The following is a 57010-nucleotide window of genomic DNA, read 5'->3' as shown; positions in this document are numbered from 1 at the left end:
TGAACTACAGGCGTAATTGTTGCAGGCAGTTTGGACCCGGACAGCGCGGAACAACCGGAGCGTACTTGAAGTACGTGAGGATTATTAGCTTCGCACACCCTCCGGGCCGCCCTAACGGGCGTTCAAAACGCTATGCGTTTTGTGTGAGCCCTGCCCAGGACCAAAATGGCAAATAAAATAGCCTGTATTCAGGCTCTAAATCTTCGCCCCGGCGCGTTTTAAATCCGCAATCGTCCCGGCCTGCGCCTGGGCCATCGCCTCTTTTGCCGAAAGCTGTCCGGAGGCAATCAGCGCAATGGCTTTGTTCAATTGCTGGTCAACCTGCGGATAAAACTCCACGGTGCGGTATTTCATGTAACCGCCCTTGCCCGCCTGGTCGATGGCATCAATGGAAAGCTGCGCCAGATCGACGCCGTTGATCACCTGCTTAGAACGGAACACCGGCGAGTCGATATCGCTGCGCCGGGTCGGTGAACCGTATCCGGCGGCCAGCGTGCGTGCCGTGTTCTGTTTCGAAAGCGCCCACTGGATAAACGCCCACGCCGCCTCTTTATTTTTCGAACCTGCCGGGATACCCAGCGCATGGGTCGCCATGCCGGGGAACCACCCTTTTGGCCCATTGACCATTGGGCCAAAATGAGCCGAGTTCAGGGTGCGCGAGCTTTCCGTATTGCCCAGTTGTGCAAGGTAGGTCTGGCTGGCGTCAGAAAGGTTCACCCTTCCCTGTTTAAGCGCCTGCAAGGACTGGTCGGCGGTATAGGTGATGCCGCCGTTCGGGCCAAACTCGCGAATAAGGCGGGCAAAATAGTCAGCCGCCTGCACCGCTTCCGGGGTATCCAGCGTCGGGAACAGGTCATCCGGCGGTGCGCGGAACACGTTGCTGCCAAAGGCCTGCAGATAGGGAATAAAGGTCCAGCCATAGTGATTGTCGGTGACATACCCGGCGACGCGCTCTTTCTTGTTCACCGCCTGTAGAACCTTCACCAGATCATCGGTGGTTTTCGGGAATGCCAGCCCGGCCTGTTGAATCAGGTCATAGCGTGAGGCCCCGGTCAGCATGGCTTCCACCACATAAGGGATGCCGTACAATTTGCCATCGCGTCCGGTTTCCGCCGCCAGGGTAGCAGGCAGAAAATCCTGTAACCCCCAGTCAGCCGGCGTGAGATTGGGATTGGCGACAAACTCATCCAGCGGGGTCAGCCAACCCGCGTTGATCCAGCGGCTGGTGTAGATAAAGGTGACGTTGACCACGTCATAGGCCGATCCGCGTGTCGACAGTTCCAGGTCGGCACGCTGGTTGTAAACCGGGAAAGCAGGCGTATCGAGCTGCACTTTTGCCCCGGTCAGGGCTTCAAATTCCGGCAGCCACTGGCGAATCAGTTGCGGCCAGGCGGTACTGAAGGTGGAGACATTGAGCGTCACGCCATCATATTTGCGGGCCACATTTGCCCCCCGCGCGATAGCCGGGATCATGCTGTAGACCCCGAACGCCGCCATGGCCTTGAGTAAATCACGACGCTGCATAGTTCACTTCCCTGTCTGGGGTATCGTTTACGGCATCCTGCGGACGGGTTACGGTGCGGCTACGGCTGCCGTCAATGGCGACGGCCGGTTCGCCTTCAATGGTGACGCGACGGACCAGACGTGGCTGGTTGCCATAATCATTGACGGCGTAATGCTGAGTGCTGCGGTTATCCCAGATAACCACATCGTCCTGCTGCCACTGCCAGCGCACGGTATTTTCCAGGCGGGTAATACGGTTTTGCAGTAATTCAAAAAGCTGTGCCGATTCACGGCTGTTAAAGCCGACCAGTTTTTTCACAAAGTGACCAAGTAATAAGGCGCGCTCGCCGGTTACCGGATGAACATGTACTACCGGATGTTCCGCTTCCCATACAGAAGAGACAAAAACATTTTTATGGTGATTAAGGCGATGTTCTTCGGTGACAATACGTTCTGCGCCGTAGTCGTAATTATTACTGTGAATAGCGCGCAGTGTACCGACAAATTGTTTTAACGATTCCGGCAATAATTCATAGGCTAATGCGGTATTCGCCCAGACGGTATCACCACCATATTCCGGGATGGTGACACCGCGCAGAATGGATATTTTCGGGAAAGCATCCACAAAGGTGACATCGGTGTGCCAGGAGTCTGCCCGACCACCACCTTTGGAGGCATCCAGCTCGAACAATTTGGTGCCCGCAGGCGACGGCACCGTAGGATGCGCCACGATCTTACCCAGACGCGCACCGAAGGCCTGATGGGCTTCATCGGTCAAATGATGCTGTTTACGGAAGAATAAAACCTTATACTTTACGAGTGCATTTTCAATTTGCTGAATATGGTTATCATCAAGATCAGCCGAAAGCGAAATATTGCGTATCTCCGCGCCAATATTTCCGGCAACGGGATGAATTTCCAGTAAATCAGTATCGTGACGGGCAATGCGCTGGGTTGAGGTCATGGTTGTTTTCCTTCAAAATTGTCCGGAAACCAACTCTAGTAATAAACGAAGTGTGACTAAAAAGATTTTTTGGTAATAAATATATTAACTGCTTACGCATAAGCTAAGCTGAAAAATGCAATTAGAGGCATTGCTGGTGAAATACACTGTCTTTTTATATTAATCCTGGGAAATGGTTTTTGATCCTGGTCAGATTAAGAGTTCATACCTCTTCGTTTTCGTATATGCGAAATAGGGGAATGGAGGCGCTATAAGGTGGAAATATATATGTCAGGTGAAAATGGTAAGTTTCTGATGCGCGACTCGTGCCTCAGGGAGGCGGGCAACGGCCAGGACCGTGTAGATACCGTTAAAAACGGCTAATGGCACATTGCCAGTCGCGATACTTTCTCTGTTATAGAAACATAATTTCCGTAACGCCAACGCGAATGACTTTCATTATTAACCCATTCTCAGGATGACATTCTGGAAATATTTTCGGGCCAGATATAACCGTATTGTGAAAATAATGTAAATTTTCACACGAAAGTTGTATTTTGCATGTATCATAACAGCAGCGGGTTTTCCTGGTGAACACCTCTCTCTTCCGTTTCTTAATCCGGCGTATAAATGACCACACAAGTTTCTGTCCTTAAAGAAATTCACAATCTTAATTTGTCATATCTTTTACTGGCACAACGCGTAGCAACTGAAGATGCCAAACAAGCCGAAAGCTTTTTAAACATGGACATTGAATTAATTCAGACGGTTAAGCAACTAACCGCCACGCAAATACTCGCGCTGGCGCAGACAAATCAGTGCATCATTAAAGTTAAACCAAACCTGATCACCCCCCTTGCTGAACCGACCGGTGCTCAGGCCATTCACGGTCAATCTCAGCGTCGGCGTTAAGATATTTCTCTTTTAAATATTTACGGGTGTCGAATATTGTATTGCTTTGAGAATCTTTACGGGAATCACTCTTTTTAACATTCACCTTTGAAAGGGTACTTTTTTGCAATTCATGGCGCCATTCCACTGGTGTTGACGACGGTCGCAGGAATGAACAGCGATAACAGATAAAGTCCCGGGCAATATGGCCGATAATCACGATAAGTGCGGTTTACCTCTCAGGTCTGAGAGCATGACTGGGATAGGGTTAATACTGTACCGAGCGTGCACGTTGGATAACCATAAAGACAGGGGAATGTTGTCAACAATGCCACTGCAAATACTGAGAACTCTCCACCACAGGATCGGCATTTACGCATTATCCATAGTGTTAACCTTCGGTGCCCTGTATGGCGCAGGCCTGGGGGTGTACTATATCTATGCCCATGAAAAACTAGAAGATTATGCTGAATCCATTCTGGCACGCAGCAATAGCCTTATTTCGCAAGTTAAACTGATTGATGGGCTGCGACAAGAGTTTGCGGTCTATGAACCATGCAGTGCTCAATACCAGCAGGCGCTGCGTAAACGGCTCTGGCCTTACCCGCTTATTAAAGATATCGCCTATGTTGAGGATGAGAAAATTGTCTGTTCGGCCCTCTGGGGAAAACTGAACGCGCCCCTTTCGTTGAACATGTTCAGAAATAAGGTCAACCGGGGGAGCTATACGTGGGTCTTTGATGCGCAGATTGAAGAAAACATTACGGCAGACGTCTTTTATACCAGTAATTTTGCCATAACGGTGTCACCTTTTGCCTTCCAGCGTTTTTGGGAGGAAGCCAATAAGATGGATTTTGATGCCATCATAGGTGATTTCAAACATGAAAATCATTTTTTTATGATTGGAAAAAACACACACTTACTGGAGTCTGTAGAACATAACAAAGCACACTCCTGGTTGTATTTTACGGAGCATGCCTGTAATAGTACGAATGACATTTGCGTTATTGCCGGGACATCACTCCCTTTATTTTTCAAAAACAATTTGTATATCCTGATTTCTCTGTTTAGTGCATCGCTTATCATCGGTCTGTTGATTGGCGCGCTGTACGTTAATAACGTGTCACATAAAGAGTCTTTACTTTCCCGACTGAAACACGCAATCGAAAACCGCGAGTTGCATTTTGTCTATCAACCCATCTACAGGCTTAAAGACCGCCAAATAACCGGCGTCGAGGTACTGTTACGCTGGACGGACCCTCAAATCGGACGTATCGGCCCGGATATATTTATTCCTCTCGCGGAAAAAAATGGCTTAATAAATAAGATTAGCCTGTATGTGGTTGAGCATTCCATTAGAGAGTGCGCGCCGATACTGCTGAACAGCGATATCACCCTTAGCATCAACGTCAGTTGCGCGGACATCTGCTCGGAGGAGTTTCGTGAAAAATTACTCAGCACGTTAAAAGATGAAAACGTTGCAGGCGAATCGATCATTCTTGAAATTACAGAAAGGCAAAGTTCCGGTACAGAAGATATTAAACGCTCGATGGACCTTTTTAAGGGGACCGGTATTATGTTTGCCCTCGACGATTTCGGAACCGGTTATTCAAACCTGAACTGGCTTTCCTTACTTGACGTGGGCGAAATTAAGATTGATAAGTCGATAACGGATTCAATAGGAACAGAATCCACCAATAAAGATATTCTTCCTGGTTTGATAGAGATGTTTAAAAACATACCTAAAATAGTGGTCTTTGAAGGGGTGGAGACAGACATACAGTATCAGTTTCTGAAAGATAACGTACCGGGAGGCTGCGCGCAGGGGTGGTACTTTGCAAAAGCGGTTCCTTTAAGCGAACTCCGTAGCGTCCTTGCCGGTCCCTGCGGCTCATTGCCTGCCTGAGTTTTTCGCCCTGGCAGACCCGCGCTGTATGATACCACTAAGCTCCCGCCCATAACCGCTGCGCACGCAATCTAGAACGACGTTGCCTTACACAGCGGGCAATTGTGACAATACTCCACAGGTTGCACCGTTTTGTAATAAAAACAGCAGGTGCGGCGAAAGCGCACCCTGTTTCCCGCCACGTCTTTTTGCAGGGGCCGACGAAAACGTCTTAGCGGGTTCCATGGCAGGCCAAACAGTGACGGGTCAGCCTCTTCCAGCAGCCAGGCAAAATCCGCCTGTTGGCGCTTCTCCTGATCGGCGCTAAGCCCCTCCATCCGTCCCTGATATAAGGAGTAGACCCGCACTGCGGTATTTTCCCAGAGAATGTGCTCCGGCAAACCGCTCACCTGTGACAGGCTTTGCCACAGCGGCGCGAAAAACGTTCTGAATAAGGTACTGACAATGGTTTCACGCCACGCATCACGCGCACCTGGGGCGTACCCCGTCGCCGTAATATCGGCTGGCAACGACGATGTCCACAAACCGTTATCGTGCGAATATTCCAGTCGACACGCCGTGAGTGATAACGGCAGGCCTTTATCAAACACACTCATCGCGTAAAGCACACTCCCGGATGCGAGAAATGCCACTCTTTTGGCGAAAAGCGATGCGGCAATCGCCAGGTCCGGCGCACCGATAAGCGGCATCACGCGCGCAAGTACCTCCCGACAGGTTTGCGCATCCCGCAGTACCTCGCCCGGCACGCTTCGCCAGTCTGCCTGTGCGAGTGAGCGCAGGCGAAACACGGTTTGCAGGTACGTATGTTCCTCACTCGTCAGCATGCGAGTCTCCCGGAAAAGGAATGCACAACGGCGTATGGAAGAAAGGATCGTCAATAATCCGACAGCGCAAATTAAACACCTTGTTCACCAGAGCTTCCGTCATGATCTGCTTTGGCGCCCCTTGCGCATACACCCGGCCTTGATGTACGGCCACCAGGTGATCGGCATAACGACAGGCCAGGTTCAGATCGTGCAGTACCATCACAATGGTTTTGCCCTGCTGCTGATTGAGGCCGCGCAACAGTTCCAGAATCTCAATCTGATGCGCCAGGTCAAGGTAGGTTGTGGGCTCGTCCAGTAACACGGTGTTTGTCGCCTGTGCCAGCGTCATGGCAATCCACACCCGTTGACGCTGCCCGCCGGATAACGCATCCACCGGGCGATGTTGCAGAGCGGTGGTTCCCGTCAGGCATAACGCCTCCTCCACCTGCTGTTCATCTTCCGCTGACCACTGTCGCAGCCAGTTCTGGTAAGGAAAACGCCCGAGGCTGACCAGTTGACGCACGGTGATTCCCTCCGGTGCGACGGGGGTTTGCGGCAAGATGGCCAGTTGGCGGGCAATCTGCGCCGTATTGCTGGTGTGAATGTCCGCGCCATCAAGAATGACCGTCCCTGACTGTGGCGTCAGCAGTCGCGCCATGGCTTTAAGCAGCGTGCTTTTACCGCAGCCGTTGCTGCCAATCAGCACCGACACTTTTGCCGCTGGCAGGGCTAAATCCAGCGAATCGATCACCTGTTGCTGGTGGTAGCTGATGCTCAGCTTTTGCGTTGTGAGAGACACGATTTCCTCATCGGTTACGTTCGCTGCCGGATAAGCAGCCATAAAAAGAACGGCGCACCGGCCAGCGCCACAAAAACCCCGGCCGGAATATCAGCGGGCCGAAACAGGGTTCGGGCCAGCAGATCGGCGGTGGTCACCATGCAGCCCCCACAGCAAACGGTGACAAAGGCCTGACCAAAAAAGCCCTGACGCACCACCCGCCTGGCAATGTGCGGCGCTATCAGACCGACAAAAGCCATTGCCCCCACCAGCGCAATCGCCCCGCCGGAGAGCACTACGCAGCCGAGCAACAACAGCACCCGCAGGGGATGTACTCGCACGCCGAGTCCGGTCGCCAGCTCATCATGCAATTGCAACGTTTTCAGGTAGCGCAGCAAAAAAACCACCACCGGAAGTGCCCAGAGATAAATCGTCAGCAGCCTTAGCACCTTCTCCCAAGTCGCGGCATAGACGCTACCGCTTAGCCACACCCAGGCGGAAAAGGTGGTGGTAAGCGGGCTAAAGACCAGAACTAACGTGACGACCGCCCCTGCCAGAGCCGAGACACCGACACCGGTCAGGATCAGGCGCAGCGGCGTGAGCCCTTTACGCCAGGAGAGCAGGAAAATCAGCCCAACAGCGCAGGCCGCGCCTGCCATCGCCGCCCAGGGCATCCCTGCGCTGCCGTATTGCAGGCTGAAAAAGGAGAGCCATATCAGCGCACCGGCGCTTGCTCCGGTCGTTACGCCCAGGGTATCCGGCGAGGCCAGCGGGTTACGTACCAGCGTTTGCATGATGAGCCCGGCCATCCCTAAGCCGCCGCCGGCCAGTAGCGCCAGCGCCACGCGCGGTAAACGTAACTCATGCAGAATAAAACTCTGCGGACGGGCGTCAGGCTGGAACAGGAGCCAAAAGGTTTGCGGCAGCGAAATCGCTACATCGCCGATACTCAGCGCCACAAGGGTAACGAGCATGGTGATGAGTAAACAAGCCAGTAATAATGGCAGCAAACGCGGCGAGAACTGGCGTGAAAAGGGCCCCACACGGAAAAGTTGGCTATTCGGCATGGTTCCCCCTGCGCTGCGCCAGCAAAATAAAGAACGGCGCGCCCATGAGTGCCGTCATCACCCCAACCGGGACTTCCTGCGGCAAAATCACAACCCGGGCGGCAATGTCTGCAACCAGTAGCAGCAAAGCACCGAGCACGGCACTGGCCGGGAGCGACTGGCGCAGATCGCTGCCAAACAACTGGCGGGCGATATGCGGCACAATAAGCCCGACAAAGCCGATATTGCCTGCCAGCGCTACCGCGCAGCCCGCCAGCCCAACCACCAGAACGCTGGCCAGCAATCGTACCAGTGCGATGTTGAGCCCGAGCCCACGGGCGATCTCTTCGCCAGCGTTCAGCACGCTCATTTGCCCGGCGAACAGACAGGCAGCGACCACCAACAGCACGCCAGGGAGCAGTACCGGGTACAGATGCACAAGATCATTTCCAGCAAGACTGCCCGCCAGCCAGAACAGCATGGTATCGAGCGTCTCCTGGTCAATAACGAGTATCGCCTGAGTAAAGGCGTTACACAGCGCGGTAATGGCAACACCTGCCAGCACCAGGCGCAGTGGGTTGAGCTGGCCTTTGCTAATACGGCTGGTGAACCAGACCAGCGTGCCGGTGGCACACGCGCCGGTAAACGCCAGACACAATGTGACCCAGGGGGAGCTAATGGCGAAAAAACTGCCCACCAGCACAATCATCAACGCCGCACCGGCATTAACGCCAAACAGTCCCGGTGCGGCTAACGGATTACGGGTCAATGCCTGCATCAAGCCGCCCGCCACCGCCAGAAAAGCCCCTACCCCCATCGCCAGCAGGGTACGCGGCAAACGTGAGGTGCGAATAATGGTATCCACCGCGCTGGTCGGGTCCGCATGTAACAGCGCATTTGTTAACTGCGCGAAGGTATAAAAGCGGGTGCCTGTCATCATACTGACCACTGCCATCACCACCAGCAGCAGGCCACAGAGCAGAAATCGCCCTCTCATGCTCGCCCCCTGAGTAGTGCGTATTCCACATCGTTGAGGATTTGATTCGCTCCCAGAATGCCGCCGGACAAACTCCAGGGCACGCTGTCCACGACCCATAATTGTCCCGTTTTCACCGCCCGCAGTTGCTGCCAGAGCGGATGTGCCGTGAGTGTTTGATACTGCCGGGCGATCGCCGGACTGTTAGCGCGCAGTAAAATGAAAAAGATATCGGCATCCAGCAAAGGAATATTCTCCATGCCGGAGAAACGTAACGAAGCGCTTTGCGCCTGCATCGCCTGTTCACTCCAGGCAAAACCCAGTTCGGACATCACCGAGCCCGGAAAGCTTTGCGCAACATAGCTACGAATATGATCAGGGCGCACCTCAATCACCGAAACCTGCGGGCCGTTCGCCGTATCAAATCGCGTCCGGATAAGATTACGCAGCGTGGCAACGCGCGCATCCCAGCGCTCAAGCAGTTGTGCCGCGGCGCTTTTCATCGCCAGCTTTTCTGCCACGACCCTCAGTGTTTTTTTGAACTCAAAGACATCATCAAGCAGCGCAACAGGGGCAATTTTTTGCAACAGCGGCGCGATATCCTGGTGACGGAAGCGGGAGGCAAAAATAATGTCCGGGTTGAGCAATACGATTTTTTCCAGCGCAGGCTGCGTCTCAAGCCCGAGCTGTGGTACACCGGAGAACTGCGGGCGCAAATAACGATAAACCGGTTTCTCCGTCCAGGACTCAACAATGCCAGCGGGTGTGGCACCCAACGCAGCCATGCTGTCAGTCGCTCCCTGGAAAAGTGACACGGCACGCAGTGCGGTCGGTTGACGGGCAAACAGCGTCGGTGAGACAACACCCAGCAACAGCGACTGGAGCGCGCGGCGGCGCGTCAGAGAAAATGAGAATGTGTTTTTCATCATCATTGATACCGCCCCGGAAAGGGGCGGTCTGAGTCAAAAATCAATACTGTAGCCGAGCGTGGCTGTGCGCCCGCGTCCGGCGAAATAGCGGTCCGGATCAACAGAAGCGCTCTGGGAATAGTAGGTAACGTACTGCTTATTCAGCAGGTTAGAGATACCGAGATTCAGCTTACCGTAAGGCAGTTTGTAACCCACGGCAGCATCCACCAGCGCATAGCCCGAAAAGTCTTTTTCCGCGTCGTCGAACGCTTTACTTAACGCCCAGTTAGCCTGCAGGAACGTGCTCAATTCGGCATTCCAGTTGGCCGACCAACTGGCGATGATACGATCCGGGGAGATATTCAGGCCATCGAGTTTCGCATCCAGGCTGCCGTTGTCATCGCTGTCATAACGACCGCGCATGTGCGACCAGGCTAACGTCAGCTTGTGGTCCGCATTAGGGCTGTAGCCCGCGCTAATTTCGACGCCATCAATTTCTGTTTTTTCGCGACGGGCAACAAACGCATCATTGACCAGTTCCACGCGACTCCCCAGCTTCGAGGTAGATTTGTAATAACTGGCTTCGAGGTCAAACGGGGCTTGCTGCACCCGGAACCCGACTTCACTGTTTTTCGTGACGATGGGTTGCAGGCCGCTGTAGTCATTGAGTTTTACCCCCGGCGTATCGATGCCGCGCAGTACGCGCCCGACATCCGGCACGGTAAAGCCTTCGCTGTAGCTGGCAAACAGGCTGAGCGGCTCAATGGGGGTCCACACCACACCCGCGTTATAGAGCGTCTTATCAAAGGACGGTGTTCCGCCCTCCACTTTCACACGGTCATTCGCCCACACCGTCTGATAGCTGTCGATGTTCAGACGCGCGTACTCATAACGCACACCGCCGCTTAATTTCACCGATTCAACAGGCGAAAACTCCATTTGCAGGAAAGGAGACAGGTCGGTGTAATTAATTTCCGGCACATAGGTGCGCCCGGTAGACCACAAATCCTGTTTCGAGTTATCAAACAGGGTATCGAAACCCAGCGTCGCTTTGATGCGATCATCCCAGATATCGTCCCTGGTCAGCGCAATTTTACTGCCGTATTTTTCGGTATAGGCCCGGCTCTGATCGTAGAGGGTGCCAATGGGCGCAATGGCAGGGTCCTGGAAAGAAGAGGAGTTGGTTGCGCCAAACAACGCTTCATAGCGCTGATAATATGCGAGCGCCGTCAGCTTCATGCCCGCAAGGTTATGGTTATCGTAGGTTGTGCCCACGGTCCAGACATCGTTGTGGGGGGCGCTGCCTTCCGGGTTACCCTTCACCGAGGTGGTGAGCACGCCAGCGTCGCGGTCGCCCCTCACACTGACGTAGTTATCTTTGTTTTTCAGTCGGTAACGGTTGAGGCTCAACTGTATGCGCTGATCGTTATCCAGCCAGTACCCCACCTTGGCCAGCATGTCCCATGCGCGGGAATCCATCAGGTCGCCCTGCGTATTATCAACGCCAATGGCGTGATTATTCGCATCCTTAAACAGGCCCTGGTCTTCATAGCTCAGCGAGAAAAGATAGTCGATATACTCTTCGCTGCCATTGATGCTGTAGTTGGTTTTATATGCCTGGGTATCACGGTCAAATTCCGCCGTCGGGGTGGTGGTTTCCACGCTGAAATGTTGGTTTACGGTGCCCGGCTGCGCGCGTTTCGTGATGATATTTATCACCCCGCCCGTGGCGCCGACGCCGTTGCTGGCGTTCGCTCCTTTGATCACCTCAATGCGCTCAATCATTGACGAGTCAATGGTGTGCATTTCTCGCCCGGTCGGGCGCAGCGGGTTTGACTGTGGAATACCGTCAATCATCACCAGCGGCATACGCCCGCGAAGCGTTTCGCCACTGCCGGACATTTTCTGCCGCGGAGGCGAAAATGACGGCAGTAAATTGCTGAGGATCTGCGAGGTGTCCGAGGTGATTTGCCGTTGCTGGGCAATTTCTTTTTCGCTTATTACCTTAATGACCTGGGGGGAGTCATTACGTGACCCCTCCGTACGTGTCGCGCTAACAATCAATTCATCATCACTACTTGTCGCATCCTGCGCATAAAGCGGCGACGTAAAGACCAAAGCCATCGCGCCGTATAAAGGGGAAAATCGCATGCAAACAACCCTCAATCATTATTCCCCATCTTTTTTGGGGATCATTCCGTAAAAGAAACAAATAACAACAATAAGAAATATTTTGATAATGATTATCAATATCATGAATGAAATGTAAAGCAGAGATGCGAATTTTTGCGCAATGCACGGTAAACGCATTACGCAGGCGCATATGACGCCTCACTGGCGGCTAGTACCGCTGCATTTCCTGCGCTGCGCTAAAAGGTTTTTCTACAGGTTGAGGATCGGGCGACGCTCAATGGCGGACAACAGCGTGACCCGCAATAGCGGGTCGCGACATCCGGCGTGAATGAGATATTGAGAATAGCGTCCCTGCTGAGGCGCTCATCCAGAAAGCGGTGATCGTGATTGTTAAGCCCCAGTAAGCTTGAGATGAAGATGCTGACTGATCATACGCAACGGGTTGCCCGTAACGTTTTAGAATTTCTTATCCTTAAACACAGTTTGCAGCATCATGTAACGCTTAACGTTGCGTAAGCACAGTAAACTTCTAAAAACCCGAAAAGACATCGGTTTTTTGCGAATATAGTAAAGTGTGAAAAGTTGGTACTTCTTACTTGTCTTGTCGAACTTATCGCTATGTTTTTTATAAAAAGAGAAATAGCCCGAAAATTTCTTCCTGGAAGCGGTTATTCTTACTTCACCGTGGTTTACATAAAGAATTTGCGTGGCAAGATTCAGTTTAAACGGTCCGCCATATTGCTCTGCCAGTCGGTAAAACGCATCATAATCCTGCGCCGCGGCAAGCTGCGTATCAAAAAGGACAGTTTGCAAACGCGATGTTAAGGTGAAAACCTGATTTCCGACGATATTCTTTTTGTTAAATAATTGCTGGTTATAATCGGGTTTTGGATAAAGCCTTAAACTCTCCAGCGAGAGATAACCTGATGCATCACAAATATAATCATCGGCATATAAAAATGCATGCTGATTCAGTTTGTGTTGTTCCTTAAGAAAGGATGTGAGACGGTTTGGCAACCACTCGTCATCATCGTCAATACCAGTGATAAAATAACCATTCGCAAGCGTAATCGCCTGATTTCTCACAGCACAAGCGCCGGAGTTATAATCATTTCTGATATATTTTATGCGAGGGTCCGCCAGACCCTCAATAAACCCTTGAAGGTTAAGGAAATTGGGAGAGAAATCATCAACAATGATCAACTCCCAGTTCTCGTATTCCTGTTTCAGGATCGATTCAACAGCGCGCTTTGCTAATTCCTCTCTGTTCCACGTGGGCATATAGATGGAAACCAGCAGATTGGGTTTTACTACGGAATCAGATAACGCGTCTGACTCGGAAACCGTTTTGTAAAAGCTCGCATTTTCAGGATCGCTTTCCGTAAAGTTCACACCATAACAATTGGCATAATCAAAGATTGCCCCTTTCAAAGAACAATAGCTAAGATTTGCTCCGCGTAAACATGCATATGAAAAATCGGCATTTCTCAGATCACTAAATGACAGATCTTCACCAGCAAAATCTGCGTTTCTAAAATTTAGACCCATATAATTCGTAAAACGGTGATCACTTTTAAGAAATATATTTTTAATGCTCTTATTGCCATGCCGCTTAACCCTATATTCTTTTTCATAAGGGGCAGCTTTTTCATTTAAAAGCATGATTTTTTTCCTGTCTTGTTCTCTCCCAGAGAGCAACAGCATATCAAGCCCTTTTTAAGCAATGTATAAATTTTACAATTTATAATTCCTTTTAAGAATTTCCTTATTAACACATAGCGTGGATATTAATTTTATTGTTTTTTATCAATGCATTAAGCGAGCTTAATATGATGTAATTTCGTTGCAGAGTATTAATATGCCAGAAATAGTTTGCGCGGTAATAGTGCCAGTACACTGACGCGATGAGCCGTACCGGAAAGAGCGGCAGGAAGGAATGGCGAAGCCATCATAAGGGGACATCCGCCCCCCTTTGAGATTTATTTCAGGCGTTTACCTGCCCCATCAATGACCTTCTCGCCATCTTCTTTAGCAAACGGTCCTTTCTGCGCATCCGGGAGAATATCCAGCACCACTTCTGAAGGACGGCACAGTTTCGTCCCCAGTGGCGTCACCACAATGGGGCGATTAATCAGGATCGGATGCTGCAACATAAAGTCGAGTAACTGCTCGTCAGTGAATTTATCTTCCGCAAGCCCCAGTTCTTCATACGGCTCAACATTTTTACGCAGCAGTTCCCGTACCCTGATCCCCATATCCGCAATGAGTTTGACAAGTTCATCGCGTGACGGTGGAGTCTCAAGATAATGGATAACGGTCGGTTCAGTACCGCTATTGCGGATCATCTCCAGCGTGTTACGCGACGTGCCGCAGGCCGGATTGTGATAAATGGTGATGTTGCTCATATCAGTCTCATTGCAAAGTGAAAGAGAAACGTAGCGCCAGCGCGGCCAGCGTTACAAATAGCGCAGGCAGAGTCATGATGCTTCTGGTGCGGAAATAATAGCCCCATGTGATGGTCACAGTTTTCTGCGAATGAATCGCACGCTGCGCAGGGGCGTTGCCCGGATAAGACACCCGCGCCGCCATCCGGGGCTCCCCGATGCGCTACGCTTATCGGGGCTACTCACGGCTACGGTTTGTGAAGCTCACGCTGTGCAAGCTGCAAGGCGAGTGCTTCGATACGCTCGGCCATTTCCCGGGTCAACTCGGTCAATTGGGTATTTTGTTTGAGCAATTCCAGCAGTTGCGCCGACTGCTCCTCGGCAAGTATCTGGCGCTTCGTCATTGCCTCGTCCAGATCTTCGCGGTGTTGAGCATCGGCCAGCGCATGCGCCTGATCGCGCTCCGCCTGGCGGGTTTGTGCCAGCAGGATCAACGGGGCGGCATAAGCAGCCTGAATACTGAACGCCAGGTTAAGCAAAATAAAGGGATAGGGATCAAACTTCACAACGCCTGCCACGTTCAGAACAATCCACACGATCACCGCGAATGTCTGCCCAATCAGAAATGTCGGCGTGCCGAAAAAACGTGCGAAGGCCTCTGCTTTCAATGCAAACCACTCGTCGCCAAACGTATGCGTAATACCCTTGAGGGGACGATATAACCGAAATTTTTTATCTGTATGCATATCAAAAACTTCCTGTGGGAGACGTTGCCAGGATCGCCGAAAATGTTTGCCGTGGGCTCTGATGTCCTGGCATACGAAAATATACGCCAGGTATGTTATACGTTAGCTAAAGCGACGATATAAGGCCTTTCTGCCCATTATCACCGCCCTGTAGGAGGAGCAGATCGCGTTAACGCTGCTCAACTCAATGTGAAGCAAAAATCGAATAAAAAACACGGCTCGCACGTTTACACGTTAAACACATCAAGGATCATCAACATGACGCGTATCGTGCCTTTTTTCGCCCTCGTATTTTTCATCAGTTCCTTTTCAGTATGTGCCAGCCCGGCTAACTACAGTATCAACACGCAGAAAACGACGATCACCCTCTCCTGGCATGCCTTTGGGGATACATCTGAGGCCAGCCTGGGAGATGTGAGCGGGAATATCGCACTCAATGGCGGAAACGAAGAAGGCGATAATATCAATGTTTCTATTCCGGTGGCGACGCTAAGGGCGTCTAACAGGCTGTTAACCTGGCAGATGAAAAGCAGCCTTTTCTTTGACGCCGGGCGTTATCCGAACATCACATTTATAAGCAGCCGCGTGGTGGCTCTGGGACAGGGTCATTTTCGAATTTTTGGCACACTGGCGGTGAAAAACATCTCGCGCCCGGTCATTCTGGATGCCTCAATGCCAGGCAAGAACAACGGGCTCACCGGGGCGGATAACCTTTTCCTGCACGCCTCAACAACGATTTCCCGCTCAGCATTCAATATGGACAGTTTCGCCACGCTGGTAGATGACAACGTGACAATCAATATTGAGATTCAGGCCCGCCCACATCAGGCGGTATAAGCATACCCGGCAGCCCTTTACTGGCATGCCGGCGTCTCTCTTTTGCTATGAAAGCGCAGCCTGCAACGTCAGTGCGTTTTGCTTCAACTGGGATGCAGGGTTACGGCCAATCAACACAAACTGGTATCTTCCGGAGTGCCACCAGACGAGATTCATCTTATGGCGCTGCTCGTGATTCAATTCCGGGCTGGCGGGCTTACTATCCGGTGAAATACACAGCGCCATCGGGCCGTAATCGGCATGCATCCAGGCGATTTGTGCAATCGAGGTGCTGTCATAGCGCAGCATTCGCACCATTTTCAGCTCTGCCCCGCTCAACACAAGTTGTTGCTCATTCGCCTGCAAACCTATGTCTTGCGCAGTACGCGTTAATCCACGCTGCAAGGCTGAAGGAGAACTGTCCGCATCCAGCAACGTTTCCGCACTGTACAAAGACATATACTGTGCCTCAAGGTCACGAATTTTTTCGCTCTCCCCCTGCTCACGCGTTGCCGGGCGTGCCAGATAGCCCAGCCCTGAGCCGATTACCAGAAAACTGAGCGAGGCGGCGATCAGCGCACGTCGGCTGACGCCCGTTGCTCTGACAGTAGTTTCTGGAGGTTGGGCGAGCACATTGGCCAGTTGCGCCTCCAGGCGAGAGTGCGGAGCCTCATTCAGAAGTGGCGCGAAGGCACTGGCAATGTCTGTCTGGTTAAGCCTTAACATTTCGGTTCGTGCAGCCAGTTGTTCATCCTGACCAAGCGCGACCTCAAAGCGCTCTGCATCACTTGCCTGCATTTCGCCATCCAGCCAGGCCACTATCGCCTCATCGCTATACGGTGCTGTAAATCTTATTGATTTCAATATCGCTTCTCCTGTACAGGGTGCGGCGTGTGAATAAGCTGGGCGATTTTCGCTCTTGCCGTAGCCAGCCGGCTCATGATAGTGCCAATCGGGACAGACAAGGTATCCGCCGCTTCCTGATAGGTAAAACCTTCGACATACACCAGAAATACCGCATTGCGCTGTGCTTCCGGCAAGGCGCTCACGTACTGCATAATTTTCCCATAGTGCAGGCGAGCCTCATCCTGTTCATTCGTCTCCGGTGCCAGTAATTCATCGCTTTCGACAAACCCCTGCCCCAGGCGCACCCGGCGGGCGCGCACCTCTGAAATCCAGATGGAATGCAGGATAGTGAATAACCAACTGTCGATGCGTGTGCCGGGGGTAAACTGCGCGCTTTTTTCAAGCGCGCGGACACAGGTAGACTGAACCAGTTCTTCGGCAACCTCGCGGTTACGCGACAGAACCAGCCCATAACGCCACAGGCGTGTCAGATGTTCAGCAAGATGCTGACGGACGTCACTGGTAGTGATTTTTTTATCCTCGTACCATTACTCAGGATTCAGGATGACCGTCGATAGCGGCCTGGAGATCCCTGTACTCCTCGCAACGCTGGCCGCAAAGTGTGGCAATGGTTTTCAATTGCGCTTTTGCCAGATCAGGACGCCCTTTCACCAACCATGCTTCACCCAGGTATTCACGTACTTTGGCATAGGTCGGGTCAAGGGCGATGGAGCGCTGATAATAGCCGATACCTTCATCAGTACGCCCCAGCTTACGCGTGGCATACCCCCGGTAATTCCAGGCCTCTGCAGTATCGCCGTTTTTAAGCGTGTTGAGCAGATCCAGGGCCGCCTGATACTCCCCTTTTTTTGCCAGATGGTACGCATAACGCGTTTTATCTTTATCGCTGATCTGGCTTGTTTTCTCGGGTACGCATTGTTTTCTTGCGCTGTCATACACCTGCCCTGTGGGGCAATCGGGCGTTTTGCTGTTGGTATTATCGTCACCTGCGGCAAAAACCGGCGTACTTAGCAAAACAAACACCGCAGGCACCAGACGTTGAATAAATGCGGAATGTAATAACGAAGACAGGTTCATAGTGAGCTCCGGATTAACAAAAAGCGCGGCCAGGCAGCATACGACGCAGTATGCTGTCCCGTAACAGATAGTGATGAAAAAGCGCGGCCTGCAAGCCTTTTCTCAGGGGCGTCCCCGCTCCAGTTGCTCCCAGATATGTGCGCTTGCAAACAGGAAAATGACACTGGCTGCAGTGACCCAGTGCAGTGCCAGGGTAAAGCTATCGTAGCGCTGTCTTAGTGGCGGCGGCGTTGTTGCAGTCATAAATGTGATTCCATCAGTGTGTTGATGATGGATAAACGCCACACCCTCTGAATCTATTCGATAAAAAAAGCGTTTTTTTCGTTTTTATCCCGACGCGCAGTTCAGGGCCGGAAAATAGAAATGCCGATGGTGCGGTACATCAAAGAAGAGAAACCCACGGTTTCATGAGCGTAATATGTAGTATTCTCTGAGCCATAACAGAATGTTAAATCGCGGATGTGAACCTTATGCCAAACGTTATTGAAGTCCTTCAGTACACATTAAACCCCGGAACCGGTGATGCATTTGACTCGATAATGAAGTGCCAGAGCGTCCCCCTCCATACATCTTGCGGCATCAACGTCCTGAGATTTGGTAACTCACTCCATGACAACGATAACTATTATCTCGTCCGCGAGTTTGAAAATTTAGCAAAAATGGAGGCCGATCTTGCCCAATTTTATGCTGATTCCCGCTGGCGCGAGGGGCCGCGAAGCGAAATCATAAGCATGATCCAGGAAAGCCACCGTGTTGTCATGTCGGGCGACTTGCCCATCGCGTAAGGTTCGATTTCAACCGCATGAAATCAAAGCATATTAGCCATAATTGTCCTACATCACGGGACTGATAAAGGTGGCCAGAAACGGATTTCTTCAAACCTTAACAGACGCGATAAGGGTTCTACGACTGAGCAATGGGCAGAAGCGAATCTCATCGCGCCGCGTATATCGGTTCGTTCTAACGTGCAAAACGGAGATCGGAGGGCCGCTTTGTGCCAGAAGCGGATATTGTATGAACGTTAGTAATTTAGCAGGCTCATCCCCTTTATCTAATTTCTTGGATATCTCCTTAGCAGTACCTGAAACGGACGACAAGGGTTGAATGATTGTCCTTAAGGGACATAAATCCAGCCTGGTCGTCACGTCACTGATACGGCATTCCTTTAAAGATGCCTGCGTCGCTCGTTTCATTCACGTCAGAGTCTCAATACTGAACCGTGAGAATGACACTTCCTGTTGTATGACCCGCCTCCAGAACCCGGTGTGCTTCTGCTGCGTCGGTAAGGGTAAATTCAGCGCCAATGTGATTTTCAAGTCCTGCCGACAGTGCTGACATAAGGTCGGCCGCTCCCTTTCTGTAAAGCGCAGCATCATCTGCATAGGCGAGTGAACTGGGTCGCATCAGTGCTATAGATCGGGCAAATCCCAGTTCTTCCACCCGCACAGGAGGTATAGGGCCGGCAGGCTGGCCAAGACTGGCGACAGTGCCAAAAGGGCGGACCACGCTGAGCGTTCTGGAGAGCATTGTTCCTCCGATACCGTCGATGGCCAGATGCACGCCATACCCTTCCGTAATGTCGCGGACTTTCTCCGGCCATGCGGCGTCTGTATGGAGCAAAACTTCACTCGCGCCAGCAAGGCGGGCCGTTGCCACTTTTTCCGGTGAGCCCGTTGTACCAATAACCCTGGCCCCCTTCATCGTTGCCCAGCGAGTCACTATCTGCCCCAGCCCCCCGGCAGCAGAATGAACCAGTATCCAGTCGCCAGCCCTGACTTCCCTTACTTTGTTGAGCAACATATGTGCGGTAAGGCCCCGAAGCATCGTACTACCGGCTGTACGTGTGTCCACACCATCCGGAATCCTGATGAGGCGGCTGGCAGGTATATTGCGGGATTCAGCATAAGCGCCCATCGGATTTCCCGTATAGGCAACGCGGTCACCTGCAGCAAAGGCGCTGACGTTACTGCCCGTTGCTGTGACTACGCCGGCCCCTTCAAAACCAGGCACCGCCTGGGGATATGGCTGGGGGTAGAGTCCTGAGCGAAAATAGATGTCAACGAAATTCACGCCGATTATTTCGTGTCTGATACGAACTTCATCGGGACCGGGACTGACTGACTCTCTTTCCACCGCTTTAAGAACCTCAGGGCCACCCGGCTGGCTGATAATCATTGCTAACGACATTATTTTTTCCTCACTTATGAAGTGAGAAAACTATAAATGAGTTTATTGCAGGAAGAATACAGGTATAAAAGCACCATACATGTGTAAAAATGCACAAGAGGTGAGATATGGACTGGCAGGATTTACATTTTTTTTTCGCCCTTGCCCGGTGTGGTTCCCTGTCTGCCGCGGCCAGGGAGCTTGGCGTGGACCACGCCACGGTGAGCCGCCGGATTACAGCCCTTGAAAGTTCGCTGGGCCTCAGGCTCACAGAGCGCCTGCCACGCCGTACCATGCTTACCGGTCATGGGCGGATTATCGCCTCCAGCGCTGACGAAATGTACCGCATTGCAGACCGTATTCGAATCCAGGCGAGGTCATTGTGTGCCGAACCAGCCGTGCCTATAAATATCAGTGCGTCACCTGCCGTTGCAGCACACCTCATTGCGCCTGCTATAGCAGGCTTCACCCGGAAACATCCGGGTATCACGTTGTCATTATCCGGGGTTTCGCATCATGTTCTTCTGAATAAAAGTGAGGCTGACGTTGCGGTTCGCCTTGAAAGGCCTGACGATCCAGACCTGATGACAAGGCGTATAGGTACTATGCGCTTTGGTCTTTATGCTTCTCGGTTCTGGCAAGAAATTCCTCAGGAAGACTGGGTTTTTATTGCTTATGACAGCACGCTTGCACATGTCACGCAGCAGCAATGGCTTGAATCACTGCTGAACGGGCGGCGTGTTATCTTTCGGGCAAGCGATCTAATGGCGCAGCAACAGGCTGCCCGGAAAGGATTGGGCATCGTTACTTTACCCTGCTTTATGGGTGATAATGACAGCGAACTGGTAAGGCTGCAGGAAAATCTGCCTTCGCCCGTGAGGAACATTTGGCTGGTTGCCTACCCTGAAATTAAGCGTAATCACTCTGCTGTCGTGGTGATGGATTTCCTTGCTGAAATCATTGGCCGGTCCTGCCCGCCTGACAAGAATATCTGAGTTTTTTCTTGTTAATTTCTCATGTTATATGACTGACAGGGCTTCCCGTTAATTAATATCGGTACGATTTGAGTTTTATCTCCGCCAGGTATGATTCAAACTCACCTGTTCGCTTTTCACTCTTAGCGGGCATTATCTGATGCAACGTCTACTTTGTGCCAGGAGCAAGCATTAATAATGTTGAGATATGTTAATTTATGGGGAGCAGATCAACAAACAAAAGGAGAAGAAGATGCAAATCAAGTTTGGGGTGTTGTTACTCGCGGTGCTTGTGCCATTGACATCGACTGCAGCAAAAGGGAGTTTGTTTTTTTCGGTCGGTAATGAGAAAACTTCTTTTGACTCTGGATGTGTAAAGTCAATTGATTATGTAGAGAAGGATGAGACAGGTGCAGAGAATTTAATCTTTAGATTTTCCGATGAATGTGGCAAAAGGTTGTCGGACATGACCCGACAGAATATCGGAAAGCATATGACCATCGCCTACGATGATAATAAAATTACTTCCGCTGTGATTGCCTCGCGCCTGAGTACCAGCTTCAGAATATCCACAAAAGACATACCAAGAACACTGTTGATGCAAATACTTAATGATTATGAAGATGTTCGTGATTAACCAGAAAAAAGCGGCAAATAATCATAATTTATTTGGCAATGTAAAAGTCATTCATAAATACAATGTCCGCTTTTCGCTCTAAGCAACCATTCCGTTGCCTCAAAATGAAGGCCATCCTACAGGGGCGATCGGCTGGATCCGAACGCCCCCTGTCTGCCAGTAGCGAACGTTAACTGTTCGTTGACGGATCGTACTCCCACTGTGATTCATCACTGTAAATCGTACCGTCATCATCCATTACCTGTGCATTGAGGTGCTTTGCAATCTCCAACATCTTTCTGTACAGATATGTGTCTGGCCATTGGGTATAAATATTACCTGCGCTCCAGTCGAGCCAGGGTTCTGCGTACAATGAAGGGCCTGACCACAAGGCGTGGTAATCGCCATTTATAATATGTTTGCTTAATTCCTTATCGCTATTAATGTAGTCAAGCCATTCATCAGCAGTTATCTGTGCTTCATCATTATCTGCCCAGAATTCAGCTCTTGTTATGTGAAATTCAACACCCATAGCATCCCCTAAACAGTGAAATAATTATCACAAACTAATGTAGTGCCCTATTCTATACGAATGTAAACCCACACAAAGCACAAAAGTCGCCTGTTTGTTGTTCTTTTTGTTCAACTTTGCAAAGATGTATCACACATGATTCCACACCTGCCACACTCGCAGGAACAGGCTCTTCCCTTCACGCCCAGCCCCGGCAGTAACGCGCTACGTGGCAATGTCGACATCGAACTGGTTCTGCTTTGAGGATTTCGCTATGACTACCTTTTACCAACTGTCAGCCACCAGCCTGGGCGGCCAGCTTATCTCTATGGCCGACTACGCGGGTAAGGTGGTCCTGGTCGTTAATACCGCCAGCCATTGCGGCTTCACGCCACAATACGGCGGCCTTGAAGCGCTCTACAAAAAATACGCGGCCCAGGGTCTGGTGGTATTGGGTTTCCCCTGCAACCAGTTCGGCAAACAGGAACCCGGTGGCGCCGAGGAAATCGCGCAGACCTGTCAGATTAACTACGGTGTGAGCTTCCCAATGTTCGAGAAAATAGAAGTCAACGGAAGCGCAGCGCACCCGGTGTTTCGTTATTTGAAACACGAATTACCCGGCGTGCTGGGTGGGCGAGTTAAGTGGAACTTCACGAAGTTTCTGATCGGACGCGACGGTAAACCGCTCAAACGTTTTGCGCCCTTCACCACTCCACAGAAAATGGAAACCGCAATCCTTGCGGCACTTAAAAACTGAATTTTTCGCACATTCATTTTTAACGCTTTATGCAAAAAGAGGATCAACATACCGTCAAACTTTTGCTTAAACAGCAAGTAGCGTTCTGATGACTCTTTTTGTGGCAGATTCGTGCCAGCAACGAACGTTGTGCTAATCAATGATGGGGGGCTCAGGCTGGATAGTCCGCTTAGCCAGTTTCTTTCGAAACAGTATGACCATTACAGGAAATCCTGATGCCGCTAATGCACTGACAACCAACAGTCTGTTCAGATTTTGCGTGGTTAATCCCTGGTCAGGTAATAATAAAGAGGACAGAAAGAATGCGAGAGTGGTTATCAGGAACATAATGGCTGTCTGTAATGAAGAAAAACCGGCTCGTTGTTCATCCTCAGGATACTGGACAGCCACCACCGAAGCGCAAACAAGTCGGCTATATGAGGCGCCAAGAAATAAGGTGATAAAGAGACCTGCATTATGATAACCCACCGCAGGAATCAGCAAACTTGCCACAAAGAACAGCGTCGATATTATTGCCAGCATTAGCGTGGATAAACGCGCCGTTAGAATACCTGTTATTTTTGTAGACAGATAACCTGCAATCCCTCCACTTAAAAACAATACGGGTAACAGGTTTTGTTGTGCTCCCATATATTGCGTCATTAATGGCGTTATTATGGGAATAATCAGCATTGGACTAAATTGTGCCAGTGCCGTACAAGAGGCAAAAAATAAGGTTTGCGTATCAACAGGCAATCTGGTCTTCCCGCCTGATGAGACCGTATCCCTGGGGATGATAAAGCCTGTCAAGGGTAAAGAGACCAGGCAAAAAGAACTGATTAACCACAGCGCTGTATGCCAGGCATAGTGTGAGCACAAAAATAATATAGTGGGCATTCCTACAATGCTTACCATCGAAAATGACGCAATTACCGTCGCCAACATTTTTCCGCGCAAATGCGCCGGGGCATTATTTATTAACAAACTTGTACCCACCCCCATTGTCGTACCGCCGACCAGCCCTGCGCAGAATCGTAATATAAGCAGAAGACTAAAACTGGAGGTAAATGTCGTCAAAAGTGTCAGCAGGCCTAATAGTGCCATATTGGCGATTAAAAAACGCTTCTTATTGAAACGACCAATCCAGTAAAAAGCGATAACGCCCGAAATGACTGCCCCCAATGTATACATACCGGACACATAACCTGAGAAGGATACGGGAACGGCAAAGTCTGCTGCCATAAAGGCAAAAATAGGATTGAACATCATATATTCCAGCGCATTCGTGAACTGGATAAAAGCCATTACAATGGCAATACGCATGAGGGCTTTATGATTAAACGTCTGTATGGCCTGAGACATAGCAAGCAACCTGTGGATGAAAGATATCCGAGTGTAACTGCTATCAATGCTGCGCATTAGGTGGTAAAAATGGCACTTATTGTTATCAATAATGGGATAATTGATGCGTGCGGCCCTGGATTTTACCAGCCTTAAAGTGTTCATTGCTGTGGTTGAAAGAGAGAGTTTTGTGGGGGCAGCGAAAGCCCTTGAAATGCCGACATCCAACGTGAGTCGTTGTATTTCTCAGTTAGAAGAAAAACTGAATCTTCAGCTCATTGAGCGCAGCACCCGCCATATGAAACTCACCCAGGCGGGGCATCTACTCTACATTCGGGCGAAGCCACTGCTGGAGGCGCTTGAGCAAACTGAGACAGAATTAACGTTGCGGCAGATGCAACTCAAAGGCCCATTACGCATCTGTATTCCCAATGAAATAGGTCCTGCATTGCTGGGTTCTGTTATTGCCGATTTCGCCTGTCAGTACCCGGAACTGGAGATCAGCTGCATCACAAATTTGTCAGGTTTAGAATCCCTTCGCGATGATCTGGATTTAGCTGTCATTGTTACCCGTGGTCAGATGGATGACAGTGACTACATAGCCCGTCATCTGATGACCATCCCTTGTACCGTTGTTGCCGCCCCCGCCGTCATTCAGCGTTATGGCACCCCTTCGCATATACAACAATTTGAAGAGTTACCCTGTATTACAACGGTCAGTGCACTGAAAGGCGCGCCCTGGCAGTTTATCGATAAAAAGGGTGGATTCGAGACAATTAAGGTTAACGGGCATTATCGGGTCAACAGCGGAGAGATGGCAGGACGAGCCGCTATAGCAGGTGTCGGTTTTGCAATTCTGGCGAAACAAGCCTGCCAACCCTATATTAGCGATGGTCGGTTAATCGAGGTTGAGTTTGAGCAATCGGCAGCGCCATTGCAATTATTCGCGCTTTATTCAGATCTACGTTTTTTGCCTGCCAAAACAAGAGCGCTGATTGATTTCATGCATCAGAAATTAAGCAATATATCCACAGTAAAATAAGGCGGTAGTGAATAGCCGCGAAGCATCGCATTGGCACAAGGAAGAGGATGAACATACCGTCAAATTCCCCCCCGTGCGGCGACAGGTCAGCCGATTAACTCACCATGACAGGTAAAAATTCGTATCTGAGAATGCATGTTCGCCCCGCTTTTTCGGCTGTTTTTATAGACGGCAAATTTTCTGGAACGATAGTACCTGTCATCAGGCAGATATCCTGGCTGGAGTGGGCAAGATAGTGACGAAGCCAACACTGAGCCCGGGAAGCCAGCGAGCGTCCGCGAAAGGCGGGTAGAATAACCTCATCAGAAATTCGGTAACCCCGTAAAAAAGCGACCTCTGCCTTCTCGCAAATTATCAGTCCGGCACGGATCCCCTCTTCGTAAATAATATACGCGGCGCCTTCTGAAATATGATGATGGAGTTCTTCGTCATCAACGGACAACAGGCTGGCTGGTAAGGCAGGCATAACAGACAAGGAATGCTGCCAGCCATCAATCAGAGCCTGCCGACACCATTTAAAATCGGCATATTCAGCCGCTCTTAGGGTTACGGTGTCATCATATTCCGGAGCACCCGACAGGCAGGATGCATAGATTAGCTGGTCTGTTATGCCTTGAACTTTATCGTGGCCTGGCGTGAGTATACGGATGTACTGTGGCTTTAGTTGCGCCCATTTCTGGCTGATAAATTTGAGTACCGAACAATCAATATTCGAGTCTGACGCGACGATATCAATAAAAGGACTATTAATATCGCCTCCCCGGTAACGCGGGCCAGTAAGAAACTGTCGGCCATTAATATTGAGTTTTCGCTGTAGGAAGTAATCCTGCGGTAAGCCCGTCTCTTTCCATGGAAATTGTGCTGAAAAGGTCTTATCCACACACCGTTTTTCCTGCTCAGAAAGCCATTTATCAAGCCAGCAAAAGAGCGTTTCCTGTGGTACGGGGAGTTCAGCATACTGAGAAAGCATGAATGTTAGCATCGTATCCATCTGACATTACTCCAGGTATCGGGTCTGGCGTCACAGATTGCCCTACCTTTGACGCTAATAACAAGCAGCTTTCTGAGGCGTAAAGCCCGCCAGGCTTATAACGCCTTGCGACCAGGTATCGCCAAAAGCGGGCGTTTGAAAGAAAAAGCCAGCAAGATAGCTGGCTTGTTTTGCCGCTTTCACCAGGGCCAGGTGTTATTTTCATAGTCAAGGAACAGGTGTTTTCTATCATTACGGTGTAGCTCAATGACCTCAACCATTCCGTTGACGCTGGTGTTCACGTCAATCTCTGCTTCTACGGCGCCGTCCAGGGTGCCCATCGCTGTCGCTACCCAGCCCGGATGAATAGACAGGACAGTATGCTCCCCCTGCATCAGATCCATATAAATACAACGCGCCAGCATATTCAACGCCACTTTACTGGCCCGGTAGAGCTCAAGACCTATTCCGGGTTCGGTATTGCTGGCAATGCTACCCCGGTGCGACGACATAAAAACCAGCGTGCCGGCAGGCTTAAGGAAAGGCAGAAGGTGCCGGGCCAGGCGGGCAGGACCAAAAGCATTGGTCATCATAATCTGCTGGAATTCCGCATCTGATGCCTGCAACACTGATTGATATAACGGACCGTAGATTCCGGCAACCAGAAAAATAATATCAAACTGCCATGCACCGAGCCTGGCGATAAGGGGCCCGATATGGCACACATCAGTGACATCAATCTCGCCGGTCGCGAGACTGCCCGGATATCCCTTTTCCAGGGCGATCAGGGAAGCGATATCTGCATCCGGTAAGTGTGTAGCAAAAACGTCCCAGCCCTTTTTCAGATAGGCTTGCGACAGACCCAGCCCGAGCCCTTTCTCAGCCCCGACAATCAAAATACGCTGTTTATTCATTCTTCCGGTGCTCCTGGTTACTGTGCGGTATAACCGCCGTCTGCCATTAATATCGTTCCCGTCACGAAGCTGGCTTTGGGCGATGCAAGCCAGATAATTGCCTCCGCAATTTCTTCCGGCTGCGCCACTCGTCCAAGTGGATGAGCGTGACCATAGCTCGATAACGTGGCGCGGCTATCTTCCACGATGCCGGAAAGGATATTCGTTTCGACCACGCCAGGTGCGACAGCATTAACCCGGATACCATACTCAGCCGCTTCCAGAGCCAGCACTTTTGTCAACTGGGCGATTGCGCCTTTAGAAGCCGAGTAGGCGGACGTTGCTTTCATGCCCACCATACTCACGACTGAGGCCACATTGACAATCGCCCCCTGCCTGCAGGGTTGCATAACCTTCAGGCTTTCCCTGGCCAGGAGAAAATACCCTCTGGCATTAATAGCCATAATATTGTCCCATTCCTCAGCCGACGTCTCGATAGCACGTTTATTCAGGGTCTTGCCTGCATTGTTGATGAGAACATCCACCGTACCGAACGCTGACTGTGCGAGTTTCACGGCGCCGATAACCTCATGTTCCAGACTGACGTCGCAAATATGTGTCACCACCTGATCGTTGTGTATCAGTGAATGAACCTGCGGATTAATATCCAGAGCCAGCACCTTCACTTTATGACTCACCAGTAGTTTTACTGTCGCCCTGCCAATATCGCCCGCAGCCCCCGTGACAATCGCCACTCTGTTTTGGAGTCCCAAAAAATCTGCCATTTTTACTCCTCAATTGCTGAATTACATTGCCAGAGCGCCATCTCGTTTATCAGCCGGTACTAAAAAACCCTGCTGCGGATAAATGCCTCTCCACCTTTCTTTTGCCGCAAAAAGGATATGAGAAGCAGATAAACGCAACAATGTTGATTACTGTACAAACATTATCTATTCCTCTCATAATGTCTTTTGGTAAGCTGCTATAAACCACAAAAATTATCCTTTCGTATTTTCAGGGGGCCTGGTGTCTGGATTTACCTCAATACTGACGCGGAAAATGATCCCGGCTTTTCTGGCGCTTGCACCGGATGAAGGCTACTCACGAACCTGTATGAAGGAAGTCAAACTGCTGCGGGTAAATGAGCCTATGCCCCATACGCCCGTTCTTTATGAGCCCTGCATAGTTATTGTTCTGCAGGGAAAGAAAACGGCGTTGATGGGCGGACAGGCGTTTATCTACGATGCAGGACATTATCTGGTTGTCTCAGTCCCTCTTCCTTTTACCAGCCAGACGACAGCCAGCCAGGATGAACCTCTTCTGGCTATGTCTGTATCGCTTGATATCAGCCTTATAGCCGAATTGATTATTGAAATGGGGGAACAGGCCCCAACCGATAATGAGAATGCGGGAATACTGTTTTCCACCCCGCTCAGAGAAGAACTGGCAGATACGGTTTATCGGCTTCTGACGGCGCTTGGAAATAAAGAGCAGGCCAGAATTCTGGGGCCGGGAATTCTGAAAGAACTTTCTTATCGTATGCTGATTGATACTCAGGGTGCTTCAATAAGGGCGGCGCTTTCCGGAAAAGGGCATTTCAGGCAAATTGCAGCGGCTATCCGTACGATGCATACCCGGTTTATGGATAATATCGATATTGATTTGCTGGCGAAAGTTGCCGGGATGAGCGCGCCTTCTTTTCACCGCCATTTCAGAGCATTCACAGACACAACACCGAAACAGTATCTTATTTCCATCAGGTTGCACCAGGCACGTTTTTTAATGGTCAAAAGTAATGTCACTGCCAGCGAAGCCGCTTTACGGGTTGGTTATATCAGCCCGACACAATTCAGTAGGGAATTTAGCCGGTTCTTTGGTTGCCCCCCTCAGAAGGAAGCGCATCGTTTACGTCATTTATTAAAGGTTAAAGCTGAGTCGTACTGGCCTGAATAATATTATTCCGATCATGGAATTGAGATAATTTAACTTGATGAAATTTCAGCGAGTTACCAGTGAGGCTCACCATAACAGATTTTACAAGGGTGTATTCTGCAAGGTTACCTGTTGTCTAACAAAATTTACAAGACCACGTCGAGAGTGTCTGCACTTAATTGATTCCCCTGCCCCTCTCATCGCTTCCGGGTTCTTCCCCAGATGCGATGAGGCGGAGAAATCACACTACTTTAGACTATGCTTCTTTTTTCTATCAATTGTATTGATAACATGATTGATGATAAAACCGGGGTCATCCGTTAATGAACAACGAGAGTAAAATGGAAGCAGAATACATTTTAATTGACGCTGTCCCTGCGGCAGAAGATTTTTGCCGCTTACGTATTATTTCAGGCCTAACCCCCCGCCCACTGGACGCGGTAAGAAAAGCGCTCCCAGGAAGCTGTCATGGCGTGCATATTCAATTTTTGGGTAAGGTGGTTGGAATGGGAAGAATTGTCGGTGATGGCGTTCTTAATTTCGACATTGTAGATGTGGCGATTGATCCACAACATCAGGGTAAAGGCCTTGGGCGAAAAATTATGGAAGCGTTAATGTTATGGCTGAGAGAAAAGGCAACAACGGGTGCTTACGTTACCTTGATTGCTGATGTTCCCGAACTTTATGAAAAATTTGGCTTTAAATGCGTACGACCTGAGAGTGAGGGTATGTCGTTAATGTTATAAGTTCTCCTCTCCTTTGTACGACTGAGAACAATGCATAGAGGAAGAAAAAGGGGCTGCCCTACAACATTTTTATACACAATATGCTTCCAGGCAGCCGCTTGTTCTAAAAAGTAAGGTTGGAAAGAGTTCGACCATATTGCGTGCAAACCCGAATAGTTATTAAGAAAATTTTATGAAGGTCTGCTCACGAAGGCCCCAATCGGGTGTCATTAAGACAGCCCTGGCCGAGTAAAGTGGTATGCACAGCGTCAATAAGCGGGGTATGCGGCTCGTAGCCTAAAAAATCGATCAGTTTTGCATTAGCCATCTGTATCGCCTGTTCCCACAAATAGCGCATCTCCTGCATTTCATGCAGCGTGGTGTTGAAAGGTGCCATCGCCGTGATGAGCCACCAGGGAAAAGCTTTTACCTTCGCGTTAACACCCGCAAGCTGTGCGACACGCTGTATGGCTCCGGCCATTGCCGTACCATCGGCATCCCAGTGTCCTCGCATATGAAAACAGGCAAAAGAGTCGAGTCGATCGCGACGCGCTAACAGCGCAACCAGCGTTTCGGCGACATCCGGCAGATAGGCCCACTGATGGCCTGTCCCGGTTCTGCCTGGGTTTTTAATTATTCGCGGGCGTTGACCCGGTTTGATCAATCCCTGCGAAAACCAGTTATTGCCTGCGTCAGGGCCAAAGAAGTCACCGGCCCGCAGAATCAGCACCTTTCCGCCGCGCTGCGCGTAAGCGAATAAGGCCTTCTCCATTTGCACCCGTATTGCCCCTTTTCGGGTGACTGGATTTTGGGGAGAGTCTTCCCGCAAGAGTGGAAAGGCGTCCGGACCGTAGTTATAAACGGTGCCGGGAAGAACAATTAATGCACCATTTCTCTCTGCGGCATTGATGGTGTTCTGCAACATTGGCAAAACCAGTTGTTCCCAGTTTCGATAACCGGGCGGATTAACAGCATGGACTATCACACTGCATTCTGACGCGGCAGCCGCGACCTGCTCAGCATTCAGCGCATCACCCTTTATCCACGTCATGCTCCCGTGCTCTTCATTCTGCGGGGCGCGGCGACGCAACGCGTGGACGTCCCATTTTTCGCGGATGAGTTTACGGGCGATTTCGCCACCGATTCCGCCTGTTGCGCCCAGGATGAGTACCTTGTTTGTGTTTTTCATTGTCTTACCTCTGCCGGATGTCTGCTTGACATCGTAGTGTCTGTGCGAGCTAAATGTAATTGCATGACATCAGACAGCAGGTATGCATTTTTGTATGAAGCTAAATATTCCATGGGAATGGTATCGAACCTTCCTGGCGGTGATGAAAGAAGGTTCCCTCTCGGGGGCAGCACGCATGCTTGCCATCACCCAGCCCACAGCGGGGCGTCACATAGCAGCGCTGGAAGCCGCCCTTGGCCTGGTTTTGTTTACACGTTCGCAAACGGGCCTGCAGCCTACGGATGCGGCAGCCGCGCTGCAAGGCCATGCGCAAGCGATGGAAAACACCGCCAGTATGATTGAGCGTTCGGCTGCCAGCTTCAGTGCCCACTCCGCCGGGTTACATGGCGTGGTTCGCGTATCGGCGAGTGAAATTATCGGCACTGAGGTACTACCACCCCTGATTGCAGGTATTAAAGAAGACTATCCGCAACTTACCCTGGAACTGGTGCTCTCTAACCGAATGCAGGATTTATTGAACCGGGAGGCGGATATTGCGGTACGCATGAGCACACCGGTGCAGGAACAACTGATTGCGCGTCGGTTGGGCAGTATTGAAATTGGTTTGCATGCCTCGCCGTCTTATCTGGCACGCCACGGTACGCCGGAGAGTATTGACGCGTTGTTCACCCATACGCTTGTGGGCTTTGATAAAACGACGCCCTTTATTTTACAGGCACTGAAACACTTTCCTCAGTTGAATCGTGAACGCTTTACGGTGCGCACTGACAGCGATGTGGCGCAATTGAACCTTATCCGCACAGGTGCGGGTATAGGAATGTGTCAGGTTCAACTGGCAGATTTCCCTGTTCCGTTAGAGCGAGTGATGCCTGGTTTCTTTGCCTATCATCTCGACACCTGGCTGGTTATGCATGAGGACTTGCGCCACAGTAAAGCCTGTAAAACGGTGTTCGATATTCTCGCCGTGGGCTTACAGACATATATCAATAATGCAGGTATGTAACAATCCCGTCGCGATTGCCGCGCTGCTGTTGACCGTAATGGCGGGTTTCACCTCGACCCGAACAGGATGATGTCGGCGCCGCCTTTTAACCGTTCTGTCCCGTTGATTAAGACACCTCAATTTACGTATTGCTTTGATCATTAGTATGAACAGCTTCAAACCGTGAACGTGATACGCACCACAGCCTGAATCACAGCCCGGAGATGAAAATGTCCCCGTTTCCGGGCGCCCCCCCTATCTCTCTACCTGGTGGATATACAGCGAAACAGGTGTCTGCGCCGCTGCTCTGTTATGGTGCGAAAAATTGCACCATGCACACTCTCCTGACAATGACCTGCCGATTACTCAAGGTTTATGTGCAATGTGCACACTTCGTTGTGTTACCTCTGCCCGGCCATTTTTGGCATACCTCTTGCTATTTCTTGCATAGCCATTCAGATAGCCACTCAGAGGTTTCACAATGTCAAACAGCAATGATTTTCCGCTCGTCGAAGCGCCCGCCTCCGGACGTAAAGGCGTATTTTCGATCTCCATGGTTTTGTTCAGCTTTACTTTTTTTACCGGCACGATGTTCGCAGGCGGCAAACTTGGCGTCTCCTTTTCTATCGTCAATCTTTTATGGATTGCGGTTATCGGTAACTTTTTGCTGGCCCTCTACGCCGCTTCGCTCGGCTGGATTGCCGCCCGTAGCGGGCTGAATACCGTACTGATGGGCCGCTTTTGCTTCGGAGAAATCGGCAGCAAACTCGCCGATTTTATTCTCGGCTTTGCCGAACTGGGCTGGTACGCCTGGGGGACCGCAACGGTCGCCATCTCACTGGTCAAAATCCTCGCCCTGCCCGCCGCCATAACCATCCCGCTGATGATCCTGTTCGGCATCCTGTTCTGCGTCACTGCGTTGGTGGGTTACAAAGGGCTGGACGCGCTGTCTCGCGTGTCGGTGCCGCTGATGTTTATTCTGCTGGTGGTGTCGATGTACCTGGCCGCCCATCACGCCGGTGGCTGGCAGGCGATGACCAAAATTGAACCGGGCGAAACCATGACCTGGTCTGCGGCTATCACCATGGTGTTTGGCACCTTCGCCAGCGGCGCGACCCAGGCAACAAACTGGACCCGGTTGGCCAATTCCAGCCGCACCGCTATCGTTGCCAGTATGAGTAGCTTTCTCATCGGTAACGGGCTGATGATTGTTGCCGGAGCGTGGTGCGCTATCGTCTATCAGCAGGCCGATATTGTGGAAGTGCTGATTTTGCAGGGGTTGTCGGTCGCCGCGGTGGTAATGCTGTGCCTTAACCTGCTGACTATTCAGGGGCCGACGATTTACAACGTCTCGGCCGCCGCCTGCCATCTGCTGCGCAGCGAGCGCCGCCGTACCCTGACCGTGGTCGCCGCTGGCGTCGGCATTGTGCTGGCGATTGGCGGTATGTATGAAATGCTGATCCCATTCCTCGTTCTCCTGGGCAGTATCATTCCGCCCATTGGCGGCGTGATCCTTGCCGACTACTGGTTTTATCGCGGCGGTCGTTATCCTCTGCTGCAAACGGCCCGTTTGCCGCGCTTCAACTGGTTGGGACTGGGCGCCTATGCCGTGGGCGCAGTGGTGGCGTATCTGTCGCCGTGGATCGCCCCGCTGGTCGGCATTACCGTCTCCGCGCTGCTCTACATCGCCCTGACGCGTCTGAGCAAACGTCAGCCCGCCGCTGATTCGGTCGCGGAGCAGTAGTTATGAGCCTGACGGTCAGCGAAATCCTCGCCCTGGAGGAACTCTCCCCCATGCGCCTGCGTGCCGGTAAACAGGGGCTGCAACTGGCGGTTCGCTGGTACTACGTGGCGGAAAATGAAAATATCGCCGAATGGATCATGGGCGGGGAGCTGGTCTTTATCACCGGCATCAACCATCCCCGCGATGAAGACAACCTGATCCATTTACTGATGGAAGGCAAACAGCGCGGGATAGCCGGGATGGTGATCCTCACCGGCGATGCGTATATCCAGGCGATCCCCCCTCGCCTGATCGCACTGGCCGACGAGCTGGGCATTCCGCTGATCGAACAGCCCTATCTGTTAAAGATGGTGATTGTCACCGAACGCATCGGCACTGCGCTGGTGCGCAGTGAAAATGCCCTGCAATCGCAGCGCGATATTCTGTTGCAACTGTTAACCGGCGATTTTCCCGATCTGCACATCCTGCAGCAACGCGCTATCCACCAACAACTGGATTTTAGCCGTCCCCTGCGGGTGGTGGCATTGCGTCTTGAGGGGATACAAAACCTGTTTCGCCAGTTTCCACCCGGGCAGGCCGAGGCCTGGTTACAGCAGGCGCGACGTACCATCCGTCAACGATTGCAGCAGCAGCTCAATCAACAGGAGAACCCCTTTCCGCTGGTCGAGCGCAGCAATATGTTTATCTTCCTGCTGCCGGATGAGGACGGTGAGTTTTATCAGCAGAAAAAGTGGTTAGCACAGTGGCTGCTCGCGCTGGCGGAAGGTGACGACAGGCTGTCGCTACTGTGTGGCCTTTCCGCTCGGGTGCAGCAATTACAGGACTATCAGCGCGCGCTGTCGCAGGCGCGTCAGGCCCTGGATCTTAGCGATACTCTGCGCCCGGCCCAGCGCATTACCGACTATCAACAACTGGGATTTATCAAGCTCCTCTCTGCCATCGGCGACCCTGCGCTGCTGAGCGATTTTATGCACGACACCCTTGGCTGCCTGATAGAACGCGATCGCAAAAGTCCGTGGCTATTGATGGAGACGCTGGAAACACTGCTCCAGGAGAACGGGAACGTGGTCAGAGCCGCCGGGCGGCTTGGCATTCACCGCAACACGTTACATCAACGCATCCAACGCATTGAAAAGCTGACCAGCTATACGATTAGCCATCCGCAATTCCACCTCAACGCCTCGGTCGCGTTAACGATCTGGCGTATGTCACAAAACCATTTACGGGAATACTCATGAAAATTATCAACGCACGCCTGCGCCATAAAGAATCGCTTTATACCCTCGACTTAGATGACGGCGTGATCAAGAGCATCACTCCGCAGACCGCCGTGCAGACGGCTGACGCCAGCGATATCGACGCGCAACAAAAGCTGGTTATCCCGCCGTTCGTCGAGCCGCATATCCATCTTGATGCCACCCTGACCGCGGGCGAGCCGGAGTGGAATATGAGCGGCACACTGTTTGAGGGTATCGCCCGCTGGAGCCAGCGCAAAGCGAGCGTAACGGTTGATGATACGCGCCAGCGGGCGCTGAAAACCATCGGTATGTTACGCGATAACGGCGTGCAGCACGTGCGCACCCATATTGATGTGACCGATCCTTCCCTGACGGCGCTTGAGGCGATGCTGGCAGTGAAAAAGGAGGCGGCCCACCTTATCGACCTGCAAATCGTCGCCTTTCCGCAAGAAGGCATTGAATCCTTCCCCGGTGGCCGAGAGCTGATGACGCGCGCTATCGAGATGGGCGCCGACGTGGTGGGCGGCATTCCGCACTACGAAAATACCCGCGATAAAGGCGTCAGCTCGCTGGGCTTTTTGATGGATCTGGCCCAGCGCCATGGCTGTCTGGTCGATGTGCATTGCGATGAAATCGACGACCCACAATCACGCTTTCTGGAAGTGCTGGCAGAAGAAGCCCGGGTGCGTGGGATGGGCGCACAGGTCACCGCCAGTCATACCTGCGCCATGGGCTCTTACGATAACGCCTACTGCTCGAAGCTGTTCCGCCTGCTTAAAGCGTCGGGCATCAACTTTATCTCTTGTCCAACCGAAAGCATCCACCTGCAAGGACGCTTCGACACCTGGCCGAAACGTCGCGGCGTAACACGGGTGGCAGAGCTGGACCGCGCCGGGATCAACGTCTGTTTTGCGCAGGACTCCATTCAGGATCCGTGGTATCCGGTGGGCAATGGCAACATCATGCGTATTCTCGATGCCGGTCTGCATATTTGCCATATGCTGGGGTACGAGGATTTGCAGCGCTGCCTCGATCTGATTACCGATAACAGTGCCCGTGCGCTGTGCTTAGGTGATAACTACGGCATTGCCGAAGGGCGCCCGGCGAACCTGCTTATCCTGGATGCGAAAAATGACTACGATGCAGTGTGCCGCCAGGCCAAAGTGCTGACCTCTGTTCGTCACGGTAAAGTCATTATGCAGCGCCAGCCGGAAGAGATTTGCTACCCGGTCTGACACGTTCCCCTCGCCCGGCCGGTTAATCTGTCGGGCCAGATAACCATCACCACAGCCGCTGGTTTTCATCATCGCGCAGATAAGGATCACGCGGCTCGCCTGCCACATAATCACTCATCGGCTTTTGCGTCTGACATCATAACAATACGGGTAGCCCTTTTCGCCATGGCCCGTAAAGGGTGAATTTTTACGCCAGATTTCTGTTTCCGGTAGTGATGGGGATTGGTGACAACATTAAACGGCACGACCTGATCTTTAATATGTCTGTTATCACGCAGCAGAGAAGCGTAGTCCTTGTTAAGCGCGAGTAGGATTGCCGCAAGAAGCGTCAGGTTCACCAGAATATGGCTCAGCCACCAAAAAAGGGTATCTGCGGGATTCCCTGTTTTTTTCGTCGGTATAAACATCATCGCCGCCGCAGGTAAGAGACCAAGAAAAAGCAGGCAGAGCGCCAGAGGCAGAGAGAAAGATGCGATGAGTTCAGCCGTCGGCGCGCCTTCAAAAAAATCCTGCACCCGGCTGTAGTCGATAAGTATGTTGTAGCGAAGCATGACGTAAGTACAACCCGCGCTGATAACCACCAGCCCGGCTAACAAGGGCTTACGTAAATACGGCAACATCATTACCGGTGTAAGGAAAAGGTTTATGCAGCAGAAAAGGGAAACCGGCAGGCTGATAAAGAAGAGCACCTGCTGAAAACAGGTGAACTCAACATGCGACCACAATGTTTGCCACAGCGAAATATTACCCAGGGTCGTAAAAAACAGGGCTGCGACCCAGGTCAGTTGTACCGGGTTGAGCCGAAACGACGAAAGACGAAGAAACATGCTCTGTTCTCAGCGTGTTAGAAATGTGCTGAGTATCAATAAGTCCGTGTCAGGAAGTTGTTAAGGTATTCGGCCCATTTATGAATACGTCAATTTTCTTATGACTCGCCTGCTTATTATCGAAGATAACCCCGAACTGATTGCCAATCTCTATGACTTTTTCGAGCCGCTGGGTTATGTGCTGGATGAGGCGCGTGACGGTGTCACAGGCCTGCGTATGGCAACGCAGAATAACTACGACGCTATTCTTCTTGATCTGATGCTGCCGCGTATGGATGGCATGACACTCTGTAGCAAACTTCGCTGCGACTATCAAAACCCGGTGCCAGTGCTGATGTTGACCGCACGCGATCCCGTCGATGACCGTGTGCAGGGGTTTGCGCTTGGGGCTGACGATTACCTCATTAAACCCTTTTCTCTCAGGGAACTGGATGCCCGTATCCAGGCGCTGGTCCGCCGGGCTCAGGGTCGGCAAGTTCAGGGGACGCTAAAATGGGAAGATCTGCTCGTGGATGCCAGCGCACCGCAGGCATGGCGCCAGGGGCAAATCATCAATTTGACACCCAGCACACATAAATTGCTGTTGTGTCTGATGCGTGCGGCACCGGGTGTGGTTAAAAAGCATGAGATGGAGTACCTGCTCTGGGGCGATGAGCCGCCGGAAAGCGGTGCGTTGCGCACACATATTCATGATTTACGCCAGCGTATTGACAAAAACTTCACACCTGCACTGATAGAAACCGTTCATGGCATCGGTTTTCGCCTGCACAAGCCTTTCGAGGTTTCTCAAGAATAACGACCAGGGCAGCCCAGTAATCATGAAATCCCTTTACCGTCAGATGACGCTCAAAACGCGTATTACTGTTTCGTTTGTCCTGCTGATGGTTGCCGTGATGGCGGTTCTTGTCGTAGCCGAACAGCTTGACTACGATGAGCTCAGAGCCTGGGCAATGACAGAAAACCTCGACAAGGCGGCACCGCATCTGAAAGAAGAGGTTGCCAGTGGCGTAGTGCCTACCCTGCCCGCCGGTAGCCTGCTGTATGACGCCCAAACCGCCCCCGATGCTTTGCTCCGGTACGCACCGGGCTACCATCTGTTGGAATCGTCTGCATACCGCCACCTGCTGGTCTTTGAACGCAATGCACAGCGCTTCTATTTTCTGCAGGATGGCGAACCCTACGCCGGGCTTGAGTTGCTGATCGACTGGTTCGCACCGCTTGTCATTGCGGTGTGTATCTTGGGCGCATTCTGGATGGGACGCCTCACCTCAGCGCGCGTTACCGTCCCTATAACCCGGCTGGCGAACGCAGTACAACGCAACCAGAAGCCCTTACCTTTCATGGATTCTAATGACGAGATCGGCGTGCTGGCGCGCGCATTTGCCCAACACAGTGATGAACTTGAGCGGTTCTTGCACCGTGAGCGATGTTTTGCGGGCGATGCCAGCCATGAATTACGCACACCGCTGGCTATCATTGGCGGTGCCGCAGAAACGCTGGTGCATCAATTGCCTGCTGACAGCCATTTAGTGCCCGTCGCCGAGCGCGCCGTGCGCACCACGCAGGAAATGGAGCGTCAACTGACATGCCTGCTTTTACTCTCGCGGGATCCGCATACGCTTCCCATCGCCAATGTCTCGCTACGCCCCTTAATCGAAGAGTGCATGGCGCGTTGCCAACCCTGGCTGGCACGAAAAAAAGTCGAACTCAGGCTGGACGCGCCGCAGGAAACCCATCTGGCGACCAACGCTGAACTGGCACGCAGCGTCATATGGAACCTGCTGCGCAATGCGTGCCAGTACACCGTTGAGGGCGAAGTTCTTGTGACGTTACGCGACACCACCTTAACGATCACGGATACCGGTCCTGGGCTGCCGTCCAGCATTGCGCCTCATCATTTTCAGCGCTTTCAGTCTGGCTCTCCTCAACATGGCGAAGGGCTTGGATTATCGATTGTTCAGCGCATTGTCGACCATCTGTGCTGGCACATGACAGTCGACAGTTCGCAACAAGGCTGCTCTTTTACGCTGGTCATGCATCGCCGTGTCTCGCCAGACGATACCCTGAGATAAGCCTGCGTATCACTGAGTATCCTCTTTCGAGAAACAATTTGCGCATGCGGCCTGAATAGGGAGCATTCGATGATCACCACACGTGTGTTTATCACCGGGCTTCATTCTATGATTAAACCGATTTGTAACGTGCTTCCAGCTTATCCAGGAAGACAAATAACACCTGGTTCATTTCGCTGTAATCGTGCGCACGAAGTTCCTCTGGTGTATTAACGAAGCGATATTCTGCGGCGCGGTCCAGATCTTTCGCAGACTGTTCGATGAGCAGTTCCACAATATCCGACGTCAGTTCCATGTGGCACTGGAAACCAATGACACGATCCGAGTATGAAACGATCTGACGTGGGCATCCCTCACTGTAAGCGATAATTTTCGCATCCGGCGTCAGACCCGGCATATCGTTATGCCAGTGGCCGACTTCGAGCGTCCTGGCAAAGTGAGAGAACATCTCATCGTTGCTACCGGCTTCTGTCAGCGTGATCGGAAATTTACCTATCTCTTTTTCAGGGCTGTGCGCGAACGATGCGCCGAGGGCTTCACCGATCAACTGTGAGCCGAGGCAGATGCCGATAACGACTTTACCGGTATTAACAGCAGAATAAATGAGCGCCTGTTCGGCTTTAGAATCGAAGTGCGGACACTCTTCGACTGTTGTGGCTGGATCTTGCGGGCCGCCCATAACGATGAGGAAATCGATGCCTTCAGCGTCAGATGGCAACAGATCCCCTGCGTATACGCGTGAGAAAGTCACATCATGTCCGTGGCTTCTGGCCCATGTTTCATATGCGCCTGGTGCTTCAAAACTTTCATGTACGATAAAGTGTACTCGCATTAGGATAGGCTCCTGTAATACCTATGATAATCTGAAAATTAAATCACTCCCCCATCCAGTAAGGCTTTACTTCGGATGGTTCCAGGGTCGCTATCATAAGTGCAGGAGCTAAATCTGAAATGCCAGGTAGTATAGATAAAGCGCCAAGACATGATGAAGCCACAGGGTGGTCAAGCACCGCGATAAGTTATCAACGTGGAGAGACAGATCCTCCCCATCATCATATTGAGGGGCAACTGCTGTTTGCCACCAGGGGGGTTATGCTGGTTGAAACAGAAAATGACCGGTGGGTAATACCGCCTCAGCGTGCATTATGGCTACCGCCTCTTCAGATCCATAGTTACAACCTGCTTTCACATACAGACCTACGGGCCGTCTATTTCAGCCGCAGCCTTATCGCAGAGTGCGCGAATTTTACGAAGAGTCACCAGGTGCATGTGATTACGGCTACAGCGTTGGTGAAAGAGCTGATAGCCGGACTCTTTTGTGATGACTACAGCAAACCGAGCCAACGGAAAATGGCTCTGTTGCTTCTGGAGATTCTCAGTGAGGCGCCCCCTTTAGCTGCGGAACTTCCAATGCCGCATGATGAGCGATTAGCCTGTGCGGCCAGAGAATTATTGGTTAATCATCGTTGGGAAGCATCGCTAAGCGATCTGGCTTATATCGCTACCATGTCCGAACGTACATTTTCGCGATTGTTTATTAAAGACACTGGATTTAGTTTTAGAACATGGAAGCAGAGAGCCAGAATTTGTGCTTCGTTAGATCTTCTCGCCAACGGCATCTCAATCAAACAGGTCGCCTACCAGCTTGGCTTCTCATGCCCGGCTGCATTTACCGCTGCTTTTCGCGCCATCCTGGATTCAACACCACGCGATTTTTTGCCTTAATCTGGCTCAATAGCTGCCCCTCGCGCATAACAGCCCCTCCCCCTGACAGGCTTGTCTGTACAGTCCCGAAGGTGTATGCGAAATGGGGCTTTTAATGAGCCCTGAAAACCAGTGAGACAAGGTTACCAGGCAAATTAACGTTTCAAAGCCACTATCTGTAAATTTTTAGCCTCAACGACATCACCTTTTGTTGACACGAATGCACTATGTACGACATTCCCCGTACATTTATCTACTAAGGAAATATGTGGCTCATCATACAATATATTTTTATGCCCCCATTCCATCAGGGAAATAAGCAGCGGTGCCAGCGATCGGCTTTTTGGTGTGAGAACATATTCATAGCGTTCACGTGTCCCCTCTTCCTGATAAGGGATTTTGCAAAGCAGATCCAGTTCAGTCATTTTTTTTAATCGGTTTGCCAGTGTCTGTTTTGCAATTTTTGTATGTGCGCGCATCGTCTCAAAGCGCGTCACCCCGTAAAAAGCCTCTCTTAGAATTAACAAAACCCATTGATCGCCAAGGAGTTCCGCTGCCGCCGCAAGCCCGCAAAGTTCAGGTAACAGGTACGGTAATGAATTATCTTTTGACACGTGTAGATTTGCCTCTTAACCTAAGTATGATTTTAAGACCTAGCTAATTAAGGAGAATACAATGCCCTTCGTAAATGTGCAAACCATCAAAGGGATTTTGAGCCCGGAGCAAAAAAATGAACTTCTACGTCGTATGGCTGACCTTATTGTTGAAATTGAGGGAAAAGGCGATCCTGAGTTTCGGCGTTCGGTATGGGTCCGAATTGACGAGCATGAACCGGAACAGTGGAGTCTGGGGGGAATACAACCCACATCTGAAATGATTGCTGCGAAATTTGGCTCACCGCAGCGATCATAATTAGCAGAGATAGTGTATCAGTGAGGGTTGTAGATTAAAGCAGGCTAATTTATTAACCTGCTTTCCTGCTCACCAATGCGGGATAAATTACGCGGGATAAATTACGCGCGATAAATTACATCCCAATATTACGCAGTTTTTCACCCGTCATAAGACGACGTTCAATATGTTCCAGCGTCACATTTTTGGTTTCCGGGATAAGCCAGAACGTTAATGCAATGAAAGCCAGATTGAGTGCGGTGTAGAGCCAGAACGTACCCGCCGCGCCAATCGCGTCAAGCAGAGTCAGGAAGGTTGCGCCGATAATCATGTTCGATACCCAGTTTGTGGTGGTTGAACAGGTAATACCGAAATCACGGCATTTTAAAGGCTGGATCTCAGAGCACAGGATCCATACGACCGGTGCCGCGCTCATCGCATACCCTGCAATACACATCATCGTCATACCGACTGAAAGCCACGAAAGACTGCTTGATGGCGAACCGTTATCGAACTGCATGAGACAGTATCCGAGGATCAGCGTGCCGATAGCCATCACGCTAAAACCGATTTTCAGCGCAGGTTTACGCCCGGCTTTATCGACGGTGAATACCGCAATAAAAGTGGCGAACATAAAAGTTAGCCCAACCACAAGGGTGGCGATCATCTGCTGCTCAGTGGTTGTAAATCCAGCCATTTTAAAAATGCGTGGCGCGTAATACATAATAATATTCATACCCGTGAATTGCTGCATCGCCTGCAACAGCATGCCAAGGTACACGGCTCTACGCACATTACGATTAGCTTTGAACAACTGGAAACCACCCTGCGTCAGCTTCAAACTTTCGCGGATCTCATTCAGTTCATCGCGCGCCTTTTCAGAGGTATCGCGCAACATACGCAGCACCTCTTCCGCCTCAATGTGTCGCCCTTTTTGGGCCAGCCAGCGTGGGCTATTGGGAAGAAACACGACCAGAATAATCAGGACAACCGCAGGCAACGCCAGCACGCCGAGCATGGCTCGCCAATTGCCACTGTAGCTGAAAGCAGTATCGGAAAGGAATGCCAGCACAATGCCTAAGGTGACCATCAACTGGTACATGCTGATCATCTTTCCACGCACATTTTCGCTCGCCATTTCAGAGAGATAAAGTGGTGCAGTGTAAGAGGCAATGCCGACCGCAACGCCCAGCAGCACGCGGGAGAGCAACAACACCTCGACATTGTGGGCAAAAGCAGAGCCAAGTGAACCTGCGACAAAAAGTATTGCGCCCGCCATCAGGCTATATTTACGCCCAAGACGAAATGATAACCACCCGTTGAAAAGCGCACCTAGCGCTGCGCCCAGCATCATGCTGCTGACGACCCACTCCTGTAAACGGCTGGAAAGCGCAAAATGCTCGGAAATAAAGGGCAATGCACCGGCAATCACCCCGATATCCAGACCAAACAACAGCCCCGCAACAGCAGCCGAGATAGAAACAAACAAATTCATGCGTCGGGTATCACGTAGTGCGCGCGGTAACACTACAGAATCACTACTCATAGAAGCCATTTTTCCTGCCTGCAAAAAAGTAAGGTATCGAATGAAAGTAAATCAGCACCGGGGCAGAGTGTCAGTGAGTGACATGCGAAAATATGGACAAATTTGCTGTAACATGTGTTTCTGTGATGGACTTTACAATTACACAAAAAAACATAAAAGCGACGACATTAATTAAGTTATTAATTTAAAAAAATAACTTAAACACCATCTCTAAAAAATATGGATTTTTGAATTTACAGAATATGGATTAACCAGGTGAGATTTTGAATGTTGACCCACCTGTCGCGTTCTACCTTTTCAGCGCTATTCTCCGCTATTGCAGTTCCTGCTGCCGCCACCGCCTGACATGGTCGACAAGGGCACGGAGTTTGGGCGCCATATTGCGGCGATGAGGAAAGTAGAGATAGAAACCCGGGAAATAAGGCAGATAATCATCCAGCAGTGAGACAAGTTGCCCGGTCTCAACAAAAGGTCTGAATGTATCCTCCGTGGCAAACGTAATCCCGCCACCGGCCAGCGCGAGCCGCAACATCAGGCGCAGATCGTTCGTCGTAATCTGCGGTTCAATCGCCAGATTGAAAGGTTCCCCCGCCTCCTCAAATTCCCAGCGATAAGGGGCGACATCTTTGGCAGGACGCCAGCCGATACAACGATGGTGAATCAACTCACGCGGGTGCACAGGGGCGTTATGCGCTGCAAGATACGCAGGCGAGGCAACCGCCATTTCACGTTGCTTTCCGGTAAGCGGGACGGCAATCATATCCTTTTCGATCACCTCTCCAAGCCTTACGCCAGCGTCATAACCCGCAGCCACAATATCAAACTCTTCATCGGTCACGACAATATCAACCGTTACGGCAGGGTTGTCCGCCGCAAACGAGGCAATCAGCGGGCCAGAAAGAAACGCTTCGGCTATCGAGGTCACGGCAATCCGCAGACATCCTCGCGGCACATTGTCCGACGCTATCTCTTCGAACGCCGCGTCAATACTGGATAACGGTGATGACAGAGATTCTCGTAGCCGTTCCCCTGCTTCCGTCAGGGTTACTGAGCGAGTCGTACGCATGACAAGCATTGTGCCAAACGCATCCTCAAGCCGCCTAATTCCCTGGCTGATCGCCGATCGGGTGACACCCAGGCGTGCAGCAGCGGCGCTGAAATTACGCTCTTCTGCCACGGCGAGAAATACGGGTAAGAGATTGAGATCAATTTTCATTGTTTAACGTTGCTAACCAGTGAGTCCAGTCAAAGCAGGGTACTGGAAACAATCGTGAAGTTCTATGATCGTTTCGAACTCAACTAAAGGAGCATGCTATGCAGAAAGTGATATTAATTACCGGCGCATCAAGCGGGATTGGCGAAGGGATTGCCAGAGAGCTTGGAAACGCAGGCGCGAAGGTGTTATTAGGAGCTCGCAGGCTGGAGCGTATCGAAGCCATTGCCGCAGAAATACGCGGCGCGGGCGGGGTTGCTCAAGCACGAGAGCTGGATGTCACCAGTCGCCTGTCGATGGCAAGCTTTGTGCAGGACGCGCTGGATAAATGGGGTCGCGTCGATGTGCTGATCAACAATGCGGGTATCATGCCGCTCTCTCCGCTTGCCGCAGGTAAACAGGATGAATGGGAGCGTATGATAGACGTCAATATCAAGGGTGTGCTCTGGGGCATTGGCGCTGTGCTTCCCGTGATGGAAGCGCAGGGTTCCGGCCAGATTATCAATATTGGCTCGATCGGCGCCCTTGCTGTTGTACCAACCGCCGCCGTCTATTGTGCCTCGAAATTCGCGGTCCGCGCGATTTCGGATGGATTACGTCAGGAAAGCCCCACTATTCGCGTGACCTGTGTCAATCCAGGTGTTGTGGAAAGTGACCTTGCCTCAACCATTACGCATCCGCAAACCAGGGCGGCGATGGATGTCTACCGTTCTGTGGCATTAAAACCTGCGGATATTGCCCGTGCCGTGCGGCAGGTCATTGAAGCCCCTGAGAGCGTCGATACAACAGAAATCACCATCAGACCAACCGCATCCGCCAACTGACACGCCTGACTGATAGCGGATAGCTGTCTGTTATCATTTCCCGCCCCTATGACTGATCAGGCATGAGCACGCGTGGATGAGCCCCCAATCCACGTAAGGCTCATCCTGACAGTCCTGTTTTTTATAAACAGAGCGTTTTGCGAATCCATAGCGTATGAGCACTGTTCATATGGATTGAGCAAAACGCGGCGGGCTTTTGCTATGGAGCGCCTCAGCGTCAGTAGACGCCTGAACGTTACTTCCACAACTTATGCGCAATTTCCTGCAATTGCTGGGCGATATCCTGCAGGTTAATCCCCTGCTCCTGCACTGCCCCGGTTGAATGACGGACAATAAGCTTTGCTGGCAACACAGATGAACTGCGCGCTGAATCACCGTGGCCGCTATCAAGCAGGCGACGCACCGCTTCCTTGCCCTGCAAATCGAGATCCAGCGAAACGGTGGTCAACGCCGGATGGAAGAACGAACTTTCATAGGTTCCGTCATACCCCACGACTGATTTCTCCCCCGGAATGGCGACCTGATGTTGATGGAAGGCGCTCAGCACGCCGAGCGCCATCTGGTCGTTCCCCACCAGCACGGCGGTGAAATTCGGTGTTTCACGTAACATCTGTAACGCGCCCGCGTAACCGCTTTGCGCATCCCAGGTGCCATGAAAAACAGTCACCGGTTTCAGGCCATAACTGTTAAGCGTGTCGATCCAGCTTTTGAGCCGCAGCCTGGCCGACACGGAGGTTTCCGGCCCGGCCAGTAGCGCAATCTCCCGATGGCCCAGTTCATAAAGGTGTTTGACGCTGGCACGGGTGCCGTCAGCCGGGTTAAACGAAACGTTAAACACGGAACTGTAGGGATCGACATCGAGGAACAGGCAAACGATGTCATCGTTGTCAGCCGCGATGCGCTGGGCCTCTTCGGTTTCCAACGGCACGTTGATGATCACTTTGTCTACCAGTTGAGATTTCAGTTCGTTGATGGCGGATTGAATGTCTTGATTGACGTTCTCATCGATCATTGAAATCAACACCTGGTAGCCATCGAGGTTGGCGTAGCGTTTCACCGCCGCCGCCACTTGCGAAGGGGCATGGAGTGCCAGCGAGGTGGTCACCAGACCGACGGTCTGGCTTTGCTTACCCACTAACTGCTGCGCCAGCCGGTTCGGTACATAACGCAATAACTCTATGGATTTCTCCACTTTTAAACGCGTGGTTTCGGATACATTGGCAGATTTGTTGAGTACCCTGGACACGGTCTGGTAGGAGACACCCGCATGACGGGCTACGTCTTCCAGCGTTGCACTTTTAGACTTCATGGTCCGGTTCCTTATGTTGTTATACGCCAAGTGTAACAGGGGCGACCTGAAAAAACGCTCACCACACATCCCCTTGCCTCATTTTAACAAAATAAGTATGACGCTCACAACCTCCAACATTGTGAACAGATTCGCTAACGGTAACAAAAAACGCTGATTTATTTGCAGTTAATCACATATTCACAATCGTTAGTTTGCCTGTTTTTACATTTAGGCATTTTATGACACTGCTTATGTGAACGTAATACAAAACAATAAGAGGAATGATATGAACACTACGCTACGCACTCTCTCTCTTGCGTTAGCCACTGCGCTGACTTCAACTTCTTTGCTGGCTGCGACATCTGTCCCTATCGACTTTCACGGTTACCTGCGCGGCGGTGTAGGCGTGTCCGGCGATGGCGGACAGGTTGAGTGGCAAAAGAACAAACTGGGTCGTCTGGGTAACGAAACCGATACCTACGGTGAGCTGGAACTGGGTTCAGAAGTCTATAAAAAAGATGATGTAAGTTTTTACCTCGACAGTATGGTCAGCATGGTTTCCGACGGTTCTAACGACAACGAAACCACCATTGGTGACGACGCGCAATTCGGCTTGCGCCAGTTGAACCTGCAAATTAAAGGGCTTATCCCCAACGATCCTAATGCGGTCATCTGGGGCGGTAAGCGTTACTACCAGCGTCACGACCTGCACATCATCGATACCAAGTACTGGAATATCTCCGGTTCCGGCGCGGGGATTGAAAACTACAGCGTCGGGCCGGGCGCGGTCTCGGTAGCCTGGATCCGGGGTGACGCCAATGACGTTGATTACCGCGTCGATAATGACAATGACGTCAATATCAACTATATCGACGTTCGCTATGCGGGCTGGAAGCCGTGGTCAGGCGCCTGGACCGAGTTCGGCATTGACTACGCGATGCCAAATCCGACGAAAAAGCAGAAAGAGTACGGCGGCTTATACGAAGCGGATGACGGTGTAATGGTGACCGGCGAAATCAGTCAGGATATGTTTGGCGGCTACAACAAACTGGTGCTGCAATATGCCAACAAAGGGCTGGCGCAGAACATGGTATCGCAGGGCGGCGGCTGGTACGACATGTGGCATTATGTGAACGATGCCAGCGGTTACCGTGTGATCAACACCGGGCTCATTCCGATTACCAGTAAGTTCTCGCTGAACCACGTGCTGACCTACGGCTCTGCTAACGATATTACGGAATACACCGACAAAACCCGTCTGGTTTCACTGGTGGGCCGCGCACAGTATCAGATGACCAACTACGTGCGCCTGATCGGTGAAGTTGGCGGCTTCTACCAGAAAGATGACTACAAAAACGGTACCCACTACAAACAGAGCGGCGAAAAATACACCTTCGCGGTGGGTCTGGCAGATGGACCGGAATTTATGTCACGCCCTGAGCTACGTGTCTTTGCTTCCTATTTAAATGATTCAGAAAATGGCAAATCATTTGAAGATGGCACCAAAAATAACACCTGGAACTTTGGCGTACAGGTTGAAGCCTGGTGGTAAATAAACATTCTCTTTCCCGTTATCGCTTAATTGGCTACATCTGTTAATACCGGTTGCTTATATAAATAAGCCCCTGGTTATGTCCAGTGCTGCCGTCGCGATATAACGCGAGATGATTTTGTTTATTAATGCATTACCCTCGTTATTTATCTCCGAGAACTGCCGGGTTATTACCTGACAGTATTTATATTGCCTTTGCTTTTCTTTTTTGTATTTCGGGATACCCTCACGGGTATCCCTTTTTATTTATGCGCGGGAAAAGAAATGTTCATCCAGTAATTTGCGCAGCGCATCTGACTGTTTGCCAAATATCGCATGCACCTGCTGACCGAGAATAATCACCCCCAGCGCCCCTTCATGTTGCAGCGCTTGCGGATCCACAACGGACAGATCTTTCACCGTCACCCGTAAACGGGTCAGACAGGCATCCACGGTCTCAATGTTCTCCGCACCGCCAAATGCCTTTGCCAGCCGCTGGATCAATTGCAGCTCAGCTTCGCTGATGGGCACTGCCGCGGTATTTTTCGGTTCAGAGAAGTAGTGCAGGAAAGATTTAAGACTCACCATCATCGACTCCTGATTTTCAACAGATAAAAAAAAGCCTGCCCGAATGGGCAGGCGCATAAGTCAGACATTACGCCTGACGGCGAAAAACACGGCAATCCCACGGCGTCAGCACCAGCGAACCACTGACCGACGCGGCGGACAGACAATCCTGATAGCCCTGTGGCAGGGTGATCGTCTGCTGCTGGGCGCTAAAGTTCTGAATAAAAACAAACGTGGTTTCCCCGTCGGTACGCGCCGTTGCCACAACCCCCGGCGGGAAATCCTGCTCAACGGCACGCGGCAAGGCCAGTTCATCAATAAGGCTGGCAAAGAAATCGCGCTGGAACGCCAGGTCGTTGCGTGAAGCAACGTGCCATGCTTTACCCTTGCCAAATTGATTGACCGTCACCGCCGGGCGGCCGGCATAGAAGTCATCCCGATAAGTAGCCAGCGGTTTGGCGCTCTCGGCATGAATCAGTTCACACAGATGGCGCACCTGATACGGCCCCTGTAATCCGGCATCGTTCCCTGCCAGCCCCTGCACCAGATTGCGCTCATTGTCGTCCAGGCAGTCGATCTCCTCGGCCCAGACGCCAATCAATTTGCGCAGCGGGCCTGGGAAACCACCGAGATAACAGAGGTCGCTCTCGTTCACCACGCCGGTCCAGTAAGAGGTAACCAGATGCCCGCCCGCCGCGACAAATGCTTCGGCGCGCTGCGCAAACCCCTCACGAACCATGTAAAGCATGGGCGCGATCACCAGTTGATAACGGCTGAGATCCGCATCGGCGTTAATGACATCTACCGCAATGCCTTTTTCCCAGAACGGGCGGTAGTGTTCATTTACTGTTTTTTCATACTCCATGCCTTTATTGCGCGGCCCCTCAGCATCGTCCAGCGCCCAGCGGTTTTGCTGGTCAAAGATGACCGCCACACGCGCATCGGTTCGACATCCCAGCACCGGGGTGAGTTTTTCAAGCATGTCGCCCAGCGCGCACACTTCACGCCCGACACGGGTATCAAGATGACCAACATGATCGATAATCGCACCGTGGAACTTCTCTACCGAACCGCGGCTTTTACGCCACTGGAAGTACTGCACCGAATCCGCACCGTGGGCCACCGCCTGCAACGAGGACAAGATATGCATCCCCGGCTTTTTCACTTTGCTGGTTGGCTGCCAGTTGGTGACGCTCGGCGTTGACTCCATCAACACAAACGGCTTGCCTCCTTTTAGCGAGCGCATCATGTCGTGGTACATCGCGGTGTAGCAGGCGAGCTGCGTCTCATCTTTGTCCCGGTGCCACATGGGGTAGCTGTCCCAGGAGATGAAATCGATCGCTGGCGCAAGCTGCCAGTAGTCGTAATCGTAGAAATACTCCATAAAGTTGGTGGTCACCGGAAGCTGCGCATTCGCCGCTTTCAACGGGGCAATTTCATGGCGGCAGAAATCAGTGACCTGCGCGGTGTTAAAACGTCGCCAGTCCAGATTCAGCCCATGGATCGACACTTCGCCCTGCGGCGACGGCGACTGAATTTGCGACCAGTCCGAATAGGTGTGGCTCCAGAAATCGCTCCACCAGGCGTGGTTAAGGTTCTCCAGCGTCTGGTAACGGGCTTTCAGCCAGTCACGGAACTTTTGCTGGCATAAATCGCAGTGACATTCACCGCCGTATTCGTTGGAAATATGCCAGCCGAGTACCGCCGGATGCTGCGCATAGCGTTCTGCTAGCAGCGTATTGATTTTCAGCGTTTTATCCCGGTAGACCGGCGAGGTCATGCAGTGATTATGCCGCCCGCCGTGCAGTGCCGGGACGCGATCGCGCCCGACACGCAGCACTTCCGGGTATTTCTGCGACATCCAGGCAGGCCGGGCACCGCTCGGTGTGGCGAGGAAAATATGAATTCCCGCCGCATATAACTTCTCAATAACCGAATCCAGCCAGCCGAAATTAAATTCCCCTTCCCGAGGTTCCAGTTTTGACCAGCTAAATATCCCGACCGACATGACATTGCATTTTGCTTGTTTCATCATGGCTATATCGTCATCGATAATACCGGGGTAATTCTCCCATTGCTCCGGGTTATAGTCCGCGCCATGCAATAGCGAGACAACCTTCGGGCTTAAAGGCGCAAATTTATTCATATTAAAGATCCTGAAATTTACAACACCAGCGTTAATTAAATACTTTTACCGAAGGCAGCACTTTTCCCTGACAATCAAACAATGCCTGGTTTTCCCGCGCATTCCCCTCTTTCCATTTGTCGTTGATATAGTTCATTCCCGCCTGCGTCGCCCAGGTATTTCCGGGGACCGCAATCCAGGTCGGCTCCCAATAAAAAATACCCTTGCCGCGATGGCCCTGAACATTGATAACCGACTGCATTAAATCGTGGATATAGTCATACTGCCCCTGCACGGTGCCGGGGTAGCCGCCCGCTTTCTCTTCTTTTTCCTGGAAGCTATTTTCGGCGTTATCGCAGTTGGCCAGCGTATAGGCGTAAGCCGCTTCCACCACAATCACATCTTTGTTGTAGCGTTTGCTGATGTCGTCCATATTGGCCTGCAACGCGCTGATCGGCCCGTTCCAGTAGGTGTACATCGACAGGCCAATCACATCGAACGACACATTGCGTTTCGTGATTTCATCAAACCACCAGCGGAAGGTATCGTTTTTGGTGCCTTCGGCCAGGTGCAGCATAATCTTCACCTGTTCGCCGTTTTTCAAATTCTCCTTGAGCCCGTCAATGGCGGAATTGAGCAGCCCCGCCAGCCGGTCAAACTCACCGCCGCCCTGCCCCCAGCTTTTGCCTTCCGGCCAGAGGATACCGGAGTTAATTTCATTGCCGATTTGCACCATATCCGGCAGTACGCCCTCCTGTTTAAAGCGGGCAATGGTGTCGCGGGTATAGTCATGGATCGCGGTTTTTAGCTGCGGATAATCCATTTTTTCCCAGGCTTTTGGTTTGAATTGTTTGCCCGGATCGGTCCAGAAATCACTGTAGTGGAAATCGAGCAGCAACTTCATGCCCTGCGCTTTCGCGCGTTTTGCCAGCGCGAGCGTGGTCGCCAAATCGTTATCGCCCCCGCCGTATGCCTGGCCTTTAGCGTCCTTCGGATCGACCCATAAACGCAGGCGCACATAGTTCACGCCATTGGCTTTCAGGATAGCGAGCGCATCCTGCGGCTGATTCTTGTCGTTATAAAACTTCGCCCCGTGCTTTTCGGCATCCAGCAGCGTTGAGATATCCGCCCCTTTAATAAAGTCGGCTGGCATGCCGCTGAACGGGCGCGTCTTTAACGCGTCGGCGGCAAACGAACTGGCGGACAAACTACAGAGACAAACAGCAAGCAGAGCGGGTGTAAATCTTTTCATGTGGTTATCCTTTAGTGCTGCCGGAGGTCAGGCCGGAGACGAAGTATTTTTGTAAGGCAAGGTAGAGAATGGCCACCGGCACGGCGATCAATACCGCGCCCGCCGCATAGGTGGTGTAACTGGCACCCATTTTTTGTGCCACCAGGTTGTACAGACCAATCGGCAGCGTGTATTTGTCCGGGGTGCGTAAAATGGTGCTGGAGAGAATGAAATCCCCCAGCGGCCCGGTGAAGGAGAACAGCGCCACGACCGCCACAATCGGCTTTGACAGCGGCATGATTATCTCGATAAAGATGCGGAAGTTGCTGGCACCGTCCATGCGGGCCGATTCGTCCAGATCGCGCGGAATGGCATCGAGATACCCCTTCATCAGATAAGTATTCATCGGGATCATCCCGGCAACGTAGATCAGCACCAGCGCCATATGACTGTTAATCAGCCCCAGCAGTTGCGACAGCACGAAGATGGCGATGAGCGCAGAGAACTGCGGGATCATCTGCAACAGCAAAAACAGCATCAGGCCATTCTGCCGCCCTTTAAAACGGAAGCGCGAAAAGGCGTACGCGGTAAAGCTGACGCTGATTAAGGTCAATATCATGGTCAGCAGGCTGATCTTCATTGAATTCCAGTACCAGGTCAGGTAGTTCACCTGGCCGTTAAACAGATCGGCATAGTGCTGGAACGAGAGGTTCTCCGGGATTATCGATGTGCTGAGCAGGCTGTTACCGGCGTTCAGCGAGGCACCGACCGTCCACACCAGCGGATAGATAATGACAAGCGATACCAGCACGATAACCAGCCAGGAGAGCGACAGGCGGATCCACTTTTCGCGGCGGATACTTTGTGATTTAGCCATTTTTCTTCCCTTATGCCATGTCGTCGTTTTTAAAGGATTTGGTGGCACGGAACTGCCACAACGCCAGGCCGACGACAAAAATCGACAGCAAAATGGTGATGGTCGCGGCAATCGCATACTGCGATGAGGACATCGTCAGCTTGTAGATCCACGACACCAGGATATCGGTGCCCCCGGCGTTCGCCCCTGCCACCGCCGGGCCGCCGTTGTTAAACAGGTAGATAATGTTGAAATTATTAAAGTTAAAGGTGTACTGGGTGATGATGATTGGCGCGATCGAATAGAGCACCAGCGGCAGCGTAATCGTGCGTAACCGGGTCCAGGTGCTGGCACCGTCCATCTTCGCCGCCTCGTACAGATCGTCAGGAATGGCCTGCAATACCCCGGTGGTCATGGCAAAGACAAACGGAAAACCGAGCCAGGTTTGCATCATGATCAGCGCTGTTTTCGTCCAGAAGGGATCGGTAAGCCACGCTTTCGGCGCAATACCAAAGAAAGCCAGAATAGCGTTGTTAATCACGCCAAAGGAGTCGTTAAACATCCCGGCAAAGACCAGAATGGTGACGAAGCCCGGCACCGCCCACGGCAGAATAAAAATGGTGCGCACCAGGGGTTTAAACCGCAGATCTTTCTGATTGACCAGAATCGCCAGCAGTACGCCAACGGTGCATTGCAGAGTGGTTGCCAGCAGCGTCCAGACCACCGTCCACTGCAGCACATCAAGAAACGTCGAGCGCCAGATCGAGAGGGTAAAGATATTGACGAAATTCTTTAATCCCACCCAGTCCACCAGTTTGGCGGGCGGCGTGTGGTAGAGGTTGTAATTGGTAAAGGCAATGGAGAAGCCGAACAGAATCGGGAAAATCACCACAAACACCAGCAGAATAAAGCCGGGGGTGATCATCAGATAGGGAAACCCATCGCTGAGCAGCATTTGATACTGCTTGCGCACGCTGTTAAGCGGCTTACCTTCATCGCGCTTTTTACCGTTAATCCATGCATCGCGCAGCGACAGATACCAGACCATCACGCCAAAGGCGATGATCAACAGACTGATGATCCCTTCCGCCAGTAAAAAGATGGAGTTATCACGCGGCACCTCTTCGCCAAGGGTGTATAACCCCCAGAGTCCTTCGCGCAGAAAATCATAGAAAATGCCGGTAAAACTGCTCAACAGTACAAGGAAGATAAGGCCTTTTAGCCACTGACGGTGATAGAACTGACCAAAGCCCGGCACGATGGCCAGCAGCAGCCCGCACCATGCATGACGGCCTGCACCTTGCGTTTTGGCAAAATTCTCGCTGGGACTGATAATCACGTACGACTCCTTTTCGACAACGGGAGGTTGCCCTCCCGTTCTGCTACAACAAGCGGTTACTGGTTACTGGCCTGCATGGCTTCAACTTGCATATGGATCTGTTTGGTGGCGGCATCGAGCGCGGCCTGCGGCTCCTGCTTGCCGGTCAGGCTCAGCTCCAGCGCCGCGTTTGCCGGCCCCCAGACTTCGCCCATCTCCGGAATGCCCGGCATGGCCGTTGCGCGCGCGGCCTGCACCGCGACCGCACTGGCTTTCTCGTCGTTTTTGATCATCGGATCGTCAATCATCGCTTTCTGCGCCGGGATCTCGCGGGTAGCGATATAGCGCGTTTTCACGTACTGCGGCTGGTTGATAAATTCGAGAAATTGCTGCGCCAGTTGCTTATCTTTGCTCCAGGTGGAGACCACATAGCCTTTCACGCCCAGGAAGGAGCTCATGGGTTTGCCATCCGGCAGATTTGGCAGAGGCACCACGCCGTAGTTAACGCCAGCGGCCTCATACGGCTGGAAAGCCCACGGGCCGTTAATCACCGCCGCGGCTTTTTTCTCGGTAAACAGTGAATCAATGGCGTTCAGCCCGTTATCACCGAGGATCCCCGACGGGAAGACCCCCTCGCTGTAGAATTTTTTCAGGAAGGTGACCGCTTCCACCGCGCCGGGTTTATTCAGGCCGATATCTTTCGGGTTGAAGCCGCCCTTGTCGTTTTTCCCGAACAGGTAACCGCCCATCGGACCGATAGCGCCCCAGCTGTAATAGATTTGGTCAAACTTGGCCAACAGACCGTATTTGTTCTGCTCACGCTGTTTCTTCGAGTAGTCGAGCCACTCCGGCAGGCTTTGCAGCGGTTTGTCGATCAGGTCTTTGTTGTAAATTAGCACCAGCGTTTCGACCGCTTTCGGCACGCCGTACAGGGTGTTGTCCAGACGGAAGGCGTTGATGGAAGCCGGGGTAAAGGCGTCAACCTTTTCTTTGTCCAGATTCAGGGGGGCCAGCAGCCCTTGCACAACCGCGCCACCCAATTGATCATTGGGGATGACCAGCACATCCGGCCCGATGCCTGCCGGGCCATCCAGGCGTAATTTTTCCAGTTGCTGCGCGTAGGGCATCTCCTGAACATTCACTTTAACGTCGTACTTTTGCTCAAAGTCTTTGACGGCGTCCTGGATACCAACGGACTTTTTAATGTCTTCCCAGACGTTAAGCTGCTTTGTTGCCGCATGCGCCGACAGGCTAATAAGCTGGCCGGCAGCCAGTGCAGAGAGGATCAGTGCGGTAAGTGTTCTCTTTTTCATTATCACCCTCATGTCAAGGTATAACATTTTAGTGGTTTTCATGGTGCGACATCCGATGAGACAACGTTAAAATCACCTGATATCACTGGGGTTAAAACGTATTCATGCGCTCAATTCGATTTGTTATACGTTACGCTTGAGTGACTAACAAAACGAGAATTAACTGTCAGTTGTGTGACAGACACAACAGAAATGGAAATTCGATATAGGGCGCTAAAACACTGGAAGTTATAGTCTGAGCATGAATTTTCGCGGTTGAGCAAGCCTGTCGCCTGATTGTTATACGTAAAACAAAAACATCCGACAACGCGCTTATCGCTGCACATAACGGCTACTAATTTCGGGGAACGTTGATGTCCAATATACGACTGAGGAATGTCACCAAGCGCTTTGGCGACACGGTGACGCTGAACAATGTGAATCTGTCGATTGAAGACGGTGAGTTTGCCGTGTTTGTCGGCCCTTCCGGCTGCGGGAAATCGACCATGCTGCGTATGATTGCTGGCCTGGAAGAGGTCAGCGAAGGGGAAGTCCTGATTGGCGACGAGGTGATGAACGATATCGCCCCCGCCCATCGCGGCGTGTCGATGGTGTTCCAGTCTTACGCGCTCTATCCACATATGACCGTGGCGGAAAACATGGGTTACGGCCTGAAGGTCAATAAAGTCCCGAAGGAGGAAATTCGCCGTCAGGTGGAGATGGTCGCCACAACCTTACAGCTCAGCCATCTGCTGGACAGAAAACCGAAACAGCTCTCCGGCGGTCAACGCCAGCGTGTGGCGATTGGTCGCGCGATTGTGCGCAACCCGCGCGTGTTTATGTTTGATGAACCGCTCTCTAACCTCGATGCCGAACTACGCGTCGAGATGCGTCTGCATATCGCACGCCTGCACCAGGAGCTGAAAACCACCATGGTGTATGTCACCCACGATCAGGTAGAAGCGATGACGCTGGCCGATAAAATCGTGGTGATGAATTACGGCAATATCGAGCAGATGGGCTCGCCAATGGCGCTCTATTACAACCCGAAAAACCGCTTTGTCGCCGGGTTTATCGGCTCGCCGAAAATGAATTTCCTGCCTTCGACAGTACGAGCGTGGCAACCGGGCGAGCTGACGGTAACGCTCGCTCAGGGGCACACATTAACGCTGGCAATCACTACGTCGCCTCTTGAACCTGGCGCGGAAGTCACGCTGGGGATCCGCCCGGAACATCTCTCTACGGATGTCACGCGCGGCACGCAACTGGAGTTCCAGTGCGAAGTGGTGGAGCGACTTGGCAACAATACCTATCTCTTCGGCCAGTGCTATGGTCACGACAACATTAAAATCCTCCTCCCCGGCGATGTGCACTTCCGCCCATGGCAAAAAATCACACTCGCGTTTGACAGCCAGCATTGCATGATTTTTGACAATGACGGACTGCGTGTCAGCAAAGATATTGCCCTGCCAAACCATGAATAAACACACGGCAACAACCGCAGAGCCGATTACCCCTCTTCGGAGGGGCTTTTAAACAAGGTAAATCATGATGCAATTTAATCCGGTCGATCACCCGCATCGCCGTTACAACCCGCTGACCGATCAATGGGTTCTGGTGTCGCCGCACCGCGCCAAACGCCCCTGGC

At 51.6% G+C, this 57010-nt stretch carries 55 protein-coding genes and 3 pseudogenes; 22 read left to right on the top strand and 36 right to left on the bottom strand.

The annotated features are described in order from the left end of the window. Positions 1–195: 195 nt before the first annotated feature. The gene (locus ABIB59_RS14805) at positions 196–1524 is read right to left on the bottom strand and encodes an ABC transporter substrate-binding protein (protein WP_354035975.1); all 1329 of its coding nucleotides are present in this window, start codon (positions 1522–1524) and stop codon (positions 196–198) included. After that, complete coding sequence (locus ABIB59_RS14800) at positions 1511–2467, bottom strand: TauD/TfdA dioxygenase family protein (RefSeq protein ID WP_052249242.1); 957 nt, start codon at positions 2465–2467, stop codon at positions 1511–1513. Before ABIB59_RS14800 ends, ABIB59_RS14805 begins: the two co-directional genes overlap by 14 nt. A gap of 609 nt (positions 2468–3076) precedes the next feature. Between ABIB59_RS14800 and ABIB59_RS14795 the strand changes: the two genes are divergently transcribed. After that, positions 3077–3358 carry a flagellar transcriptional regulator FlhD gene (locus tag ABIB59_RS14795; RefSeq protein ID WP_052249241.1) on the top strand — a complete coding sequence of 94 codons (282 nt, stop codon included), beginning with the start codon at positions 3077–3079 and terminating at the stop codon, positions 3356–3358. A gap of 307 nt (positions 3359–3665) precedes the next feature. Continuing rightward, complete coding sequence (locus ABIB59_RS14790) at positions 3666–5243, top strand: EAL domain-containing protein (protein ID WP_169039274.1); 1578 nt, start codon at positions 3666–3668, stop codon at positions 5241–5243. A 71-nt stretch (positions 5244–5314) separates the two neighbouring features. On the opposite strand, the gene ABIB59_RS14785 is transcribed toward ABIB59_RS14790, so the two are convergent. The 11 genes and pseudogenes from ABIB59_RS14785 to ABIB59_RS14735 form a co-directional block, all read right to left on the bottom strand. Then, positions 5315–6067 carry an IucA/IucC family C-terminal-domain containing protein gene (locus ABIB59_RS14785; RefSeq protein ID WP_354035972.1) on the bottom strand — a complete coding sequence of 251 codons (753 nt, stop codon included), beginning with the start codon at positions 6065–6067 and terminating at the stop codon, positions 5315–5317. After that, positions 6054–6848 (bottom strand): ABC transporter ATP-binding protein, encoded by a 795-nt coding sequence (locus tag ABIB59_RS14780; RefSeq protein ID WP_502910512.1) that lies wholly within the window; start codon positions 6846–6848, stop codon positions 6054–6056. The genes ABIB59_RS14785 and ABIB59_RS14780 overlap by 14 nt, the downstream gene beginning before the upstream one ends. Positions 6849–6862: 14 nt before the next feature. Next, complete coding sequence (locus tag ABIB59_RS14775; protein WP_354035970.1) at positions 6863–7894, bottom strand: FecCD family ABC transporter permease; 1032 nt, start codon at positions 7892–7894, stop codon at positions 6863–6865. Then, a complete protein-coding gene (locus ABIB59_RS14770; protein ID WP_335255126.1) occupies positions 7884–8870 on the bottom strand; it encodes a FecCD family ABC transporter permease in 987 nt (328 codons plus the stop codon). Before ABIB59_RS14770 ends, ABIB59_RS14775 begins: the two co-directional genes overlap by 11 nt. Continuing rightward, entirely contained in the window at positions 8867–9778 is a 912-nt protein-coding gene (locus ABIB59_RS14765; protein WP_354036343.1) for an iron-siderophore ABC transporter substrate-binding protein, read from the bottom strand. Before ABIB59_RS14765 ends, ABIB59_RS14770 begins: the two co-directional genes overlap by 4 nt. A gap of 33 nt (positions 9779–9811) precedes the next feature. Further along, positions 9812–11881, bottom strand: coding sequence for a TonB-dependent receptor (locus ABIB59_RS14760; protein ID WP_079498262.1), 2070 nt, complete (start codon positions 11879–11881; stop codon positions 9812–9814). A 465-nt stretch (positions 11882–12346) separates the two neighbouring features. Further along, entirely contained in the window at positions 12347–13189 is an 843-nt protein-coding gene (gene wcaA / locus ABIB59_RS14755) for a colanic acid biosynthesis glycosyltransferase WcaA (RefSeq protein WP_317085788.1), read from the bottom strand. Between the two features lie 84 nt (positions 13190–13273). Further along, positions 13274–13438 (bottom strand): annotated as a pseudogene (locus ABIB59_RS14750) (pentapeptide repeat-containing protein); the annotation flags it as partial. Between the two features lie 431 nt (positions 13439–13869). Then, positions 13870–14295, bottom strand: coding sequence for a glutaredoxin-dependent arsenate reductase (gene arsC / locus ABIB59_RS14745; protein ID WP_039078827.1), 426 nt, complete (start codon positions 14293–14295; stop codon positions 13870–13872). Between the two features lie 7 nt (positions 14296–14302). Then, positions 14303–14425 (bottom strand): annotated as a pseudogene (locus ABIB59_RS14740) (hypothetical protein); the annotation flags it as partial. A 97-nt stretch (positions 14426–14522) separates the two neighbouring features. Beyond that, positions 14523–15020, bottom strand: coding sequence for a DUF1003 domain-containing protein (locus ABIB59_RS14735; protein WP_039078826.1), 498 nt, complete (start codon positions 15018–15020; stop codon positions 14523–14525). A 258-nt stretch (positions 15021–15278) separates the two neighbouring features. On the opposite strand from ABIB59_RS14735, the gene ABIB59_RS14730 reads away from it, so the two are divergent. Continuing rightward, positions 15279–15857, top strand: coding sequence for a YceI family protein (locus tag ABIB59_RS14730; RefSeq protein ID WP_354035968.1), 579 nt, complete (start codon positions 15279–15281; stop codon positions 15855–15857). 45 nt (positions 15858–15902) lie between these two features. Here the strand turns inward: ABIB59_RS14730 and ABIB59_RS14725 are convergent, their stop codons facing one another. The 4 genes and pseudogenes from ABIB59_RS14725 to ABIB59_RS14710 form a co-directional block, all read right to left on the bottom strand. Continuing rightward, positions 15903–16700: an anti-sigma factor family protein gene (locus tag ABIB59_RS14725; RefSeq protein WP_354035966.1), complete on the bottom strand. Its 798-nt coding sequence runs from the start codon at positions 16698–16700 to the stop codon at positions 15903–15905. Further along, the gene (locus ABIB59_RS14720; RefSeq protein ID WP_071195509.1) at positions 16697–17212 is read right to left on the bottom strand and encodes a sigma-70 family RNA polymerase sigma factor; all 516 of its coding nucleotides are present in this window, start codon (positions 17210–17212) and stop codon (positions 16697–16699) included. The genes ABIB59_RS14725 and ABIB59_RS14720 overlap by 4 nt, the downstream gene beginning before the upstream one ends. A 22-nt stretch (positions 17213–17234) precedes the next feature. After that, positions 17235–17780 (bottom strand): tetratricopeptide repeat protein, encoded by a 546-nt coding sequence (locus tag ABIB59_RS14715; protein WP_354035964.1) that lies wholly within the window; start codon positions 17778–17780, stop codon positions 17235–17237. Between the two features lie 85 nt (positions 17781–17865). Beyond that, positions 17866–18023: pseudogene (locus tag ABIB59_RS14710) on the bottom strand (cytochrome b); the annotation flags it as partial. Positions 18024–18250: 227 nt separating this feature from the next. Here ABIB59_RS14710 and ABIB59_RS14705 point away from each other — a divergent pair. Then, positions 18251–18565: an NIPSNAP family protein gene (locus tag ABIB59_RS14705; RefSeq protein ID WP_079498169.1), complete on the top strand. Its 315-nt coding sequence runs from the start codon at positions 18251–18253 to the stop codon at positions 18563–18565. A gap of 421 nt (positions 18566–18986) precedes the next feature. Here the strand turns inward: ABIB59_RS14705 and ABIB59_RS14700 are convergent, their stop codons facing one another. Further along, a complete protein-coding gene (locus tag ABIB59_RS14700) occupies positions 18987–19967 on the bottom strand; it encodes a quinone oxidoreductase family protein (protein WP_047370561.1) in 981 nt (326 codons plus the stop codon). A gap of 107 nt (positions 19968–20074) precedes the next feature. On the opposite strand from ABIB59_RS14700, the gene ABIB59_RS14695 reads away from it, so the two are divergent. Next, entirely contained in the window at positions 20075–20941 is an 867-nt protein-coding gene (locus ABIB59_RS14695) for a LysR family transcriptional regulator (RefSeq protein ID WP_279509909.1), read from the top strand. A gap of 232 nt (positions 20942–21173) precedes the next feature. Further along, positions 21174–21557: a SecDF P1 head subdomain-containing protein gene (locus tag ABIB59_RS14690; protein ID WP_222555970.1), complete on the top strand. Its 384-nt coding sequence runs from the start codon at positions 21174–21176 to the stop codon at positions 21555–21557. Positions 21558–21726: 169 nt separating this feature from the next. On the opposite strand, the gene ABIB59_RS14685 is transcribed toward ABIB59_RS14690, so the two are convergent. After that, entirely contained in the window at positions 21727–22068 is a 342-nt protein-coding gene (locus ABIB59_RS14685) for a hypothetical protein (RefSeq protein WP_354035961.1), read from the bottom strand. A 253-nt stretch (positions 22069–22321) separates the two neighbouring features. Between ABIB59_RS14685 and ABIB59_RS14680 the strand changes: the two genes are divergently transcribed. Beyond that, positions 22322–22804 (top strand): glutathione peroxidase, encoded by a 483-nt coding sequence (locus tag ABIB59_RS14680; RefSeq protein WP_108701188.1) that lies wholly within the window; start codon positions 22322–22324, stop codon positions 22802–22804. A gap of 132 nt (positions 22805–22936) precedes the next feature. Here ABIB59_RS14680 and ABIB59_RS14675 read toward each other — a convergent pair whose 3' ends face one another. Then, positions 22937–24145: an MFS transporter gene (locus tag ABIB59_RS14675; protein WP_354035959.1), complete on the bottom strand. Its 1209-nt coding sequence runs from the start codon at positions 24143–24145 to the stop codon at positions 22937–22939. Positions 24146–24248: 103 nt separating this feature from the next. On the opposite strand from ABIB59_RS14675, the gene ABIB59_RS14670 reads away from it, so the two are divergent. Next, entirely contained in the window at positions 24249–25166 is a 918-nt protein-coding gene (locus tag ABIB59_RS14670; RefSeq protein ID WP_354035957.1) for a LysR family transcriptional regulator, read from the top strand. Between the two features lie 94 nt (positions 25167–25260). Here ABIB59_RS14670 and ABIB59_RS14665 read toward each other — a convergent pair whose 3' ends face one another. The 3 genes from ABIB59_RS14665 to ABIB59_RS14655 form a co-directional block, all read right to left on the bottom strand. Beyond that, positions 25261–26157, bottom strand: a complete 897-nt coding sequence (locus ABIB59_RS14665) for a GNAT family N-acetyltransferase (RefSeq protein WP_502910511.1) — start codon at positions 26155–26157, stop codon at positions 25261–25263. Between the two features lie 179 nt (positions 26158–26336). Then, positions 26337–27050 carry an SDR family NAD(P)-dependent oxidoreductase gene (locus tag ABIB59_RS14660; RefSeq protein WP_354035955.1) on the bottom strand — a complete coding sequence of 238 codons (714 nt, stop codon included), beginning with the start codon at positions 27048–27050 and terminating at the stop codon, positions 26337–26339. A 17-nt stretch (positions 27051–27067) separates the two neighbouring features. Beyond that, positions 27068–27814: an SDR family NAD(P)-dependent oxidoreductase gene (locus tag ABIB59_RS14655; protein WP_039078810.1), complete on the bottom strand. Its 747-nt coding sequence runs from the start codon at positions 27812–27814 to the stop codon at positions 27068–27070. Between the two features lie 241 nt (positions 27815–28055). Between ABIB59_RS14655 and ABIB59_RS14650 the strand changes: the two genes are divergently transcribed. Both ABIB59_RS14650 and ABIB59_RS14645 read left to right on the top strand, forming a co-directional pair. Next, positions 28056–28982: an AraC family transcriptional regulator gene (locus ABIB59_RS14650; protein WP_354035953.1), complete on the top strand. Its 927-nt coding sequence runs from the start codon at positions 28056–28058 to the stop codon at positions 28980–28982. A 320-nt stretch (positions 28983–29302) separates the two neighbouring features. Next, entirely contained in the window at positions 29303–29707 is a 405-nt protein-coding gene (locus tag ABIB59_RS14645) for a GNAT family N-acetyltransferase (protein ID WP_039078854.1), read from the top strand. 184 nt (positions 29708–29891) lie between these two features. Here the strand turns inward: ABIB59_RS14645 and ABIB59_RS14640 are convergent, their stop codons facing one another. Further along, the gene (locus ABIB59_RS14640) at positions 29892–30875 is read right to left on the bottom strand and encodes an NAD-dependent epimerase/dehydratase family protein (RefSeq protein ID WP_354035951.1); all 984 of its coding nucleotides are present in this window, start codon (positions 30873–30875) and stop codon (positions 29892–29894) included. A 94-nt stretch (positions 30876–30969) separates the two neighbouring features. On the opposite strand from ABIB59_RS14640, the gene ABIB59_RS14635 reads away from it, so the two are divergent. From ABIB59_RS14635 to codA, 4 genes are all read left to right on the top strand, one after another. Then, on the top strand, positions 30970–31878 hold the full coding sequence (locus ABIB59_RS14635) for a LysR family transcriptional regulator (protein ID WP_354035949.1): 909 nt from the start codon (positions 30970–30972) through the stop codon (positions 31876–31878). Positions 31879–32338: 460 nt separating this feature from the next. Then, positions 32339–33601 (top strand): cytosine permease, encoded by a 1263-nt coding sequence (gene codB / locus ABIB59_RS14630; RefSeq protein ID WP_354035947.1) that lies wholly within the window; start codon positions 32339–32341, stop codon positions 33599–33601. A gap of 2 nt (positions 33602–33603) precedes the next feature. Continuing rightward, positions 33604–34839: a PucR family transcriptional regulator gene (locus tag ABIB59_RS14625; protein WP_354035945.1), complete on the top strand. Its 1236-nt coding sequence runs from the start codon at positions 33604–33606 to the stop codon at positions 34837–34839. Continuing rightward, positions 34836–36074, top strand: coding sequence for a cytosine deaminase (codA, locus tag ABIB59_RS14620; protein WP_354035943.1), 1239 nt, complete (start codon positions 34836–34838; stop codon positions 36072–36074). Before ABIB59_RS14625 ends, codA begins: the two co-directional genes overlap by 4 nt. Before the next feature lie 110 nt (positions 36075–36184). On the opposite strand, the gene ABIB59_RS14615 is transcribed toward codA, so the two are convergent. Further along, positions 36185–36901, bottom strand: a complete 717-nt coding sequence (locus ABIB59_RS14615; protein ID WP_354035941.1) for a phosphoethanolamine transferase domain-containing protein — start codon at positions 36899–36901, stop codon at positions 36185–36187. Between the two features lie 100 nt (positions 36902–37001). Here ABIB59_RS14615 and ABIB59_RS14610 point away from each other — a divergent pair, with 100 nt between their 5' ends. Both ABIB59_RS14610 and ABIB59_RS14605 read left to right on the top strand, forming a co-directional pair. Next, positions 37002–37697 (top strand): response regulator transcription factor, encoded by a 696-nt coding sequence (locus ABIB59_RS14610; RefSeq protein WP_107224145.1) that lies wholly within the window; start codon positions 37002–37004, stop codon positions 37695–37697. A 22-nt stretch (positions 37698–37719) separates the two neighbouring features. Beyond that, on the top strand, positions 37720–38973 hold the full coding sequence (locus ABIB59_RS14605; protein WP_354035939.1) for a sensor histidine kinase: 1254 nt from the start codon (positions 37720–37722) through the stop codon (positions 38971–38973). Positions 38974–39085: 112 nt separating this feature from the next. On the opposite strand, the gene ABIB59_RS14600 is transcribed toward ABIB59_RS14605, so the two are convergent. Next, complete coding sequence (locus ABIB59_RS14600; RefSeq protein ID WP_354035937.1) at positions 39086–39805, bottom strand: type 1 glutamine amidotransferase; 720 nt, start codon at positions 39803–39805, stop codon at positions 39086–39088. 119 nt (positions 39806–39924) lie between these two features. Between ABIB59_RS14600 and ABIB59_RS14595 the strand changes: the two genes are divergently transcribed. Next, complete coding sequence (locus ABIB59_RS14595; RefSeq protein ID WP_039078800.1) at positions 39925–40698, top strand: AraC family transcriptional regulator; 774 nt, start codon at positions 39925–39927, stop codon at positions 40696–40698. Between the two features lie 134 nt (positions 40699–40832). On the opposite strand, the gene ABIB59_RS14590 is transcribed toward ABIB59_RS14595, so the two are convergent. Further along, positions 40833–41291, bottom strand: a complete 459-nt coding sequence (locus ABIB59_RS14590) for a winged helix-turn-helix transcriptional regulator (protein WP_354035935.1) — start codon at positions 41289–41291, stop codon at positions 40833–40835. A gap of 61 nt (positions 41292–41352) precedes the next feature. Here ABIB59_RS14590 and ABIB59_RS14585 point away from each other — a divergent pair, with 61 nt between their 5' ends. Further along, the gene (locus ABIB59_RS14585; RefSeq protein WP_354035933.1) at positions 41353–41589 is read left to right on the top strand and encodes a tautomerase family protein; all 237 of its coding nucleotides are present in this window, start codon (positions 41353–41355) and stop codon (positions 41587–41589) included. A 115-nt stretch (positions 41590–41704) separates the two neighbouring features. Here the strand turns inward: ABIB59_RS14585 and araE are convergent, their stop codons facing one another. Both araE and ABIB59_RS14575 read right to left on the bottom strand, forming a co-directional pair. Further along, a complete protein-coding gene (araE, locus tag ABIB59_RS14580; protein WP_071195486.1) occupies positions 41705–43123 on the bottom strand; it encodes an arabinose-proton symporter AraE in 1419 nt (472 codons plus the stop codon). Positions 43124–43427: 304 nt separating this feature from the next. Next, on the bottom strand, positions 43428–44330 hold the full coding sequence (locus ABIB59_RS14575) for a LysR family transcriptional regulator (RefSeq protein WP_071195485.1): 903 nt from the start codon (positions 44328–44330) through the stop codon (positions 43428–43430). Between the two features lie 98 nt (positions 44331–44428). On the opposite strand from ABIB59_RS14575, the gene ABIB59_RS14570 reads away from it, so the two are divergent. Beyond that, a complete protein-coding gene (locus ABIB59_RS14570) occupies positions 44429–45151 on the top strand; it encodes an SDR family oxidoreductase (protein ID WP_039078795.1) in 723 nt (240 codons plus the stop codon). Between the two features lie 235 nt (positions 45152–45386). Here ABIB59_RS14570 and ABIB59_RS14565 read toward each other — a convergent pair whose 3' ends face one another. Continuing rightward, the gene (locus ABIB59_RS14565) at positions 45387–46460 is read right to left on the bottom strand and encodes a LacI family DNA-binding transcriptional regulator (protein ID WP_039078794.1); all 1074 of its coding nucleotides are present in this window, start codon (positions 46458–46460) and stop codon (positions 45387–45389) included. Positions 46461–46728: 268 nt separating this feature from the next. On the opposite strand from ABIB59_RS14565, the gene ABIB59_RS14560 reads away from it, so the two are divergent. Beyond that, positions 46729–47994, top strand: coding sequence for a maltoporin (locus tag ABIB59_RS14560; RefSeq protein WP_039078793.1), 1266 nt, complete (start codon positions 46729–46731; stop codon positions 47992–47994). Positions 47995–48240: 246 nt separating this feature from the next. Here ABIB59_RS14560 and ABIB59_RS14555 read toward each other — a convergent pair whose 3' ends face one another. The 6 genes from ABIB59_RS14555 to ABIB59_RS14530 all read right to left on the bottom strand — a co-directional run bounded on the left by ABIB59_RS14555 (position 48241) and on the right by ABIB59_RS14530 (position 55383). Beyond that, positions 48241–48561, bottom strand: a complete 321-nt coding sequence (locus ABIB59_RS14555; protein WP_317078501.1) for a PTS sugar transporter subunit IIB — start codon at positions 48559–48561, stop codon at positions 48241–48243. Between the two features lie 67 nt (positions 48562–48628). Further along, the gene (locus ABIB59_RS14550; RefSeq protein WP_354035930.1) at positions 48629–50686 is read right to left on the bottom strand and encodes a beta-galactosidase; all 2058 of its coding nucleotides are present in this window, start codon (positions 50684–50686) and stop codon (positions 48629–48631) included. Between the two features lie 31 nt (positions 50687–50717). Then, positions 50718–51917 carry a glycoside hydrolase family 53 protein gene (locus tag ABIB59_RS14545; RefSeq protein ID WP_354035928.1) on the bottom strand — a complete coding sequence of 400 codons (1200 nt, stop codon included), beginning with the start codon at positions 51915–51917 and terminating at the stop codon, positions 50718–50720. A gap of 4 nt (positions 51918–51921) precedes the next feature. Then, positions 51922–52773 (bottom strand): sugar ABC transporter permease, encoded by an 852-nt coding sequence (locus ABIB59_RS14540; protein WP_039078789.1) that lies wholly within the window; start codon positions 52771–52773, stop codon positions 51922–51924. 10 nt (positions 52774–52783) lie between these two features. Beyond that, positions 52784–54091, bottom strand: a complete 1308-nt coding sequence (locus tag ABIB59_RS14535) for a carbohydrate ABC transporter permease (RefSeq protein ID WP_039078788.1) — start codon at positions 54089–54091, stop codon at positions 52784–52786. Positions 54092–54147: 56 nt separating this feature from the next. Continuing rightward, complete coding sequence (locus ABIB59_RS14530) at positions 54148–55383, bottom strand: extracellular solute-binding protein (RefSeq protein WP_039078787.1); 1236 nt, start codon at positions 55381–55383, stop codon at positions 54148–54150. A gap of 353 nt (positions 55384–55736) precedes the next feature. On the opposite strand from ABIB59_RS14530, the gene ABIB59_RS14525 reads away from it, so the two are divergent. Together ABIB59_RS14525 and ABIB59_RS14520 are read left to right on the top strand one after the other, a co-directional pair. Beyond that, on the top strand, positions 55737–56846 hold the full coding sequence (locus ABIB59_RS14525) for an ABC transporter ATP-binding protein (protein ID WP_354035925.1): 1110 nt from the start codon (positions 55737–55739) through the stop codon (positions 56844–56846). Between the two features lie 64 nt (positions 56847–56910). Continuing rightward, a partial coding sequence (locus tag ABIB59_RS14520) for a hypothetical protein (RefSeq protein WP_146158952.1) occupies positions 56911–57010 on the top strand: 100 nt, incomplete at its 3' end.

Source organism: Citrobacter sp. UYEF32 (assembly GCF_040546205.1).
Taxonomy (GTDB): domain Bacteria; phylum Pseudomonadota; class Gammaproteobacteria; order Enterobacterales; family Enterobacteriaceae; genus Phytobacter; species Phytobacter diazotrophicus.
The sequence above is the reverse complement of the archived record's forward strand: the minus strand, read 5'-3'. Positions and strand labels throughout refer to the sequence as shown.

Bases quoted from the DNA above. Each gene is read 5' to 3' on its own strand.
- ABIB59_RS14805 (WP_354035975.1), bottom strand. From the start codon at position 1,524: ATGCAGCGTCGTGATTTACTCAAGGCCATGGCGGCGTTCGGGGTCTAC.
- ABIB59_RS14800 (WP_052249242.1), bottom strand. From the start codon at position 2,467: ATGACCTCAACCCAGCGCATTGCCCGTCACGATACTGATTTACTGGAA.
- ABIB59_RS14795 (WP_052249241.1), top strand. From the start codon at position 3,077: ATGACCACACAAGTTTCTGTCCTTAAAGAAATTCACAATCTTAATTTG.
- ABIB59_RS14790 (WP_169039274.1), top strand. From the start codon at position 3,666: ATGCCACTGCAAATACTGAGAACTCTCCACCACAGGATCGGCATTTAC.
- ABIB59_RS14785 (WP_354035972.1), bottom strand. From the start codon at position 6,067: ATGCTGACGAGTGAGGAACATACGTACCTGCAAACCGTGTTTCGCCTG.
- ABIB59_RS14775 (WP_354035970.1), bottom strand. From the start codon at position 7,894: ATGCCGAATAGCCAACTTTTCCGTGTGGGGCCCTTTTCACGCCAGTTC.
- ABIB59_RS14770 (WP_335255126.1), bottom strand. From the start codon at position 8,870: ATGAGAGGGCGATTTCTGCTCTGTGGCCTGCTGCTGGTGGTGATGGCA.
- ABIB59_RS14765 (WP_354036343.1), bottom strand. From the start codon at position 9,778: ATGATGAAAAACACATTCTCATTTTCTCTGACGCGCCGCCGCGCGCTC.
- ABIB59_RS14760 (WP_079498262.1), bottom strand. From the start codon at position 11,881: ATGGCTTTGGTCTTTACGTCGCCGCTTTATGCGCAGGATGCGACAAGT.
- arsC (WP_039078827.1), bottom strand. From the start codon at position 14,295: ATGAGCAACATCACCATTTATCACAATCCGGCCTGCGGCACGTCGCGT.
- ABIB59_RS14735 (WP_039078826.1), bottom strand. From the start codon at position 15,020: ATGCATACAGATAAAAAATTTCGGTTATATCGTCCCCTCAAGGGTATT.
- ABIB59_RS14730 (WP_354035968.1), top strand. From the start codon at position 15,279: ATGACGCGTATCGTGCCTTTTTTCGCCCTCGTATTTTTCATCAGTTCC.
- ABIB59_RS14715 (WP_354035964.1), bottom strand. From the start codon at position 17,780: ATGAACCTGTCTTCGTTATTACATTCCGCATTTATTCAACGTCTGGTG.
- ABIB59_RS14705 (WP_079498169.1), top strand. From the start codon at position 18,251: ATGCCAAACGTTATTGAAGTCCTTCAGTACACATTAAACCCCGGAACC.
- ABIB59_RS14700 (WP_047370561.1), bottom strand. From the start codon at position 19,967: ATGTCGTTAGCAATGATTATCAGCCAGCCGGGTGGCCCTGAGGTTCTT.
- ABIB59_RS14695 (WP_279509909.1), top strand. From the start codon at position 20,075: ATGGACTGGCAGGATTTACATTTTTTTTTCGCCCTTGCCCGGTGTGGT.
- ABIB59_RS14690 (WP_222555970.1), top strand. From the start codon at position 21,174: ATGCAAATCAAGTTTGGGGTGTTGTTACTCGCGGTGCTTGTGCCATTG.
- ABIB59_RS14685 (WP_354035961.1), bottom strand. From the start codon at position 22,068: ATGGGTGTTGAATTTCACATAACAAGAGCTGAATTCTGGGCAGATAAT.
- ABIB59_RS14680 (WP_108701188.1), top strand. From the start codon at position 22,322: ATGACTACCTTTTACCAACTGTCAGCCACCAGCCTGGGCGGCCAGCTT.
- ABIB59_RS14675 (WP_354035959.1), bottom strand. From the start codon at position 24,145: ATGTCTCAGGCCATACAGACGTTTAATCATAAAGCCCTCATGCGTATT.
- ABIB59_RS14670 (WP_354035957.1), top strand. From the start codon at position 24,249: ATGCGTGCGGCCCTGGATTTTACCAGCCTTAAAGTGTTCATTGCTGTG.
- ABIB59_RS14665 (WP_502910511.1), bottom strand. From the start codon at position 26,157: ATGGATACGATGCTAACATTCATGCTTTCTCAGTATGCTGAACTCCCC.
- ABIB59_RS14660 (WP_354035955.1), bottom strand. From the start codon at position 27,050: ATGAATAAACAGCGTATTTTGATTGTCGGGGCTGAGAAAGGGCTCGGG.
- ABIB59_RS14655 (WP_039078810.1), bottom strand. From the start codon at position 27,814: ATGGCAGATTTTTTGGGACTCCAAAACAGAGTGGCGATTGTCACGGGG.
- ABIB59_RS14645 (WP_039078854.1), top strand. From the start codon at position 29,303: ATGGAAGCAGAATACATTTTAATTGACGCTGTCCCTGCGGCAGAAGAT.
- ABIB59_RS14640 (WP_354035951.1), bottom strand. From the start codon at position 30,875: ATGAAAAACACAAACAAGGTACTCATCCTGGGCGCAACAGGCGGAATC.
- ABIB59_RS14635 (WP_354035949.1), top strand. From the start codon at position 30,970: ATGAAGCTAAATATTCCATGGGAATGGTATCGAACCTTCCTGGCGGTG.
- codB (WP_354035947.1), top strand. From the start codon at position 32,339: ATGTCAAACAGCAATGATTTTCCGCTCGTCGAAGCGCCCGCCTCCGGA.
- ABIB59_RS14625 (WP_354035945.1), top strand. From the start codon at position 33,604: ATGAGCCTGACGGTCAGCGAAATCCTCGCCCTGGAGGAACTCTCCCCC.
- codA (WP_354035943.1), top strand. From the start codon at position 34,836: ATGAAAATTATCAACGCACGCCTGCGCCATAAAGAATCGCTTTATACC.
- ABIB59_RS14615 (WP_354035941.1), bottom strand. From the start codon at position 36,901: ATGTTTCTTCGTCTTTCGTCGTTTCGGCTCAACCCGGTACAACTGACC.
- ABIB59_RS14610 (WP_107224145.1), top strand. From the start codon at position 37,002: ATGACTCGCCTGCTTATTATCGAAGATAACCCCGAACTGATTGCCAAT.
- ABIB59_RS14605 (WP_354035939.1), top strand. From the start codon at position 37,720: ATGAAATCCCTTTACCGTCAGATGACGCTCAAAACGCGTATTACTGTT.
- ABIB59_RS14600 (WP_354035937.1), bottom strand. From the start codon at position 39,805: ATGCGAGTACACTTTATCGTACATGAAAGTTTTGAAGCACCAGGCGCA.
- ABIB59_RS14595 (WP_039078800.1), top strand. From the start codon at position 39,925: ATGCCAGGTAGTATAGATAAAGCGCCAAGACATGATGAAGCCACAGGG.
- ABIB59_RS14585 (WP_354035933.1), top strand. From the start codon at position 41,353: ATGCCCTTCGTAAATGTGCAAACCATCAAAGGGATTTTGAGCCCGGAG.
- araE (WP_071195486.1), bottom strand. From the start codon at position 43,123: ATGGCTTCTATGAGTAGTGATTCTGTAGTGTTACCGCGCGCACTACGT.
- ABIB59_RS14575 (WP_071195485.1), bottom strand. From the start codon at position 44,330: ATGAAAATTGATCTCAATCTCTTACCCGTATTTCTCGCCGTGGCAGAA.
- ABIB59_RS14570 (WP_039078795.1), top strand. From the start codon at position 44,429: ATGCAGAAAGTGATATTAATTACCGGCGCATCAAGCGGGATTGGCGAA.
- ABIB59_RS14565 (WP_039078794.1), bottom strand. From the start codon at position 46,460: ATGAAGTCTAAAAGTGCAACGCTGGAAGACGTAGCCCGTCATGCGGGT.
- ABIB59_RS14560 (WP_039078793.1), top strand. From the start codon at position 46,729: ATGAACACTACGCTACGCACTCTCTCTCTTGCGTTAGCCACTGCGCTG.
- ABIB59_RS14555 (WP_317078501.1), bottom strand. From the start codon at position 48,561: ATGGTGAGTCTTAAATCTTTCCTGCACTACTTCTCTGAACCGAAAAAT.
- ABIB59_RS14550 (WP_354035930.1), bottom strand. From the start codon at position 50,686: ATGAATAAATTTGCGCCTTTAAGCCCGAAGGTTGTCTCGCTATTGCAT.
- ABIB59_RS14545 (WP_354035928.1), bottom strand. From the start codon at position 51,917: ATGAAAAGATTTACACCCGCTCTGCTTGCTGTTTGTCTCTGTAGTTTG.
- ABIB59_RS14540 (WP_039078789.1), bottom strand. From the start codon at position 52,773: ATGGCTAAATCACAAAGTATCCGCCGCGAAAAGTGGATCCGCCTGTCG.
- ABIB59_RS14530 (WP_039078787.1), bottom strand. From the start codon at position 55,383: ATGAAAAAGAGAACACTTACCGCACTGATCCTCTCTGCACTGGCTGCC.
- ABIB59_RS14525 (WP_354035925.1), top strand. From the start codon at position 55,737: ATGTCCAATATACGACTGAGGAATGTCACCAAGCGCTTTGGCGACACG.